This window comes from Clostridium sp. LY3-2 (assembly GCF_024705715.1).
Taxonomy (GTDB): Bacteria; Bacillota; Clostridia; order Clostridiales; family Clostridiaceae; genus Clostridium.
This window is the reverse complement of sequence record NZ_JAMDLQ010000032.1, coordinates 1-57,671: the sequence shown is the minus strand read 5'-3', so window position 1 is coordinate 57,671 and position 57,671 is coordinate 1. Positions and strand designations below refer to the sequence as shown.

Here is a 57,671-nt window from a genome sequence, read left to right as displayed (position 1 = left end):
AATGTATTATGGCAATTAACTGGTTTCCAGGTCATATGAAGAGAACTCAAAGACAAATTTCAGAAAACTTAAAACTTGTAGATGCAGTAATTGAAATTAGAGACTCAAGAATTCCTAAAAGCTCAGCAAACCCTGATATTGATAAATTAGTAGGTAGTAAACCTAGAATAATCTTATTAAACAAAAGCGATTTATCAGAAAAGGCTGTAAATACTGCATGGATGAAGCATTTAAGTAATGATCATACAATGGTTTTAGAGGTGAATTGTTTAAAAGGTTCAGGACTTCAAAAAATAAAACCTGCATTAAATGAACTATTAAAGGAAAAACACGATAGATTAAGAGCTAAAGGTTTAAAGAAAATAGTTTCAAGAATTATGGTAGTTGGTATACCAAACGTAGGTAAATCAACATTTATAAATAAAATGGCTAAAAATACAATAGCTAAAACAGGAGATAGACCAGGTGTTACTAAGAACAAACAATGGATTAAAACAGCTATGGATGCTGAAATGTTAGATACACCAGGAGTTTTATGGCCTAAATTCGAGGACGAAGAAACAGGATTAAACTTAGCATTTACTGGTGCTATAAGAGACGAAATAATGGATATAGAAGATTTAGCTTATAGATTAATTGAAAGATTACAAACTTTCTATCCAGAAATGCTTAAAGAAAGATACAAAATAGAAGAAGTTTATGAAGACCCTCTTCACACAATGGAAGCAATAGCTAGAAAAAGAGGTTGCTTAATGAAGGGTGGAGAAATAGATTATAACAGAATAGCGGTTATTTTATTAGATGAATTTAGAGCAGGGAAAATAGGTAATATTTCTCTAGAAAGACCTAAGAAATAACTATGGAACATAAATTTTTAAATTTAGATTTAGAGAAGTTAAGCTTTGCAAAAATAAAAGAGGCATTCTCAAATTTAAACATTAATTTAAAAAGTGAAACGGCTATTCAAATATCAAATAAGCTTCTAGAAGACAAAAGAAAAAATGTTAAAAGTTTAGGTGAAAAAATACTAAAAGAAAAAAAGAAATTAGAAGATGAAATTATTAGGGTAAAATCTATGTATGAATTCGATAAAGAACGCTCAAATGGAAAAATCTTAGCTGGGGTTGATGAAGTTGGAAGAGGTCCTTTAGCAGGTCCTATTGTAGTTGCCTCAGTAGTTTTAGATTTAAATGTTTTAGATGATGATTTAATTCTTTATCTAAATGATTCAAAAAGATTATCTGAAAGCAAGAGAGAAGAACTATCAAAGATAATTAAAGAGAGAGCTATATCATATAGCATTAAAGAAGCTTCAAACGAAGAAATAGACTCTAGAGGCATCGCAGTATGTAATAATGCGTTATTTATTGAAGCAACACATAGTCTTTGTGTTAAACCTGATATAGTATTATCTGATGGGTACCCTATAAGAGGAATAGATATTAAAAATGAATTTGTAATTAAAGGGGATGCAAAAAGTGCAACAATTGCAGCAGCATCAATAATTGCAAAAGTTTATAGAGATAATTTAATGAAAGAATATGATAAGGAATATCCAGAATACGGATTTTCTAAAAATGTAGGATATGGTGCGAGTAAGCATATAGAAGCTATTAAAAAATTTGGTCCTACAAAGATTCATAGAATGAGTTTTTTATCAAATATATTAAGAGAGTAACAGATTAAGTTACTCTCTTTTTTTGTGCACAAAAATACAAACTTAAGAGTAAAAGGCATTTTCTATATGAGTAATTTTATAATTTTCATCTTTTGAGTTTAGTAAGATTTCTATAACATCATACCTTATATAATAATTTAAAGTTCTTTTTTTAAGCAAAAAGTATTTAGAGAGTTTTATAATATTTTGTTGTTTTGATTTAGTAACTGATTCTGATGGGGTTCCATAGTTTTTTGAAAATCTTGTTTTAACTTCTACAAAAATTAATAGATTGTTTTTATTTGCTATTATATCTATTTCTCCGAATCTGTTTCTAAAATTTTCTTCAAGTATAGAAAACCCTAAGTCTCTTAAGTAAGAGTTTGCAATGGATTCTCCATATTTACCTATATCTTTATTTAAATTCATATTAATCACCGTTTTAAGTATTAACTTAAAAATATTTTTTAAACATTGCGTAAATGTTTAAAATTTTTAAGGATGTTAATAATTAGAAAAAAGAGGTGAGAATAATGGCAATAAAATTAAAAAGTGCAACTAATATAGGAGTAGAAAGTGTAATTATAAATGTAGAAGTAGATATAAGTGTTGGATTACCTTCATTTAATATAGTAGGTCTTGCTGATACCTCTGTTAAAGAATCAAGAGAGCGTGTCCGATCTGCAGTATTGAATTCTGGATATGATTTTCCAATAGGTAGGATAACTATAAATTTATCACCTGCAGATATAAGAAAAATAGGTAGTCTTCTGGATTTACCAATAGCACTTGGTATACTCATGGAATCAAATCAAATAAAAAATATAAATTTAGAAGAGTTTATTATATTTGGTGAGTTATCTTTAGATGGTAACTTAAATAGAATAAATGGAACTATTCCAATTATGCTAGAAGGAATGTCTAAAGGAATAAATAATTATATTATTCCAAGAGAAAATATATATGAATTGAACTATATAAATGAAGGAACTAAATATAGCTTTTCGTCTTTAAAAGACACTATAAATTTTATCCAAAATGGAGAAGTAGAAAATCTAGATACAATAAATGGATTAAGTATTGATGAAATAATAGGGCAAAACACATCAAAAAGAGCATTGCAAATAGCGGTAAGTGGAAGGCACAACATATTATTATATGGGAATCCAGGCGCAGGTAAAAGCATGCTTGCAAGGGCTGCAAAAAGTATTATGCCAAAATTATCTGATGAAGAAAAATTAGAAGTTTTAAAGATTTATTCAGCAAGTGGAAATTTAAAAGATGACGAAATTTTTGATATACCATTTAGAGCGCCTCATTACACAATCCCTAAAACTTCTCTTATAGGTGGTGGAAAAGATGTAAGGCCAGGAGAGATAACTTTAGCCCATAACGGTATATTATTTTTAGATGAAATTTTAGAATTTAAACGAGAGACATTAGAAGTTTTAAGGTCTCCTCTTGAAGATGGAAAAGTTAGAGTAGATAGATTAAATAGTAAAGTAGAATTTCCAAGCAAAGTGATGCTAATTGCAGCTTCAAATCCCTGTCCGTGCAATTATCAAGTTTGAAGTTGTAGTACACATCTACTACTACAACTTTCTTGCCATCTTGTATTACATAGTCTATTAATATTTTATCTATTAAAAATTTTATAATAGTAGAACGTAAACCTTTATTATTCAAATTTGAGTAAAATAATTCAAGCTTGGTTTCTATATCGTTAACCGTCTTATCTTCTGATAAAAACAGGTCTTTTTTTTGTTTTAGTGTAGAATACAATTCATTTAAAGTCTGTTTTTCTTTTTTTATTTTTTTTAATTCTACCTCTATTTCTTCATCAGTTAATAGTTCTTTTTTGTATAGGCTTATAACTTTATCTTTTTCTTTCGATAGATTAGATAATGAATTAGTAACATTATCCAAATCTGAATCTATGGATTCAAAAGCTGAAAGCTTATTATTTTTATAATATTTAATTATATCCTTGCGCGAATTTAATATTTCTACACAAGAGGTCCAAATGTTTTCCTCGATATAATCACAGTTAACATTTAGATTATCACATTTATTGTTATCTGATCTATTTATCTCAGATCTTTTCCCAGAGCATGCATAAACTGAAGCGGATTTTTTATAACTTATACCGTAATAGCTTTTACCACATCTCTTACATTTTATTAATCCACTCAAATAGTAGTCACGTGTTTTTTTATTTCTTATGCATTCATTGGAATTAGTTTTCTTCTGTTCCTGTGCAAGATTCCATAAATCGGAATCAATTATTGCAGGAACCTTTCTTTCAATTACTTCGGTACGCCTACTAGCACGTTTACCATAAATATGCGTTCCTTTGTAAACACTAGAGCTTAAAATTCTTCTTATACTATTAGAACGCCATTTGTTGGTTACATTTTTTGTTCTTTTACCTTTTCCACTAGCGCATGAGGAAGGTATCTTTATAGAATTTAAATAAGAGGCTATTTTATATGATCCAATTTTTTCATTTACATATAAATCATATATTTTTCTAACAACATCGGCTTCTTTTTCACATATTTCTAAATATCCATCTTTATTTACGATATATCCATATGGAACAATTCCCCCCAACCATTTTCCTGCCTTAGCCGCTCTAGTAGCACCTATAAACATTCTGTCTAATATATTATTTCGTTCTAATTCAGCCATATTTAAATAAGTGATGAATTGAAATCTACCTGTTGGAGTGTTTAGATCAAACGGTTCTGTAACACTCATAATTTCAATATTGTATTTTCTCAATGTTTCTATAGCACTTAGTCCACTTAAAGTATCTCTACCGAATCTATCTATTTTATAAACTAGTATACAATCAAATAAACCTATTTTAGCATCAGTAATTAGTTTGTTTCCTGCAGGTCTATTTTCAAACGCTATAGTTCCAGAAACGCCATCATCTAAATATTCATAAGTTATTTGTAAATCATTATGCATATCAACATATGTTCTAAGAATTTCAACTTGATTTTCAATTGTTTCTCTTTCCTTTTGATCATCAGAACTAACTCTACAATATAAAGCAATCTTTTTCATTGGTATACCTCTATTTCATTTTATTTCTTCTATTTAAGATATAGTTGAACGTATCATTTATGCTTTCTTCTAAGATTTTTCTTTCATTATCTGAAAGAGCTATATTATTTAGGGTAAGATCATCAGAACTAAAAATAATCTGTAATGCTTCTTTTATATCTATTACTTCATATTCACAAGATCCTTCTTCTAAAAACAATTCCTCTGGACTAACATCAAGAGCAGTACTTATCTTATTTATTGTTGTGCTGTTTAGACTTTGACGTTTACCATTTTCTATTTCACTAATTGTTGCTTTACCAACATTAGCTTTTCTGACTAGGTCTGCTTGAGACATACCTTTACTTTCTCTTATTCTTTTTATATTTATTCCTAATATAGATAGTTCCATAATTAATCTCCTTTTTGTTCTGTTTATAGAACTATTTTAACATATTGTTCCGTTAAATCAATAGAAAATTTATAATAAATCAATTAAAAATATATTAATATTTAAGAAATATGATGAAAAATGGAGTATTTAGTAGAAATAGAAAGTTAATTTATTTATATAATTTAAAATGAACTTAAATTAGTAAATATAGCATTTGAACAATTCCGAAAACGGAACTATAATAAACTCATAAATTCCGATAACGGAACGGAGGTGAAGATTTGAATAAGCCTATCAAGAAGTACATTGCAGAAAATAAGATTGGAATTGTTGGGTTTGCGAAAAAAGCAGATATTTGCAAATCGGCTATATCAGATTTAGTTAATGACAAAAGAGATTTTAGAAAAATGACTGTGGAAAATGCTTATAAAATAAGTAAAGCAATGAACAGCTCCATAAACAATATATACGAAGAGGAGGAAAATTTATGATTTTTAAAGTGGATTTTATAAATGGCAGACGAAAGATTATTATTTGTTCGCATTGTAACAACAAAGACAAAGTAAAAGAAGCAATAGACAAGCTATTACCTAACTATGAGTTAAAGAATGAAGAAATGTAAGGAGGAATAACTATGGAAGAAAAAAGATACGGAACTGATTTAGTAAGAAGTCAGTTAGGACAAGCTTTAAAAGTGAATGGAGTTAAAAATGTAGATGGGATGCAATTCCATGATATAGAGGGAGGATTTGGAGCAGGTAAGAAAGCAATGCTAGTAAAAGAGATTGCTAATATACACGGAAAAGATTTAAGAGTTATAAACCAAAATATTGAAAGAAACAGAAAAAGGTTTTTAGATAATATAGATATTGTTGATTTAAAAGGAACAGAGTTCGTAATCACTTTGAGTGATAACGGAATTTATACCCAAAATGCAATAAATAGAAGTTCAAATATTTATTTGCTATCAGAAAGAGGATATGCAAAACTCCTTAAGATTTTAGAAGATGATGTTGCTTGGGAGCAATACGATAAATTGGTTGATGGGTATTTTAATATGAGAAGGGAAGTTAAGAAACCAACAGGTGCAATAGAATTATTTGAGTTACAAGTAAAGGCTCTTAAAGAAGTAGAAGAAAAGGTTGAAACAGTAGATAAAAAGTTTGATGAACTACCATTATTTACAGCAGATTCAAAAGCCTTAAAGAAAATGGTTAATAGAATAGTAGTTCCATTATTAGGTGGTAAAAAATCTAATGCCTATAAACCATTAAGTAAGAAAGTATTTTCAGATTTATATGGACAAGTTCATAGAGAATTTGGAGTTAGTTGCTGTGATGAAATTAAAAGAAAAGATTTAGATTTTGCTAAAGATATTGTAAGTAATTACAGAATACCTACAGCTCTTAAGAATGAAATAGAAAGTCTTAATAATCAAATTAGTTTTAAGGAGGAGAGTTAAATTGACACCAGAAGGAAAGTTATTACTTGGATCAATAGCTTTAGTAACAACATTTGCAACATTTTTATACGAAGGAATGAAATGTGTGAATGAAAATAGCAATAAAAAAAGTTTAATATATGGTGCATTAAGTGTGGGAAATCTATTTAGCTTCATATATGTAACAAATGTATTTTATATATTTTAAGGAGGATTAAGAAATGGAAAGAAAAGAGATAATAGGACAACTAGAAGAATTACTTTATAACTTTGAAGAATTTGAAAGCGTAGAAACTACAGAGGATGATGTAGAAGCATTAAGGTTTGCAATACAAGAATTAACTAAAGGTATGGGGGAATAAAATGAAACAGTTAAAAAAATTATCTAGAAATCAAAAGAGGTTTTTAATGGACCAAGGGTTAAATCCTAATAATTATTTAATAGAGAGGGCTACCCCATATGATTACACGTTCTTTGATAAGAAAAATGGTAAGTTGTTTTCAATAAGGAGATAGGAGGTCAATAAAGTTGAAGTTTGAACATCTTAATTATGATGATATCGGAAGGATAAGTTACACACCAGAGTATCACACAAAGAAAGGTAGCAAGTGGTTAGATGAAGATATTGAATATCTAATAAATTGGTATGACAAGATTGGTATAGAGGAAATGACTTTTGCATTAGAAAGACCACAAGCAACAATTATGACAAAAGTAGTTGAGTTAAGACGAAATGGAGTAATGAAACCTACTAGAGCAGGAAGGAAGAGAGTTAGTTGAAGGATATTGCACTTGAGTTAGCGATTGCAGTTGCAGAAGTATCAGAAAATAAAAATAGGTTTAGGCAGAACCTAAACCAAGCTAAAGAACTATATAAAAAGTATCTTGGCACCGACCAAAGTAACCAAGATACCATAAATAAAAATCTTAAAGTAATTTTACCACCAGGGATAGATTTAGACAAGGGTGAAATATATGACATTGAAACTGGTGAAACAATAAAGGAGTTTTAGTTATGAGTTTACCAGATAGTTGTTATGACTACAGATACCATAGAGAAAAACAAAAAGAAGTAGATGAATGTTTTGAGTGTGGTTGCAGCATTTATGAAGGTGAAGAATATTATGATATTTCAAACTTAATAATATGCTGTGATTGTATACAGAGATTTAAGAAAGAAGCAGAGGTGGAATAATGGCAGAGCAAAAAGCAAAATTGAATATATATCAAAAGATTCAAAAGGCGAGGGTAGAACTTCAAAAGAAGGATCTTAAGAAAACAGGACATAACAAACATTCAGATTATAAATATTTTGAGCTAGGAGATTTCTTACCTTATATAAATGAAATCTGTAACGATATAGGACTCTATACTGAATTTAAATATGGTAAAGATGAATCATTCCTTTATGTAATAGATTCAGAGGATACAGAAGTTAAAAGAGAATGGTGTACACCAATAGAATTAGCACAGTTAAGAGGGTGCAGTACTATACAAAATATTGGAGGAACTCAAAGTTATGCAAGAAGATATCTTTATATGATGGCATTTGAAATTGCAGAGGTTGATGCTATTGATAGTGGAGAGATTGATGAAGAAGCAGCATTTGCAAACCAAAAGATAAGTAAGGCTCACGTGTTCACTATAAATAAACTAATAGCAGAAACCAAGACTGATATTAAAAGTTTCTTAGAGTGGGCGAATGTATCAAAAGTTGAAGATATAACGAATGATATGTTCACCGCATGTATCAAAAGCTTCAACGAAAAGAAAGCAAAGATAGCTGAAAAGAAAAGAGAAGCCGAAGAAAATGAAAGACGAAAGCTTGAAGAAGCTAAAAGAAAAGAAGAAGCAACAAAAAAAGAAAAAGAATTAGAAGACTTTGATTTTTAGGAGGATTATAGATGAAAGAATTACAAGTAAATAAAGAGCTACCAGTTATTCAAATGAACTTTGAGGAAGTTAGACAATCACTTGAAGAAACTATGGAAATGTATAAAAACATAGTAGTTACAGAAGAAGGTCTTAAGGATTGCAAGGCAACTCAAAAGAGATTAGCAGGATTAAGAAATGATATTGAAGGTTACCGTAAATCGGTAAAAAGAGAAATGGAAGCTCCTATAAAAGAGTTTGAAGGTAAATGCAAAGAACTTACAGGATTAATTTCAGAAGTAGAGGGCCCTATAAAAGAAGGAATTAAAGAATTTGACAATAAACGTAAGGAAGAAAAGAAGAAAAAAGCCAAAGAGATTATTAAAGCAGCTATAGTTTGTTTTCAATTAGAAGATGAATATGCAAAAAGAATAGAGCTAAAAGATAGTTACTTAAAACTTACTGGAAGTATAAAAAGCATTAAAGAAGATATAGAAATGCAAGCAATGATGCTTAAGAAAGAACAGGAAGATAGAAAAACTAAAATCCAAATGTTAGAGGTAGCTGTAAAGAATGAAATTGAAAGAGCTAATGAAAAACTAAATACAAAGTTAGATTATTTAAAGTTTGAAAGGTATGTAGTTAATGATTATCCATTAGATAAGATTTTAAATGAAATAAATAAACAAGCAGATCTTATTTATAAAGCTGAAAATAAAGCAAGAGAAGAAATAAAAGAAGAGCCTAAAGTTGAAACTAATCAAGAAAAGATTATTAAACCAGAAATAAAAGAAGAACCTAATGTAAATGAAGATAAGTTCTTTGTAGAGTTTAGAGTTGAACATAACTTTAAAATGATACAAGCTCTAAGCCAATATTTAAAGGCTAATGGATACGAATATGATGTTAAGGCTAAAGGAAAAGTTAAATAGGAAATAGGTGATTATATGGCAGAAAGACGTATGTTTGCAAAAACAATAATAGATTCGGATGCATTTCTAGATATGTCATTAAGTACACAAGCACTATACTTTCATTTAAGTATGAGAGCAGATGATGATGGGTTTGTAAATAATCCAAAGAAAATACAAAGGATGATTGGCAGCGGTGATGATGAATTAAAAATGCTAATAGCAAAGAAATTTATAATACCTTTTGAAAGTGGTATTTGTGTAATTAAGCATTGGAGGATGCACAACTATATAAGAAATGATAGGTATAAAGAAACAGTTTATACAGAAGAAAAATCAAGATTATATGTTGAAGAAAATAAAGCCTACACTTTGGAGGACAGAAAGGATACAAAGCGTATACCAGTTGTAAACCAAAAGGATACCAAGTGTCTACCTAATGGTATACCAAATGTAAACCAAGAGAATAACAAAAATGATGATACAAAAAATGTAAAAATACCGCCAAACATAGATATTTCAATGGGTGATGATGTTGGTATACCAAATGACAACCAGTTGGATACACAGGTTAGGTTAGGTAAGGATAGTATAGGTAAGATTAGTATAGATAAGGATAGGTTAGGTGAGGTTAAGGAAGATGTACCGAACCTACCACCTCTAATACTCTCTACTGATACTCATAAAAGAATTTATGAATTAGTTGGTAATGTTGGTTGGTTTAGTTGGTTTGCAGATTCAGAAATAATTGAAGATGAACAAGCTATAAGGATTGAAGTTAAAGACGATTTTAAAAGATCTATAATTCAAACTAAATACTTATCAATGTTAATGGATAATTTTAATAAAAGAATTGAGGTAATTTGATGGAAGCAATAAAACGAAGAATAGTAAAAATAAAAACTAAGTTAGGAATATGCAGTACAACTGGCTGTTTAAGAAGAGCAGCATATGACGTAGAAGTACCAGCATTGGGAATAAAAAGATGTATGTGTGAAAAACATTTAAACGAGCTTAAAAAGTTATTAAACGATTTGAGGAGTAATTAAATGAACCCAGAGCAAATAATAGAAGATATGAAACAACAATTAGCAGCACTTACTAGAGGTAATGATATGTTAAAGACATTAAGCCTTAAGAAGAATAAAGCAGAACAAATTTATAGAATGGCTTTAGCTAGAAAAATGTTACTTTTAAGAGCAGAAAAACACCCTGTAAGTATAGTACATGATTTAGCTAGGGGTGATGAAAAGATTGCACAACTAAGGCTAGATAGGGATGTAGCTGAGAGCAGTTACTTTACTTGTAAGAGTGAAATGGACAATCTTAGATTAAAGATAGAAGTTAACAGATCATTATTAAAGTGGAATGGTGTAGAACTTAAAAACTTATAAAAAATTTAAGGAGGATTAATTTAATGGGAAAATGGGTAGCAGAAATGTCATTAAATTCTGATATATGGCATGGAGATGAATTTGATACTAAAGAACAGGCTATAGCAGAAGGAAGAAAGTTAGCTAAAGATGATGATTTAAATAAGTTTAAAATTGGACAAACTGAACCAGCTTGTAACTTTGGAATAGATGTTGATAATGTAATAGAACGTATTAGTGAAACTATGTATGACGATATTGGAGAAGTTGCGGAGGATTATTTAGGTGATGTAACTGTAGAACATCTATTAGAACTAGAAGAAAAGTTAAATGAAGTATTTTTCAAATGGCAAAAAGAACATGGATATGAACCAACTTTTTATAAAATTATAAATATAGAAGAAATAAATGTTTAGATAAGGGGGTTATCAAGGTGAAATGTAACTGTATAAAAGATTTAGAAAATAGATTATTAGAAAAAGTTAAAGTAAGTGATAAGTTTCAAAATTTAGAAGGTGTATCTATAAAATCAAAGAATATGGCTTTTATGATTAAAAAAGATGGAACAGTAACTACGGAACCATATATAGAATTTGAAGCGAAAGCTCCATATAAGACAAAGAGCGGAAGCGAAAGAACAAAAAAGGAAGTTATAAATGTAACTTGTAATTATTGTCCATTTTGTGGTGAAAAAATTTAATTAACTAAATATGAGAGTAGATTTGAGTATTGATATACCCATCTATTCTCATATGATAATCAAATGATATTAGGAAGTGAGTTTATGGAAGATTTACTTAAGAAGTATGGGAGTAAGGAATTAGCAAGAATAACATATCGAAAGCTCCAAGATAAGAGAAATAAAAGAAGAAGGGATATTAATAACTTTACAGCAGATAGAATGAGAGCATCTTATGTAAGGATGTATGATAGTAGAAGGAAATTAAAACAATGGTGATTATTAAAGGGAAAATAAAAGGTAAAGCAAGACCAAGGATATGCAAGGGCCATGCGTTTACACCTAAAGATACAGTTGCATATGAACAGTTGGTAAGACTTTGTTATAAGGAACAGGATAATAGATTTATAGAAGGCTCTATAAGAGCAAATATAGTAGCTTACTATAAAATACCTAAGTCATATACAAAGAAACGTGTACAAGCAATTAGAGAGGGTAGAGAACTACCTACAAAGAAACCAGATGCAGATAATATTGCAAAAATTATTTTAGATAGTTTAAATGGAGTTGCTTTTAAGGATGATGCACAAGTGATTAGTTTATCAATAGAAAAAGTTTATACAGAGGATGAAGAAAGGATTGAATTAGAGCTAGAAGGAGTGATCTGATGAAACTAATTTTAGGGTGGATAGTATTTTTAGTTTTAGTAGTTGGATTAAGATGGAGAGCTACTAAAAATAAGAAAGTAAAATAAGTTCGCAATATGATTATATGACGAATAAAAAATGTTCTTTTAAAATTAAATAATGCGGTATTTATAATTAAATAAACAATGCTATTTTAGGGTAAAAAGAATTTAAAAGATGATATAATTAGAATTAATGAGAATGGTGGTGATAGTTATAGATAATTTTAGAAATATACTTTTATTAATAGATGAAATGTTTTCAGTAATTAATGAAATATCTATTGAATGTGAAAATGATCACAAGAAAAATATTTATTTAGCTGCTTTTTTTCTTGAATTTAAGAAGAAATCAATGGATAGATTTATGGAAAATGGGGTGTGCCCTCCAATATTTTATTTTATAGATCAAATTAAAGGAATGAGTACTGATGATGCAATTAATTTTCTTACTAATGAAGATGATTTGATAGATATTGATAAAATAATATTTAGTTCTTATATAAAAAAACATTATTGTACAGCTATGGATCAATGGGGAGAACATGAAAGTTATGATCATATTAAAGAATTTATTTCTAACATAAAAGATAATTTTGAGAGGGATAATATATTTTCTGCAACATTAAACCTATTTACATTGATAGAATTTAAAGTTAGAGAGGTATATGGTTGTAATATATCTACTGGAGAAATAACGAAGACTATTAAAAATGTTTTAAAAGAGCAATGTTTTAAATACAAAAAAGTTCCAAGTGAGGGTTTAGAGAAAATATATAATGAGTTCTTAGAAGGTGGAAGATTCAATTTATATAAGAGTACTCAAAATAAACCTCAATATATAACTAGACATATGTTGCATGGGGATAGACTTGACTTAATAGATAAAAAAAGAATGATTAGTTTAGTTTTTTTTACAGATTGCATATATAAGATGTTGTTTAAATTTGAAAATTAAAATTAATAATACCGTATTATTCAAAAAAGAATATGCGGTATTTTTTTATTAAAATTTAATTCATAATAGCAAGAAAGGAGGATTCAAAATGATACATGAATTAAAAATACTACCAGAGTATTATGAGAGTGTAAAAAATGGTGAAAAGAGATTTGAAATAAGAAAAAATGATAGAAGTTATAAGGTTGGAGATCTTATAAAATTAAATGAATTTGATAGAGATTATACAGGAAGAAGTAGTGTATATGAAATTATATATAAACTAGAGGGTGGCAGTTATGGACTAGAAAAAGGTTGGTGTATCTTATCAATAAAACCATGGCAAACAGAAACTTTTCTAGGAATTACAGTATTGCCTAGATAGTTAACAATAGGCAGATAAAACGAAAGAGCTACTGGTAATGTAGCTCTTTATATTAAAGGTGTCCATGAAGAGTATTTTAATATTTTGCTAATTAAATTCTTTTTGTTATTTGTTTTCTAATGTATTTACATTTAGGAGGATTAACCTCCTTAATGTAAAATTTAGAATAACAATTAGATATCACGTAAGCATTTTTATAATTAATACTACTATCAGTAAGAATGATAGTTCTAATAGTATAAGTGTTAAATACTTCAGCGATTCTATAAAAGAATTCTCTTTCATAGGACACCTCCTTTATTCAATTTGATAATTTAATTATATCCATTTAAATAATATTCTATACAGAGAGAAGTGTAAAAAGTGTTAGAAGGACAAATAAGTATTTTTGATAAACCAAAAGTTGAATTAATAGAGGAGTGTAGTAAGCTGCATCCTCTTTTGACTAAGGGAAGTATACACGAGCTTTATATGGAAAAAGAGAATAATTATATTATCCTTATTGATAATGTATTTTATGGACCATTAAAGAAAAGTGCAAGGAAGTGCTGAAAGTGAAATATGGACAAGTGAGTGCTTTTGATTTTGTTGAAGATGTAAAGAAGAATGAAGCACAAAAGGGCAAGTTTAAAAAGGTCAAGAAAATAATAAAAACAGATTCGGACAATGAAAATCTTAATAATACTGTATTTGACTTTAATATGGTTACAGGAGAAGAAAAACATATTAGAGTTCCATATAAACAAATGGTTGTGATTTTGGAAGCTTTATATAACTTTAAGAAAGATATTGAAGACAACATTCCAGAGGATCAGTTGAATAAATTAAGGTTTGAATATAAATTAGATGAAGTGAATTACTTAATAGAAGTTATGGAAACTGGAGCAGAATATAACTTTAATAGAAAATTAGAAAGATGTAGGACTAAGAAACCTAAAAATGATGATTCAGGAATGGATGCTCTTAGTGCTGCAATAGAATTAAAACAATAGGAGGTATTTATGGATAAAGATTTATTTAAGAAAACAGAAGCTATTTTATATGACTATAATAATTTAGCTTTGAGGATAGAGTTATTAAAAGCAGAAATTAAAGATTTAGAAGAATCTTATAAAGGGTGTGGGTCTATTGGATATGAAGAAAGGACACAATCAACTAACAAGTTTAGTTCATCAGTAGAGAATGAAATAATAGAAAGAGAAAAGGAATTAAAAGTATTAAGGGATGATTTATCGAAAAAGATAACTTTAAAACGTAGAATTGATGGAGCGGTTCAAGGTTTAAATGATGAAGAAAGAAAGCTAGTTGAATTAAGATATATAAATAAAAGATCATTAAGCTGGAATCAGATAGCTTTTGTACTTAAGTACAGTCAAGAGTATTGCAGGAAAGATTTGAGAAATAAAGCAATAATTAGTATAATAGATATTATCTTTTATAATCCATATATACAGAATAAATTGGTTTTGAACTAATATGAAAAAATTATTATATGAGTTATTATTTTAATGGAGAGGTGATTAAAGTGACAGAAATAATAGAATTTGAAGATACGAAGTATGAAAATTATTCAGAATATTGTAGAGCAAGGGGATTAGATAAAATAGAGGAGTGTCCAATATGTAATGTTGGTATATCTCCAGATATAAAGGCAATATTCAACCATAATGAGGATGAGTATTTAATCAGTATTTGTCCTAGCTGTGAAGAAGTATTCATTATAAAATATGGATTTGGTAGTGGTGGGAATTTTAGATTTATTGACATATTCCCTAAAAATGAAAAGGATACTATATTTGATGACAAGATAGAAGAAGTATCTCAACAATTTATTAAGATTTATGAACAAGCTAGTAAAGCAGAGAAAAATGGACTAGATGAAATTGCGGGTATGGGATATAGAAAGGCATTAGAGTTTTTGATAAAAGATTATGTATCAAAAATTAATTCAGATCAAGAAGAAGAAATAAAGAAAATGCTATTATCAAGATGTATAAACGATTTGATAGAAAATCCTAAAATAAAATCTATGGCACAACGTGCTGCTTGGTTAGGAAATGATGAAACTCATTACATAAGAAAATGGGAGGATAAAGATATAACCGATTTGAAAAATATTATAGATTTAACTGTATATTGGATACTTTTTGAAATGCATACAAAAGAATACGAAGAGATAATGAGTAGATAAAAAATAACTACCGCTTTTGTACCATAATACTACCAACATAGTACTGTTTATTTGTAGTATTCTATATATGAGTACAGGCTTAACATAAGCGTTCATAAATCTCAAAGTACTATACCCTTTTGTTCTATAAAAAGGTAGCATTAATTTGCTACCGTATGGAAAGTTACTCAAGTGGTTAAGAGGGCAGTTTGCTAAACTGTTAGTAGGTGTTAAGAGCATCTAGCAAGAGTTCGAATCTCTTACTTTCCAACACGTTCTCATTATTAACCTCGGTAGGGATTATGAACATTCAGTAAAGAATCTAGTTTATTAAACTTGGTTCTTTTTTGAGGTTGGAAAAAATGTTATAATAATACATATTAGATACTAGGGAGGAGAAATAATGAAAATGAGATTTGTTCAAATTAAAAAGTTAATAAGTAAATTAGAGGAAAAAGGATTAAATAGAACTAAGGATGAAGATGACTTATTAAAAGAACTAAAATTGGTTGATTTAGTAACAAAGGATGGTGTGTATTTAAACGAAAGTCTTAAAATGGATCCCAATAAATGCCCAACATGTGGAAGACCTAGGTAAACATGGCGATTGGTTGTTTTTATGTATCTAAAAATGAGGATATTGAATATGATATAGTTTTTGCTAAAAATGATAGTGCTTGTAATGGAGAAATTCCTGAAGAACAGGTAAAGGTATATGAGATGTCAGAGGATATAGTTGAGGTAATAAAATCTTTAATTAACTCAAGTAAACAGAAAAAAGATGAATACTTTGAAAAACTACTGTCTAACACACAGGTTGGACTAGTGGGAGAAAATGCGCAACCAGAAATAGCTTTAAAGGGTTTAAAAAAGCTAAAAGTTGAGATGGTAGCAAGTGAAAGTGGTCGTATTAAGAATTATTATATGATGAAGCTTGGGATGATAGCATTAAGTTTAATTTGTTTAAGTGGTTTTATTGTATTCATAATTAATAATATGCATATATTCTATTTAAATAAATATTTTTTTGTTTTTCAAGGTGCTATGGTAGGTGCATGGATATCATTTGGAGCTAGAAAAGTAGAACTAAAGTTTGAAGAATTAAGTAAGATTGAAGTGGATTTGCTAAACCCATTATTAAGGCTAATCTTTATAGGAATTTGTTCAATAGTATTATATCTATTTTTTTCATGCGGAATAATAAGTTTTAAGGTTGGAAGTTTTACTAGTGAAATTTTACCTAATTCAATTGAGGCACAATATTTATTAGGAACTTTATGTGGATTAATAGAATATAAGATAGCTGTAAATATATATAACAAAGCGGACTCAATTATAAAATTTTAATAAAATTGATTAAATTTTATATTACAATATAAATAAGCGAGGTGGTGATAGGTGGCAAGAGCACCAAATGAAAAAGTAAGCAAAGCTTATGAATTGTACAAGCAAGGATATAAGTTAGTAGATATATCAAAAGAATTAAATATACCATCTAGCACAGTTCGAAGATGGAAGAAAACATATAACTGGGATAGTGAACGTTCGGATAAAAATAATGAACGTTCACTTAAACAGAATAATAAAAAAGTAAAGAAGAAAGAGCCTATTGCAGAAGAAGTAAAAGAGGTATTAAAGAATACTGAACTTACGGATAAGCAAAGGCTCTTTTGTATTTATTATATAAAGAAGTTTAATGCTACTAAGGCATATCAAAAAGCTTATGGATGTAGTTATGAAACAGCATTGGTAAATGGTCCAAGACTGCTAGGAAATGCTAGGATACAAGAAGAAGTTAAAAGTCTTAAAGAAGGCAAGCTTAATAGATTATTATTAAGTGAAGAAGATATATTCCAGAGGTATATGGATATAGCTTTTAGTGATATTGGAGATTACTTATCTTTTAAGAAGCAACGTAAAAATAAATGGACCAAGAGTGACAATGGTGAGGATATTCCAGTTATTAATCCAGACACAGGAGAGCAAGATTACTTTGAATATAATGTAGTAGAGCTTAATGATAGTAAAGAACTAGATACAAGCATATTACAAGAAGTATCAGAGGGAAAAGATGGTGTAAGGATAAAACTTCAAGACAAGATGAAGGCACTTCAATGGTTGGCGGACCATATGGGAATAGCTACAGATAAGCAAAGAGCAGAAATAAAAGTATTAGAATCTAAGATAGTTAATAATGAAAAGAGTAAAGAAGATAAGATTGATGAATACTTTGGTAAATTAGAGGAGTGTTTTAAAAATGCTTGATGATTTATACCATAAAAAGCAACAAGAAGTAATGCGATATGCAATGAATAATGATTACTTTATGCTTATCAATCACGGAGCAAAGAGAACAGGAAAGACTATTTTAGATAATGACTTGTTTTTATATGAGCTTAGAAGAGTTAGAAAGATAGCTAATGAATTTAATATACCTCTTCCACAATATATTTTAGCAGGTGCAGACCTAGGAGCAATACAAAGAAACGTACTTAATGAATTAACTAATAAATATAATATTGATTTTAAGTTTGATAAACATAATAGATTTATATTATTTGGAGTTCAAGTGTGCTGCTTTGGTCATAGTAAAATAAATGACTTAGGAAGAATAAGAGGTATGACTTCATTTGGTGCATATATCAATGAAGGTACAATGGCAAATGAAGAAGTATTTAATGAAATAAAAGCTAGATGTTCTGGAGAAGGTGCAAGGATTTTAATTGATACTAACCCAGATCAACCAGAGCATTGGTTAAAAGTCAACTTTATTGATAAAGCAGACGGTAAAGTAATACAAGCTTTTCATTATGAACTAGATGATAATACTTTCTTAAGTGATAGATACAGGGATAACATTAAGGCATCAACCCCAAGTGGTATGTTTTATGATAGAGATATTAAAGGACTATGGGTATCAGCAGAAGGAATTGTATACAAAGACTTTAGAAAAGATATTCATTATATTAGTTCTAGTAAGCTAAAGGATATTAATTTTGTAAAGTATTTTGCAGGTGTTGACTGGGGATATGAACACTTTGGTTCAATAGTTGTAATTGGTAAAGATGATAAAGGAAACTTGTATTTATTAAAAGAGTACGCTAAGCAATATGAAGAGATAGACTACTGGGTAAAGGTAGGTAACGAAATTAAGGCTAAGTATGGTAATATTCTTTTTTACTGTGATAGTGCAAGACCAGAACACGTTGCAAGATTTAGAAAAGAAGGTTTAAAGGCTAAGAACGCTGATAAATCTAGGTTAAGTGGAATAGAGGAAGTTGCTAAAAGATTTAAGATGGCAACTTTTTTTATTGTAGAAGATGAAGTTGAATTATTTAAAAAAGAAATATTTATGTATGCATGGAATAAGAAAACAGGAGAGCCTATTAAGTTATGGGATGATGTTTTAGATTCAATAAGATATGCGATATACACAGAAAATAAAGGGTCAAGTATAAAAGTTCTTAAATAGAAAGGAGGAATTATATTGTTTGGATTAGGTAAGCCAGTAGGAGCAGCAGGACCTATCAATACTATTCAATGGTTAACAGAAGAATTAAATGATTTCTTAAGTTCAAATAAAAGAAAACTAATGTTAACTGGTGATAAGTATTATGAAGTAGATAATGATATATTCCAAAGGAAGATAACAAGACCTACTGAAAAAGGTGGAGAAGAAGAAGTTAAATATAAGGCTAACAATAAATTAGCACACGCTTTTTATAAGAATTTAGTAGATGAAAAAGTAAACTACCTTTTAGGTAAAGAATACACTTTAAAATCTGATAATGAAGAATATATAAAGAAACTTGATTGGACTTTAGGGGAAGAATTCCTTGATATATTAAATGAGCTTGGATATGAAGCTTCTAATAAGGGGTTAGGATGGTTACATATATTCATAAACGAAGAAGCTAAACTTGATTATATGGTTATTCCTAGCGAACAGGTAATACCAATATGGAAGGATAGAAGGCATAAAGTATTAGATAGACTAATAAGACTTTATGATGTTTTAGTTTATGAAGGAACAGAAAAGAAAACAGTAACTAAGATTGAACTATGGTATCCAGATAAAGTTGAGTATTATGTTAAAGATGGTGAAAAGATATTATTAGATTCAGAGAGATATTTAAACATTGAAGGTGATGCAGGACATTATACTAAAGATGGTAAACAATCAGTATGGAATAGAGTTCCTTTCATAGCGTTTAAGAATAACAGAAAAGAATTAGGCGATATTAAATTTATAAAGAGCTTAGTGGATGGTTATGATTTAAGTAGAAGTGATGTAGCAAACTTTATAGAAGAAGTTAAGAATCTTATATATGTACTTAAGGGATATGATGGTGACGAACTTAGTAAGTTTATGGAATACTTAAATTATTATAGAGCAATAGTTGTAGATGAAGATGGAGCAGTAGATACTTTAAATCCTACTATTGATGTAGAAGCAATTAAGATACATTATGAACAATTAAAAAGAGATATCAATGAATGTGGGCAAGGAGTAAGTAAAGACTTAGATAAGTTTGGTAGTGCTCCAAGTGGTATAGCATTAAAGTTCTTATATAGTGGATTAGATTTAAAATGTAACTCTTTAGAAGTTTTATTTAAGAAAGCTTTTAAGGAGTTATTGTATTTTATAAATATATATTTAAGTGAGAGTAGTCAAGGCTCATATAAAGATGTACCAGTTGAATTAATATTTAATAAGAATATTAAGATTAATGAAACTGAAACTATTAGTAATTGTGTTAATAGTAAAGGAGTAATTAGTAATAAAACTATAATGTCTAATCATCCTTGGGTTAAAGATCCAGTAGCAGAGCAGGAACAACTTGATAAAGAAAAAGAAGAGTTTGGAATAAACTTTGATAAGATACCATTACCTCATAAAAAAGTAGGTGAAGGTGATGAAGAATAGTGAGTACTGGGAAAAGAGAGTAGCAGAACCTACTTGGAATTTATACAATTCACTAGAAGAAAAGAACAGAGCATTATTAGAAATGTATCAAGAAGCAAGTAATAACATAGCAGAGGAACTGTATAAGCTTACAGAGAAGATACAATCATCTACACCTACATTAAGTGATATGCATAAGTATAATAGGCTCACAAACCTACAGAACAATATGAATTCTATTATTAAAGAACTTGGGTTAAACGTAGAGAACTTTGGTAAAAAGAATATGTATGAAGGTTTCAGTAAGAACTATAAGGTTATTATGGAAGCATTAGGAGAAATAGATTTTTCAATGCCTAATACAAAACTTATGGAAGAAATGCTTAATAGACCTTGGTTAGGTAGTAACTACTCAGAAAGACTTTGGAAGAATACTAAAGTTTTAGCTATGAATATGAATGAGATACTTACAACAGGGTTACAACAAGGTAAGACAGTAACAGAAATGGTTATTCAACTTAATAACAGGATGAATAATGGTTTTAATGAATCTCACAGATTAGTAAGAACAGAAACAATGCATTATTTAAATGAGAGTAGTTTTAAAGCTTATGAAGATGCAGGATGTAAGGAAGTTCAGTTATGGGCTGCATCAGATGAAAGGACTTGCCCTAGATGTGGAGTTAAGCACGGTAATATTTATAGAATGAAGGATAGACCTAGTTTACCACTTCACGCTAATTGTAGGTGTACTTACTTACCAGTAGTTGATGCTAAGGATGCAATTAAAGACCACGATAAAGCTAAAGAAGATATAAATAATGAGTTTAGTAGAAGAAGTAATGAAGGATATAAGTTTAATGATGATGGAACTATAAAAATAACCGAGGATCATAAAGGAGAACACTTTAGTATTCCTAGACAACATAAACCATATTCAGTAATAGAAACTGATTCTATTAAAAAAGGAATTAGGCAAATAGATAGAACTTATTATAACAAAGATGGTATGATGGCAAAACAAGTTCATTCTGGACCACACGGAGCACCTAAGTTACATCCATATGGAAAGAACGGAGAACATTGCCATAAATATAGTTGGGATAAAGAAGGAAAATGTAAGAGAATTACCAAAGAATTAAGTCATAAAGATAGAAAGTTAAATAAGGATATATTATAATAAAGGTAAGGAAGTGATTTTATGACAAGAAAAGAGTTAAAAGATTTTGTTGAAATAAATGATACGTCTTTTTTCTATAATGGAAAAGAATATTATATATTCTTATTGAATGATGGATTTAATGTTGGGTGTTATGATGATGATAAATCAAAGTTTTTTAAAGAATATGATGATATGCTTAAAGAATGGAAGATTGAAGGTAAATCATTAGGAACAATATTAGATAAGATTGAATTAAATTATTAAAAGCATCTACTTAGATAATGAGTAGGTGCTTTTATTATGTCTAAATTTAAGGAGGAACAATTATGTTAGCTGAATGTGATAAATGTAATTTTGAATTTGAACCAAAGCAAGAAATAGAAAAGGTTAAAGGTGATATAAGAAGAGTTTACTTTATTTGTCCTAATTGTGGGAAGAAGTATATAGCTTACTATCTAAGTAGCAAGATAGAACAAAAGCAAGATAAAATAAGAAAATTAATAGTAAAACTTAATACTTATTTTAAAGGAACCGATAAAGGGAAAGTGTATTTGAAAGAGTATGAATCACTGAATAAGGAAATTAAAGAGGATATGCAAAATTTAAGAAAAAGATTTGGTAATTAGTAACTCTATTAATTTTACAATATATAATTTTACAAGGTATAATTGATAGTAATTAATTTATATTGGAGGAATTATATATTGAAATTAGTACAATGGATTATTGATTGGGTTAACCATACTACTCCAGATGGATGGCTTTCGCTTTGGGGAAGTATACTAGGGTTTGTAGGTATAATCTGGACTATAAAGCATACAAAAAAACAATTTAATAAGGAAAAGAAAATTAATGTAAAACCGTTTCTGAACGTTGATTTGATAAACCATAAAGAAAATGGAAGAAGTTTAGGATTAATTGAAATAAATCAATTTAAAAATAGAAATATGTATGAAGATACTAAGATAGGACTAGAAATTTCTAATTTAGGGTTAGGCAATTGTTTAGGATGTAAATTAATTGAGATTAATAAACAGGGTAGAAGCATTAATGAAGATAATATATTTATTGGAAATATAAAGAAAGACAGTAGTGTTGTTCATAACATTAAGTTTATAATTTGGTATGGAGATATTTTAGATAATTATAAGAAAAAATATGTAGGGGGGAAAATAAAAGATTTTAGTGAATCATATAGAACGTTAGAGGAAGAGATAAATAAATCAGAAATTAATAGAATAGAGATTGTATTTTTATATAAAGATGTCTTAGATACTGTGTACAAAAAAAGCGTATACTTAGATATAGGTGTTATATTTAATATTAAAACTAATGATATTCATTATATAGAGGATATAGAATTTTCAAGGATTTATTATAGAATAAAGGAAAATTATCAGAAGGAAATTTGAAAAAGTCTTAGAAATAAGGCTTTTTTGTTTTGCCTTTTTTACTTTATTCCAGGCGTAAAAGAAGAAATAAGTAACTATATTAGAGAAGCAAACTCGTATTAAAGCGTAAATATAGGAGGGATTCAAAATGAAGTTTGAAGAATTATTAAAAGCTCAAGGTTTAACTGATGAACAAATTAAATCAGTTATGGGAGCAATGAAAAAAGAAAAGATTTATACTACTACTCTTGAAAATGCAGAGGATAGGTATAACAAATTAAAAGGTCAGAAAGAAGATTTAGACGAGCAGATTAAAACTGCTAATAACACAATCAAAGATCTAAAGAAAAATAATGCTGATAATGAGGAATTGCAAAAGACTATTAAGCAGCATGAAGATACTATCAAGACTCTAAAAACTGATAGTGAAACAAAGATTAGAAATTTAACTTTAGATAGTGCTATTAGTAATGCATTAACTAAAGCCAAAGCAAAGCATTCTGATTTATTATCTAGCAAGATTGATAGAGATAAGTTAGTAATAAATGAGGATGGAACAGTAACAGGATTAGATGAACAGCTTAAAGGATTTAAAGATACCTATAAAGATATGTTTGAAGTTACTTTAGGCGGAATTACACCACCTAACCCAGATAGTAAACCAAGTGTAGGAAACTCTTGGGAAGATTTTGTTAATAATGCTGATAATATGACTGCTGAACAAATAGCAGAAGCATATAACAATTTAAAATAAGAAAGGATGATGAATAATGTCAGTAGAAAGTTTTAAGCCACAATTATGGGAGGGTACATTACTTGCAAACTTCCATAACATAAGTATTGCGGATGCAATAACAAGTAAACCAACAGATATAAAAGGTAATAAGGTTACATTCAATAGAATAGGATCAGGAACAGTTAAAGATTATGAAGGAAGTATTGCTTGGGATGATATAAATACAACTCCAATAGATATGACTTTTGAGCAAAAGAAATATTTTGCATTTTCACTTGAGGATGTAGATAAGGTTCAATTAAAAGGTGATGTTATGAAAGCAACAACTGCTGAACATGCAGCGGTATTAGCAGAAACATATGATGGATATGTATTAAGCAAGTTAGCAAGCAATAAAAAGAATGTATTAGCAGCTAAGGAGTTAACACCTCTAAATGTTTATGATGCAATAGTAGATATGGGAACTAAATTAAGTAAAAATAAAGTTCCTAAAACAGATAGATTTGTAACTGTAGATGCAGAAATCCTTGGATTATTATCTAAAGATGCTAGGTTTACTAAAAATCCAAGTGTACTAGCTAATGGATTTGTTGAAGGACAAAAAATAAATGGTATGCAAGTTATGGCAAGTGAAGAACTACCAACTAATACTATTGTTGCACATCATAAGAGTGCTATAGGTGCTGCTAAACAGTTATCAGAAACAGAAGCAATGAGATTGCAAAGTTCATTTGCAGATGGTATTAGAGGATTATGTGTATATGATAGTGTTATTTTAAGAGAAGATGCTATTGTAACTCAAAAGTATACATTGAATCCTAATGTTACTGCACCACAGCCACAAGCATAGAAGAGAGGGTAAAACCTCTCTATTTTAATTTAAGAAGGTGATTAAGATAGATAGTAAGGTTTTATTAGAAAAAATAAAAAGAAGAAGTAATTCAGCAGCTAATCAATCGGATGAATTAATCAATGATCTTATTGAAGAAACTCAAGAAGAAATAAAAGCCTATATTCATAGAGAAGATATTCCACCAAGTTTAGAGGGATCATTAATTGAATTAGTAATTATCAAATGTAATAGGCTAGGAACAGAGGGAATAAGTTCAGAAAGTTTTAGTGGAGTTAGTACAAGTTATCTTGATGGATTTCCTAAAGATATAACAAAGAAATTAAGAAGTTGCAGAAAGCTTCCTTAGGTGGTGAGAATATGAGTATTAATTCAGAAATGAGAAAACTTATATTACAAGAGAATAAAGAAATAACAACAAAGTCTATGGCTAGAAAGAAAGATTGGGTAGATTTTAAAGAACCTATTTTAATTGCAATCTATGAAACAGATAGTAGAGTTAATACTAATAATGCTAAATGGAAAGAAAGTACTCATATAGGGTTAACATTCAATAAGAATATTACTTCTAAGAACAGGTTAAAGGATGGGGAAAAGATTTATAACATAACAGGAGTAAATCCACAAGGTAGATTAAATCAAGTTTTCTTGAAGGTGATAGAAAATGTCTAATAACGAAGAGTTTAAAAATAGTTGTAAAGAAGCAAAAGCTAAAATGAATATGCAACTAAGAAAAAACATTAATAAATGTTGTTTACTTATTAAAAGAGAAGCTGTTAAAAACTGCCCAGTAGATAGGGGAATATTAAGAGCTAGTATATTTTTTAGAACACTTCATAATATGAGTTCAGTAAATGGTTATGTAGCAAGTAATTTAGAATATGCGCCTTATGTTCACCAAGGTACAGGTATATATGCAGTAAATGGTGATGGAAGAAAAACGCCTTGGAAATATGAAGTTAAAAATGGTAAATATAAAGGTGAACATTGGACTGTAGGACAAAAACCACAACCATTCTTAGAAAATGCTAAGGTTAAGAATATAGATAAGATACAAATAATATTAGGGGAGGGATTGAGATAGAAAACACAATAATTGAGTACTTAAATACAAATAAAGAATTAATTGAGTTAGTTGGTGAAAATAGATTTTTCCCATTAATGACTACAGATATTTCTAAGCCTTCCTTAGTATATTCATATACACCAATATTTAAAGATTATGTAAGTCAAACTCAATTAGAAATAAAGGTGATATGGAATGATTATGATGAAGTAAAAGCTATAGAGAAATGCTTAGAGAAGATATTTATAAATAAAGAAAGTGATGACAAGTTTAAGAAGTATAAAAATATAATATTTAAACCCACAAGAAGTGGAGGAGGAACGTTATTCAGAGATGATCTACAGATGATTGAGAATAGCGTTATTTTTATAATTAAATGGAGGGAAGAAGTAAATGAATAAAGATGAAATAATTTTAGGTTCTGGTGAAATATTTATGTATGAATTTACAGGTGACACTATACCAGAAGATAAAGCAATAGAAACAGAAGAAAATAATGTAGGGTATTGCAATAGTGGATTTAAGATTGATTACAAACCTAAAAAGTATGATGTTAAAAATCAATATGGTAGGGTGGTAAAGTCATTTATTACTGATGAACAGATAAGTGCAAAGACAGGAATAATAAGTTGGGATTTATCAAAGTTAGCTTTATTATCAACAGCAACATTTAAAGAAGATATAGAAAAGAAAGTTAGAAGACTTACGTTTGGTGGTGGTGGAGCTTTAAAACCAATACTATTAAGATTTGTACATGAAAAAGATAATGGTAAGAAATTAAGATTTACTATGATAGGTCAAGGTGGTAATGGGTTTGGATTAGATTTTGCAGAAAAGGAAACTTCAATAAATGCTGAAATACAAGGAATAGAGAAAATTAAAAACTTTCTTGCAGTATTTGAGGAAGAAATGGAAGATGCCGAGATTATACCAGCACCAAAAAATGAAACACCACAGCAATAAGGAGGGCATAGATGTTAGATTTAGATTTAATAAACAATAGTACTTTAGATATAAAGATAAATGGAGAAATAGTAGGGGTTAAAGAACCTACCTATTCTTTAGTTATAAAAACAAAAAAGTTTTTTAATGGATTAGATAAGAGCAAGGATCCAGTAAAATCACAAAATGAAATTTTACTAGAATTTCTGAATAACAATGTTGATAGCAAGAAGTTTACAGAAAGAGATATTATGGCTATGTCTAGTAAGGGAGTTACTGCATTATCTAAATTACTAATAGATACAATAACAGGAGTAGAAGCAAACCCAAACTAAGAACTCCCATTCCAGAAGGGAAAATAGGAAAGCTTATAGTAGAAAAGTACTTTCCAACGGAAGAATGGGAGAATGACATAAAATATATAAATATAACTGCAAATATAAAAGCAATAAGTGAGTATACAGGCTTGAACTTCAATGAGGTTTATAGCTTGTCATATTCACTTTTTTTATTGTACTCAAAAGAATCTTGGATATATGGATTAAAACAAACCGAAAAAGGTAGAGAGTTCTTAGAAACATTATGGGGTCTTACTAGAACAGAAGCAGATTATACAAAAATCAAAGAATTTAAGGCAATGAAAGGAGGTAGTTAGATTATGGCTAATGGAATTGAATTAGCACCGTTATTAGTAGAAGTAAACGCTAAGTTAGACCAATTCAATAGTGCAATGGATAAAGTTGAAGAGCGTGGAGAAAAAACAGCAAATAATGCTACATCAAAGCTAAATAAGATTGGTGGAGGATTAGAAAAAGTTGGCGGTAAACTAACTACTCACGTTTCATTACCACTTATGGCAGTAGGTGGAATTGCAGCTAAAACAGGTATGGATTTCGAAGCTGAAATGTCTAGAGTAAAAGCTATAAGTGGAGCAACTGGGGATGAATTTAAATTACTTGAAGATCAAGCATTATCTTTAGGTCAAAGTACGGCTTTTAGTGCTAGTGAATGTGCTTTAGGTATGGAAAACTTAGCAAGTGCAGGATTTAGTGTTAATGAAATTACCCAAGCTATGCCAGGGCTTTTAGATTTAGCAGCATCTAGTGGCGAAGACCTTGCAACAAGTTCTGAAATAGCAGCATCAACTCTTAGAGGATTTGGATTAGAAGCAAAACAAGCAGGGCACGTTGCAGATGTATTGGCAAAAAATGCAGCAGTTACAAATGCAGCGGTAAAAGATACTGGTGAAGCTATGAAGTATGTTGCACCTAGTGCTAGAGCAGCTGGATTAAGTTTAGAAGAAGTAACAGCAGCTATTGGGTTAATGGCTAATGCAGGTATTAAAGGTAGCCAAGCAGGAACTACTTTAAGGGGAGCTTTAGCAAGACTAGCAAAACCGAGTGATGCTATGGCGGCAGCTATGGAAAGAATAGGATTTACTGCATATGATGCTAATGGGAAAATGAAACCATTATCTACTATGATGGGTGAATTAAATGATAAGACTAAAAAGCTTACTGATGAACAAAAGCAAAATACAATAGCAACAATATTTGGTACTGAAGCATTGAGTGGTATGACAGTATTAATGCAAAACGGTAAAGAAGGTATACAAGAACTTACTAATAATCTTAAGAATTGTGATGGTGCAGCAAAAGAAATGGCTGAAACTATGCAAGATAACACTAAGTCATCTATAGAACAGGCTTTTGGTGCCTTAGAAACTGCTAGTATAAAAGCATTGCAAGTGGCAGCACCTGCTATTAAAAGTGTGGCAGAAGATATTGGAGCATTAGCAGATAAGTTTAGTGAATTAAGTCCAGAAACCCAAGAAATGATTTTAAAGATGGGATTATTTGCAGTAGCAGCAGGACCAGTTATGTCTACAGTTGGAAAAGGTATAAGTCTATTTAGTAAATTAACACCTTTAGTTAGTGCAGCAGGAGTTGCAACAGCGGGAGCAGGAACAGCTGCAGGAGGTGCAGCAATTGGATTTGGTGCATTAAGTACTGTAGCATTGCCTTTAGTTGCTATTGTTGGTGCTGTAGCTGGGGGTATATACTTATTTACTAAGAATACAGAGTTAATGAATGGTAGTTGTTTAAAGAGTAGTGAGGAACTTGGAGTAGTTGGAAATGCTCTAGAAATGTTGCATGGTGATATAGCACTTACAGCGGATGAAATGGATAGGATGAATATAAAACATAAAGACTGGAGCGATAAAATAAGTCCAGAAACCCAAAAAGCACTTACGGAAACATCAGATAAAATATCTAAATTAAATTTTGAGTTGGAAACAACTAATGGTTTGGATGGAGTTATAACAAAGTCACAAATTAATGGTTTAAAGAAAAGAACAGATGAATTGTTTAATGAGACAATTCAGAAAATAAAACAAAGAGCACCAGAGTCACAAAAGGCTATGGCCGAATCTTTTAAAGCAGACGATGGGAAGCTAGATGCTAACGAAAAGAAGTTAAATGAATTCTTTAAGAAATCACAAAATAAACAAATAGAAGAAGTTAGTAAGTATCAAAAACAAATCAATGCGATTTATGATAAAGCATCTAAAGAAAATAGAGATGTCAAGCAAGATGAAATCAAAAAAATTCAAGAGTTAACTATTAAAATGGGACAAGTTAATCTAAGTAATACAGTTAAAAATAATCAAGAGCTTATGGCAGCACAGGCTGATTTTAATGCTAGAATGAAAAATCTAGACATGAATGGATTAAGTGCCTTGTTAACTGAAAAAGCTAATGCTAGAGATAAAGAATTAACAAAAATAAGACAAAATTATGATAAACAAATAGAAGAATTGAAATTATATAGACCTAAAATGAATGCGGAACAACAAAAAGCGTGTGATGATCAGATTAAGAAATTAGAGAAATTAAAAGCAGATAGCGTAAATAATGAAAAGAAAAAATATAGAGGTTTTCTTGATGAAGCTATGAAAAAGTATCCAGAGTTAATAGATTATATCAATACAAGTAATGGACAAATACTAAAAGATGGTGAGCAAAATGATTTTAAAAGATTAAGAAAATATACAAGTCATATGGATGGTATGATGGGTATAACTCAAAGTGGATACTATAAAATATATGATAAAACAAGAGAAAAAATGACAGATTGTTATGTTGAAGTAGATGATGTAAGTGGAAGGATAGTTGGAGCTTGGGATAGATATACAGGTCAAATTTATGGTAATCCTATAAAAGCTAGGGAAGATATAAATGAAGATATAAAAAATGGACAAGTTTTTGCGCCTATAGCAGAAGGATACCATGATAAAGCAAAACAAAAAGTATGGGATGATGCAATAAAGGTTCAATGTAGTAAAGATTGGGATATGTTTGGTTGGGTTAAAGATGCTTGGGGTGGCATAAAAAGTTGGTTTAGTGATAATCCGGTTGAGGTTTCAAGTAGTGGAGGTAGTGGTAACTCAAGTTCACATTACAACGGACTTGATTATGTACCTTATGACGGTTATTTAGCAAGGCTACACAAAGGTGAGAGAGTAATGACTGCTGATGAAAATAGTAAATATAGTAACAGTAATAATACAACAAGCACTACTGTTAACTTTAATGGAAATTATAACTTTAGAGATAGAAATGATATTGATTATTTTATGAATCAAGCAGCTATCAAATTAAAGGGGGTTAGGTAATGATCGTAAATAGTATTGATATATTAGAAAAGTTTAATGCGATTATGACGGGCAGGGATATTCAAGCTTGTAATATAGTAACTTATGAGGAATGGCTTGAAGATTCTTTTGATCCTCATATAAATAAACAAAAAGAAGGTTATAGTGCTATTACGGTTAAACTACTAATCGAAGGTAAGAGTGAGGAAGATAATTTATATAAAATAAGTCAAATAGTAGCTTTATGTAAAAAAGGAGAATTGAAATTTAGTGATTTGGAATTTACCTATAATATTTCTTTAGAAAAACATCAAGAGAAATTAGTAAGCAAAATACTATATGAATTAACACTAAACTTTAAATCTACTTTCAAGCTTAGTGAAGAATTAACTATAGAAATGAATAGAGAAACATTTAAGAGCATTAATGTTAAAGGGAATGAAAAGACACCTTGCATTATAGAGATACTACCATTATGGGATACAATAGATATTTCAATTAGTGGATTAAACGATACATTGATTATAAAAAATCTTAAAGCTAATAAAAAAATAATAATAGATAGTATTAAGGGAACTGTTTTAGAAGAAGGTAAAAATAAATTTGGTGATACTGACTTCTGGGAGTTTCCTTTTTTAGTTTCAGGTACTAATAACATAAGAGTTAACAAAGATACGTGCAATATAAAAATTAAGTATAAAAATAGATATATTTAGAAAGAAGGAATAAAAATGACAAATGAAACTGTAACAAAAGTATCAAGCGATATAAAAGAAACAACAAATTTAAGTGGAGTTATAAATGTTGAAGCTAATGGAATGAATCAACAGGTTATGACTATACAATGTAATTTAGGTGAAAATAGTGTAGCTAATATTCAAACTTACGTAACTAATCAAGAGTTATTTTTAGCAAATAGCCAACAAGTATCAGAAGAAGTTCAAAAGTTTAGAACTAAAGCTACAGAAGTTGCTAAGGGTTTAAACTGTTTTGTATTTTAATTAAGGAAAGTAGGTAAAAAGAATGAGTAAAAAAAGAAACTATAATAAAAAACAAAAGGCAATAGATGTAGATTATAAAGAAGTTAATCAAGATCAGCAGGAACCAAAGCCAACATTTGAAGAAGGAAATTATATAATTCAAGTTGTATCTAAAGGAGAAATAATAAAGAAGTTAGCAGTAGCAGGTGGAGAAATATATATTCAAAAATTAGCAGATGGAGGTCTAACAGTAGACCTTAAATAGAAAGGTGGTTAGACTATGCTACAATTATTTGATAAAAACAACAGAAAAATTGCATTACTAAATAAATGCAAAAATATTTGTATAGAAAGCGTTCTGGAGAGTGGAGATAAAACACTCTCTTTTTTATATCCAAGTGATGATATATTTAACAATAAAATTGAGGAAGAAACTTATATAAGAACTAGATATGATGAGTTTGTAGTAAAGACAAAAGCTAAAGTCAATGAAATGGATTCATATGTTTGTAAACTCAATGTTGAGAACTTAACAGGAAACTTTTTTGATAGATTTGATAGTAAAGAGCAACCTTTATTAAATGCTCTAAATCTTGCTGTAGTTGGAACAGGATGGATTATAAACATAGATAACTATACAAAGAATATTAAAAGGACAATAAGAAAAGTTGCAACTAATAGTTGGAATATACTTAAAGATGTTAAAAAAGTGTATGGAGTAGATATTAGATATGATACTCTAAATAAAGTTATTTACATTTATGATAGTCTTGGTAGTGATAGAGGTATCTATTTTATAGATAGTTTGAATTTAAAGGCCCTACAGGTTCAGAGTAATAGTTATGATTTTTATACAAGAATAGTTCCACAAGGTAAGAATGGTTTAACTATAGAAAGTGTAAATGGTGGAGTTGGATATTTAGAAAATAAAAAGTATTCATCTAAAACATTAACTTACTTTTGGAAGGATGAAAGGTATACTAATCCACAAAGTTTAAAAGAAGATGCACTTAGAAAATTAAATAGTATGTGTATTCCATATAAAAGCTATATAGCACTTATTTCTAATTTAGCAAAAATAAATGAAGAATATAAAGATATTCTTGATTATGAATTAGGAGATACAGTAACACTTATTTCTAGACAAAAGAATGTTAAAGAAAAACAAAGAATAGTTAAGATTAAAGAATACCCTCAAGATCATAGCAAAGATACTGTAGAGTTAGCTAATAAATCACTCAATTTAGATACTGAAAAATTAAAAGTAGATGAAATTGGGGAAACAATAGACAATGTTACAACAGATAATGGAACACTCAAAGGAAGCACAATAGATGGAATTACTACTAAGCAAATAGAAGATTTTGAAGCTAATGTAATTAAGGTTACTAATTTAAAGGCGGTATATGCAGAAATAGAAACACTAAAGGTAGGAAAAGCTGATATACAAAACCTTAATGCAGTAACTGCAAGAATAGGTACACTAGAATCTACTAAAGCAAACATAACTGATTTAACATCTACAAATATTAAAGTAGCAAACTTAGAAGCTAATAAGGCAACTATAACAGATTTAAATGCAACAAGTGGAAAAATAAGTGTTTTAGAAAGTAAAGCAGCTAGTATAGATAATCTTTTAGCAGGAAATCTTACAGCAAATAATTTCAAGGCTAATTCTATAGTAGCAGGCAGTGGAATTATAGCAGATGGAGCTATAGGAGATGCACAGATTAGTTCCTTAAATGCTAATAAAATGAGAGCAGGAACATTAGATACAAGTTTAGTTACTGTATGTGGGCCACAAGGTCGCCTTAAAATATTAGGTAATAAACTACAGATTGTTGATGACGTAAATAATAAATTATTTGAGAGAATAATGTTAGGTATTAATGAAAACAATAGAGCATCATTAACATTAAGAGGGGTAGATGGACAAACAGTATTATTAACTGAAGAAGGATTAACTAAAGCAGGGATAACAGATGGATTTAATAAAGCTGATGACAATAGTTTAAATGCAAGTAAATTTGATAAAAACTCTATTGTAAGGCAAGTAAATGGAGCAACAGAATCTATAAAAGGTACTAAAGTAACTGTAGGGGATAGGAGTTTAGATGTAGAACTATCTACTCAAAAGAATACTATTACAAATAATTCTAAAGAACTATCAAGTCAGAGAGCTACGATACAAGCTTTAGATAATGCTATTAAATTAAAATAGATACTCAAACTTATACTAATAGTGTTAATGCAATAAACAATAATATAGCTACTACTAATAGTAATTTAAATAAAGCTACTACAGAGCTTAATTTATTAAAAGGTGAAGTAAGTTCAAAAGTATCTAAAAGCGAAATTGATAAAACAATTACAAATATTAATAACTTAATAAAAAGTACAAATGAAAAAATATGTACTGCTGAAAGCTCATTTTTACAAAAAACTAATAGTATAGAAGCTGGAGTTAAAGATTTAAATTCAACTACACAAGCAATAAATGCACAAATAGATATAGTCAATAATAAGGTTCACAATGTAGAAAGTGCTTTTAATATTTTATCAGATAAAATTGATTTAAAAGTTAATAAAACTGATATAGATAAAACAGTTATAAATATCGATAATTCAATAAAAAATGCAAATGAGAAAATATCAACTGTTGAAAGTTCATTAACTCAAAAGACTAATAGCATTACACAAAATGTAACCAATATACAAACTACAACTAATACTTTAAATGGGAAAATAGTTAATGCAGAAACGAGATTAAATAGTGTTGAATCTAAAATAACTGATTCAGCAATTATCAATACAGTCCGTAGCCAATTTTATAGTAAAGGTGAAGCTGATAATAGATATACTAATAAGACTGAAATGCAGCAACTAGATAATAAATTTGAGTGGAAAATATCTACTTTAGGCTCAGGCAATTTAATATCAAATTCTAGCTTTAATGGTAATTTTGATAGTTGGACTACACATAATAATCCATATCTATCTACTAATACTGATTTCTTAGCTGATAGATATGGAAAGATGGTGAGTATAGAATCTGGTGGAAGAAATGGTTGTGGAATTTATCAAAGATTTTCTACTATACCTGACGAAAGTTATACTGTGAGTTTTTATGCTGAGGCAGATAGACAAAAGCCTTTAGCTACAACAATTGGAATAGAAGGAATACAAGGAATTACTTTAAAATATGAAGCAGGATGGAAAAGGTGGAGTTTTACTTTCAAAGCAACTAGTAAGCAACATACATTTATAGCTTATTTAGAAGAAGCTGGCAAGCTATATTTAGGTAGAGTTATGGTAACTCAAGGAACTGTATTACAAGAATATAGAGAAGGTTTAGGTATATATTCTAATATAGTAAGAATGGATACAGAAGGACTAACTGTTGATAGTAATTCAACAAATACCAAAACAATAACAGACAGTAATGGCTTTAGAGTTCAAGATAAAAGAACTGGTGAGAATTTATTAGAAGCAAACACTAAAGGTATATCAACACGAGGAGGAAGATTCTATGTAGATGGACCTAATGGTAATTACACTTTAATGTGGGGTAGAGATATTGTAATAAATGGGCAAAGAGCTTTAGTAGGAACACACAATCATCCTGAAGCACCTTTACAGGCTAACAAATTATACGTTAACTACAATAATGATTTTAAAAATGGAATTGAAATAGGTGGGAAGTTAACTAATAATACTTTTGAAGTTGTTAGTATAAAAGAAAATCAACTTGGAGGAGAATATATTTATAGATCAATGGGAGACGGTCTAGTTTACCAATGTGGATATAAAGAAATACGTATTAAAGATGGATGGGTAATTGAAGATGTAATAAATTTTCCAAGACCATTTCCACATTATTGTACAAAATTTAAAGCTTCATTAGAATTAGTTGATGGAAATGATTATTGGACAGCAAACTATATTCTAAATAGTTATAGAATAGATAGGCTAGGAGGAAAAGTGTATGGATTAAATCAAAAAACATATATTGGATCACAAGGATCTATAGCTAGAGTATTTTGGGAAGCAATGGGAGCATAAGAAAGGACAGTAATATGAATGAGGAATTATTAGAGCATAAAGTTAAAGTAAATGAAAATAGGATAAACAATCATGCGGATAGAATTGATAAATTAGAACAAAGTCAAGCAGAAATGAAAATAGAGATTAAAAATTTAGTAAAAAGCTTAGATAGTTTAACTGCAGCATTAAAATGGTTAATAGGATTATTAGGAGGAAGCATAGCAGGTTTCTTTTTTTATGCAATCCAAACACATATATTTAAATAAAGAAGGAAGGAAAGTAACAATGAAAGCAAAAGAAATTATTAAAAGATTAAAAAATACAGGAACTATAGTAGCTATAGCAAGTGCTGTAGTAATGATAGTTGCTAATTTAGGGTTTAATGTAGATGGAGATAAAGTTATGTATATAGTAAATGCATTATGTGGTATAGGGGTAGCTTTGGGAGTTTTAAATAACCCAACTACAAATGGACTTGATGGAATAAGTAAAAAGGATAAATAAAATTTAAGGGAATATTAGAGGACCAATAAGGTCTTTTTTTATTGCCTTAGTTTACAAATATAAAGTTAAATTAGTAATAAATAATAAAAGAAAGAAGGAATTTTAATGAATATAACAAGACAATTAAGCAGATTTAATCACTATGAAGGAGGAAATAGTAAGGACTACATTATTATTCACAGTACAGGAAATACAAATGACACAGCCAAGAATAATGCAGATTATTTTGGTAGAGCTGATAGAGGAGCTTCAGCACATTATTTTGTAGATGACAATTCAATATACCAAGTGGTAGAAGATAATGACTGTAGTTGGAGTTGCGGCGATGGACATAATAAATATGGAATAGGAAATAGGAATACTATTGCAATTGAAATGTGTGGCACTGATGATGGTAATATATCAGATAAGACAATAGAAAATACTTTAGAGCTAACAAAATCTTTAATGAACAAATATGGAATAAACATAGATCATGTAGTAAGACACTATGATGCGAGCAGAAAATGTTGTCCTTCACAGTTTTCTCCAAACGATTGGAAAAGATGGTGGAACTTTAAAGCAAGATTAGAAGGTAAGGATGTTGAGAATATAGAAATAAAACCAAGTGAACCATTAAAAACACAGGGTGATAAACTTTGGGAAGTTTCTATAAGTGGTGAAGAAGTTAAGAAACTACAACATCAACTTAATGTACAAGGGTATGGAAATATTAAAGAAGATGGTTACTTTGGGGATTCAACATTATCAGTATGTCCTACAGTTAGAGAAGGTGCAGAAGGAAATATAACAAAATGTATTCAACAAAGATTATTAAATAGAGGATACACTTCATTAAAATCAAGTGGAGGAGCAGACGGAGTATTTGGTAGAGGTACTACTATAGCAATTGAGAATTTACAGAGAAATAAAGGTTTAAGTGTAGATGGAATAGTTGGTAAGAACACTTGGAAAGCTTTATATAGTAAATAGATTATATACCATTTCAAAAGAAAACAAAGGCGGGGAAAATTCTGTCTTTATTTCTATTTGTAAAATATGTTATTATAGTCATGTGGAATAAATTAACATATGGGGGGTATGGTATGAAAAGAAAATCAAAAATGTTAGCTGGAGTATTAACAGTAGTACTGTTTATTACTTCATCAATTTCAATTTCAGTTGAAGCAGCGACTAAACAAGATATGAAAATAGAGTTTATAAATGTAGGTGCAGGAGATGCTATTTATATTGAAACACCTAGCGGAAGCGATATTCTTATTGATGCAGGTTCTACTGGAAATGGTAGAAAAGTTGTTGACCAATTACTGAAGCAAGAGAAAAATATGGATTTAGAATATGTAATCTCTACACATCCAGATGCGGATCATATTGGAGGACTACAGGAAGTATTTAAAAGAATGAAGGTAAAAAAATTCTATTATCCAAAAGATATTTCATATACCAGAACAAAAACTGCAAAAGCTGTTTTGAATTTAGCTAAAAAAGAAAAGGGTTGTAAAATATATGATGCAAAAAGTGGAATAAAAATAAAAAGCGGTGGAGCTACATTAGAATTTATGCATAGTAGTAAAAACTATAGTAGTGATAATGAAGATTCAGTAATGACTTATATAGACTATGGTAATTTAGAAGTGTTACTAACGGGTGATGCAGAAAAAGGAGCAGAAAAAGCTGGTAAAAAATATAATGTTGATGTTGTACAAGCACCACATCATGGATCTAAGTATTCATCAAGTACTGATTTTATAAAAAAATATGATCCAGAGAAAGTAGTTGTAAGCACAGATGGTAAAAGATATGGACATCCAAATAAAGAAATATTTAAAAGATACGCTAAATACGATAAAAATATTGATGTTTATCGAACAGATAAGACAGGAAATATTGTTCTTAGAGCAAATGGGAAAAAGTGGTGGTTTGATAAGAATGATAAACCCGTAAAAGCACTTAAATATGCTAATTAAACAAATAGAGTATTTTAGGCAGGATAAATCCTGCCTTCTATTAGTTTCAATACCAATAAAAATTTATTTGAATAGGTATTATAGAAAAATTTTGATGCTGGAAAAACATCATCATTAATAAGTTTATCCAATACTTATTAAAACATACAAAAAAGACATCTAAAAGATGCCTTTAATAAAGTAAGCTGAATGTGGTTAATGTTTGATACTTGTGATTAATAATCAACTAAGAAGGTAATTAAATAATAATACAATTTCATTGTGCTGTAAATAATTGTTAGGGTATTAAATCTGTTTGTCTTCTAATTTGACAATATAATATTATATATATAAGTAGATTTAAAATAATTATAGAATAAATTTTAAGATATAAAGAAAATGTAGAAGTATGAGTTAGATACTTCTACATTTTTTAGAACAAAATTGAGTTTAGAAATGTATGTATTTAAGTATATTAATATTTTTAGATTATATGCAAAAAAGAAGCAATACACATTTGGTATTACTTCTTTTGTTTATAACGATGTTTAAAATATAGTTTATGTAATAATTTTATTATATTCTATTTGGACAAAAAAAGATATTATAAAAAGACATGTTAGAAAACACAAACAGGAACTGAAATATCTTTTTATAATACCTTAGTTAGAAGAGATTAACCCTCCGTAGTGTAAAAATGTATATTAAATATCTAAGACAAGTACAATATACCATAATATAGTAAACATTCAATAAATAAACTATAGATAAAGTATGAGTTTACAGTTTATTTATAATACTATGGTAAAATACTCCTGACTTTACAAAAGGGAGGAATAATAGTGAAGAAAAGATTATTAGCTATTTTATTAAGTGTAGGTATATTAGGAGGAGCATTTATTGGATGTGGAGAAAAGAAAGAGCAGCCTAAAGAACCACAAAAACAAGAGCAAACACAACAAGAAGATAAATTAGCAGAAATTAAATTGAAAGAACCATTTGAGGTTAAAACAGAGAATGGTGAGTATACAGTAACAATTAATTCAATTAAGACAACAAAAGAAAGAAATGAATTTGAGGAGAAACAACCGAAACAAGTAGTTATAATAGATTATGATTATAATAATAAAAGTTTTAAACCAAGTGATGGAGGAAAGTTATTAGTTGACCAGACAGCTTTTGTTGTTATGGATGGGGAAGGGAATGTTTTGAGAACATATCCAGTAGCAATGGATGAGAGCCCTAGACCTATTCCGGTAGGTGGGAAATTACATGCAACTATTGCGTATAGAGTTCCTACAGATTCTAAAGAAATAAAATTACAATATGAAAGAAATTCTGGTCCTATAGGTGAAATGATAGTAGATATCAAATAATTGATTAGGATAAATATATATGGCAACACTTCTAAATAGGAGGTGTTGCTTTATTATTAATTATATAAAAAGTTCAACAAATAAAAGTGTAAAAAATAAATTGCTTCTATTATATATATTAAATATCAGCGATATTATATTTACTTTAATTTTATTACAAACAGATATGTTTATAGAAGCCAATGTTACAATGCAAAAGATTGTTTTAGATCCGATCTTGAGTTTAGTTATAAAAGTTGGATTTGTGGGGATTTTAGTGTTCTTTGTTTATAGAAGGTTGGAAGATGCAAATAATCAACAATTAAAGATTGGAAATATATTTGTCAGCGGAATGCTGATAGTATATATTATTATAAATTCATTTCATATCATATATGTTATGAGTTATATCTACTTAAATATAATACCAAAGTTTTCTTAAAAAGGTTTAAAATTTATTTACATTAAAAATATTGAAAAAATATGAACGAGGATGTAAACTTATATAAGAACGTACGTTCGCAAAAAAGCGAAAGAGTGATTAAATGGTTATAAGGGTTACAATAGATAGTTCAGGTAAAAAGAAAGTAAAGATACTAAAGAAGGTAAATAGAAGGTTAATAAAATAACCTTCTATTTTGTTTTCAATTTGATTAATGTTTCAGTAATTAATTTCTCTGTTTCTTCATTAATATATATATTATTTTTTTCTTTATACAAAACTTCATTAACAAATGTTTCATATTTCCCTAATAGGGTATCGACATCAGAAAGATTTTTAGTCCCCAATAGAGCTTTTAATTTTAATATCTTATCTTGTATAGTTTTTTCAGGTAGAGTCAATAATTTAAATGTATCATAATAATCAACTTTAAAATAATCTGAAAGTATTTTATAGTAATAAAAAGCGTTTTTAGGACTTAATAGATTTCTTTCAAGTTTTGAAATAGTTGTCTCAGATATATTTGTTGCTGCACCTAACTCTAATAATGAGATATTGTGTTCTAATCTTAATTGCGTCAATATATCTCCATATTTACCGGCAATAGCATGATTCCTTCTACGATTTATATATTCAAACTTGTGATGTGAACGCTTGCCCTTGCGGACTTTCTTCTTATGGGGTAGAGGATAATAAATGCGTTTGTAGTAAAAATCAAATAAGGAATTACAGGAATAGATTGTCTAAAGCTATGAAAGATAGAATAGATATTTTTAACTTTGTTCCAAGATTAAGTTATACTGAAATTCATAGGGGAATTGGTATGGCAACTGAAAAGTCTTTGATTAAAGGAATAAACAAAGGAAGAGCTATTAGTAATAAAAGATATAAAAATACTTCTTATAATTATAATTCAGAACTAATAGGAAAAGATATATTCAAATATTGTATTTTAGATGATGAAAGTGAAAAAATTATAAAAAACATTGTAGAAAAAACTAACATCTCAGTAAGAGGATATGGAAAAATCTTAAAAGTTGCAAGAACTATTGCAGATATTGATGGAAAAGAAAAAATTGAAGCACCACATATCATTGAAGCGGTGGGATTTAGAAGAGATTTTGATGGCGAGATTATTTAAAAAGGGGTAGACATATGGAAAAATTTATATTATGGTTAATATCAATGGATATAAGCAATAAAAGAAAGCTGTTTTTAATATCTAAATATGGAAAAGAAAAAGAGATTTACGATAAATTCGAAATAATTAAATGCGAATATCCATACATTTTTAAAAAATTTAAAAATTATAATAAAGAAGAGGAACTTAAATCTTCTGAGGAGTTTTTATTAAACTTAGAAGCACTTAATATTTCTTTTATAACAATTACTATGGAAGAATACCCAGAGAAGTTAAAGAGATTAGATGAACCACCTTATTTTATGTTTTATAAAGGTAATATAAAACTTTTAAATGAACCTACAGTAGGTGTTGTTGGGTCTAGAAGACATAGTACTTACGGAGAAAAAGCTACAAATGTTTTAGTTAAGGAAATGGCTAAAGTTGGTTTTACTATAGTAAGTGGTGGTGCGTTAGGTATTGATGCTGTTGCACATAAGAGCGCTTTAAATAATGATGGTAATACAATTGCTGTTTTAGGGTCTGGAATTGATATTTTATATCCAAACAGTAATAGATTTTTATTAGAAGAAATAAGTAAGTATGGACTTTTATTAAGTGAGTTCCCTCTTGGAACTAAACCGTTTGCGTTTAACTTTCCAAGAAGAAATAGAATAATTAGTGCATTATCTTATAAACTACTAGTACCAGAAGCAAAAAAAGGAAGTGGTTCTATAATTACAGTAGACCGTTCAAATGAAATAGGTATAGAAGTTGGAGTTGTTCCAGGGTCAATCTTTTCAGAGTATAATGTAGGTACTAATATGCTTCTAAGTGAAGGTGCTACAATTATATATGATAAGCAATCTTTATATGATTTTTTAAATGTAGATTATGAAAAAGAAATAGATTTAGAAGATGATATTCAAAATAAAATACTTGAAATAATAAGTGATGAACCTGTACACGTTGATGATTTATTAAAAAAATCTAAGGTTGACAGAAACACTTTTTATAGGTTATTATTTGAAATGCAAATTAATAATAAGATAATGAATTTGCCTGGCGAATATTATGTCAGAGTATTATAAATAAAACTTGAGGGGGTGAATAACTTCGTATAAATGAAATATGAAGTTAATTTATGGGCCAAAAATTAGTTATAGTTGAGTCACCTGCTAAGGCGAAAACAATAGGAAAATATTTAGGAAAGAATTATATAGTCGAAGCTTCTATGGGGCATGTTAGAGATTTGCCAAAAAGTAAGCTTGGAGTTGATATAGAAAATAATTATGAACCTCAATACATCACTATAAGAGGTAAGGGCGATCTTTTAAAAACTCTTAGAAAAGCAGCAAAAAAAGCTGATAAAATTTATCTAGCAACCGACCCCGATCGTGAGGGGGAAGCTATTTCTTGGCATTTAGCTAATCTTTTAAAAATTGACGATACAGAAGATTGTAGAATTGTTTTTAATGAAATAACAAAAAATGCAGTTAAATCTTCTATAAAAGAAGCAAGAAAAATAGATAAAAGTTTAGTAGATGCACAGCAAGCTAGAAGAATATTAGATAGACTTGTTGGTTATGAGATAAGTCCTATACTTTGGAAAAATGTAAAATGGGGATTAAGTGCTGGAAGAGTACAATCTGCTGCACTTAAACTTATTTGTGATAGAGAAGAAGAAATAAAAAAATTTATACCAGAGGAATTTTGGACTGTAGATTGCGAACTTAAAAAAGGAAGAAAAAAATTCAAAATAAAACTTTCTAAATGTGACGGGAAGAAAATAGAACTTAAAAACGAAAAAGATGCAAATGAAGTAGTAAATGGAATTGATAAAGATAAATTCGTTATTAAAGACATTAAAAAAGGAGTTAAGGTAAAAAATCCACTAGCACCTTTTACAACAAGTACACTTCAACAAGATGCAAATAAAAAGTTGAATTACAGAACTCAGAAAACGATGTCTGTAGCACAAATGCTTTATGAAGGAGTAGAGGTTAAAGGATTTGGAACTGTTGGTCTTATAACTTATATGAGAACAGATTCTGTTAGAATTTCTAAAGAAGCTCAAGATTCTGCATTAGATTTTATTAATGAAAATTACGGTGAAAATTACATACCAGAATCACCAAGAGTTTATAAATCAAAGAAAAACATTCAAGATGCACACGAAGCTATCAGACCATCTAATGTTTTAATAACTCCAGAAATCGCAAAAGCAAGTCTTTCGCCTGAACAATTTAAGTTATATGATTTAATTTGGAAGAGATTTATGGCATCTCAAATGGCATCATGTAAATTAAACACTAATTCAATTAATATTGAAAATGGTAGATATCTATTTAAAGCAAGTGGTTCAACAGTTGAGTTTGATGGATTTATGAAAATATATGAGTACGGTTCAGATGATGAAAATGATTCAAAATTACCAGACCTTGAGGTTTCAGAAACATTAAGTGCAAGTAACATAGAAGAAAAGCAACACTTCACTCAACCACCAGCTAGATATACAGAAGCATCTTTCGTTAAACTTTTAGAAGAAAAAGGAATAGGAAGACCGAGTACATACGTACCAACTATTTCAACACTTCTTGGAAGAAATTATGTTGAAAGAGATAAGAAAAATCTTTTTCCAACAGAATTAGGATTTATAGTTAACAATATTATTTGCGAATATTTCAATCAAATTGTAGATGTAGACTTTACAGCTGAGATGGAAAAGCGATTAGATAATATTGAAGAAGGTAGCATAGAATGGGAAAAAGTTGTTAGTGACTTCTTTGAACCGTTAAAACATGCTATAGAAAAAGCTGAAAAAGAAATTTCTAAAGTTGTTATTGAAGATGAAGTTAGTGATGTTCCTTGTGATAAGTGTGGCAAAATGATGGTCATAAAAAGAGGAAGATTTGGTAAGTTTTTAGCTTGTCCGGGATACCCAGAATGTAAAAATGCAAAACCTATAGTTGAAGAAATTGAAGCCCCATGCCCTAAGTGTGGAGGAAAGGTTTTAGCTAAGAGAAGTAAAAAGGGCAAAAGATTTTATGGATGTGCAAGTTACCCAGAATGTGATTTTGTAAGTTGGAACGAACCAATTGAAAAGAAATGCCCGGAATGTGGAACTTATATGGTTAAAAAATATTCAAAAAAATCTGGAGATTTTATCCAATGTTCGAACCCGGAATGTAAACATAAAGAAACTATAGAAAAAGATAATAATGAAGATAAATAATTAATATATCCTCTTTGGTAAAATATATGTCAGGGAGTCATATAATCTTGTTGAAATAGGAAGTTTTCTATGATAAACTGTAATGAGTTAGAATTGTTAGAACTTTCTAATAATTTAAATTATATGTCTAAAGGCTTTTAGATTATCAAGGAGGATTTTTAATGTCATCATTGCTTAATAAAACGAGAAGATTAAATAAGATATTACAAAAGAGCGGAGCGGAAGCTGTTGCTTTTGAAGATATATGTGATTTACTAAGTGAAGTACTAGAATGTAATGTGTACTTAGTAGATAAAATAGGTAAGGTAATTGGGTATAGCTTTTCAGATAAATTTGAATGCGATATAATGAAAATGCGTGTAATGGAGGAAAAGAAATTTCCTAAAGATTACAACGATAAACTTTTAAGTGTTGGAGAGACATTATCAAATCTTAAAAATCAAGGACAATGTGTTTTTGAAGAAGTTGGTGAGTGTAAAGTATTAAACAAGCTTTCAACTATAGTTCCTGTAATAGGAAACAGAGAAAGAATTGGAACGCTTTTACTTGCAAGATTCGGAACTGTATTTACAGAAGATGATCTAGTCCTTTGTGAATATAGTGCAACTGTAGTTGGTATGGAGATGCTAAGAGCTAGACAAGATGAATTAGCAGAAGATACTAGAAAGAAAGCTGTAGTACAACTTGCAATAGGAACTCTTTCTTATTCAGAACTTGAAGCAGTTGAGCATATCTTTAATGAATTAGATGGTCAAGAAGGACTTTTAGTTGCATCTAAGATAGCTGATAAAGTTGGTATAACAAGAAGTGTTATAGTAAATGCTTTAAGAAAATTTGAAAGTGCTGGAGTTATTGAATCTAGATCTCTTGGAATGAAGGGAACTCATATTAAGGTTTTAAATGATAAACTTTTAGAAGAGTTAAATAAAATAAGATAGTTTTAAAAGATATCTATATAATAGTAGGTATCTTTTTTTCTTTTTAAAACATTTAGGGTGTAAAGTGTATTATTAAATTAAAATTAGTCGATATTATATATGTATCATTTAGATTTTTAGTATAGATTTATTATTCTATAAAGCAAATCTAAAATTAAAAAGAAAAATGAAAATTTATGTTGATTGAATAGAATCTCTATGATATACTAATCAAGGTAATAAAATACACACATTACATTTAGAATTGTAAGGCGGTTCTTAAATGGTTAAGATCCTTACAAGAGTGTAGTGGAGGAAAAACCAGGAGGTAAGAAAATGTCAGTAATATCAATGAAACAATTATTAGAAGCTGGTGTACACTTCGGACACCAAACTAGAAGATGGAACCCTAAAATGGCTCCATATATATTCACAGAAAGAAATGGGATATATATAATAGATCTTCAAAAAACAGTTAAAAAAGCAGAGGAAGCTTATGACTTCTTAAGAGAAGTTTCAGAGTCAGGAAAAGATATACTTTTCGTTGGAACTAAGAAACAAGCTCAAGATGCTATAAAAGAAGAAGCAATCAGATCAAACATGCACTTCGTAAACAACAGATGGTTAGGTGGAATGTTAACTAACTTCAAAACTATCAGAACAAGAATTAGAAAAATGGAAGATATCGAAAAGATGGAAGAAGATGGAACATTCGATGTTTTACCTAAGAAAGAAGTTTTCAAATTAAAAGGTGAACTTGAAAAATTAGAGAAAAACTTAGGTGGAATCAGAAACTTAGATGCTACAAATGTTGGAGCTATGTTCGTTGTTGATCCAAGAAAAGAAAAGAATGCTATCTCAGAAGCTAAGATATTAGGAATTCCAGTAGTAGCTATCGTTGATACTAACTGTGACCCAGAAGAAGTTGATTACGTAATTCCAGGAAATGACGATGCAATCAGAGCAGTTAAGCTTATCGCTTCAAAAATGGCTGATGCTGTCATCGAAGGAAGACAAGGGGAACAAATAGAAGAGTAATTTATTTATTAAAGGTAGATGAGGTAGTTCTTCATTTACCTTTTGCCCTAATGAATGATAAGGGTTACTTTTTATAATATAGGAGGAATTGAATATGATAACAGCAAAAGCGGTTAAAGAATTAAGAGATAAAACTGGCGTAGGGATGATGGACTGTAAGAAAGCTCTTAAAGAGACTAATGGAGACATCGAAAAAGCAGTAGAATTCTTAAGAGAAAAAGGATTAGCAGCAGCAGCTAAAAAAGCTGATAGAATTGCAGCAGAAGGTATAGTTAAAACTTACGTTTCAGAAGATGGTAAAACAGCTTCAATCGTAGAAGTTAACTGTGAAACAGATTTCGTTGCTTTAAACGAAGAATTCGTAGGATTCGCTACAAAATTAGCTGAAATAGTTGCAACAACTAACGTTAATACTGTAGAAGAATTATTAAACGAAAAAATAGGAGATCAAACTGTAAGCGAAGCTTTAACTTCATTAGTAGCTAAATTAGGTGAAAACATGACAGTTAGAAGATTCGAAAGATTACACGTTGAAAGTGGAAACATAGCAAGCTATATCCATGGTGGCGGAAGAATTGGTGTTCTTGTAGAAGCTAGCTGTGAAGCTGATTCAGAAGTAGTAGGAGAAGTTGCTAAAGAACTTTGTATGCAAGTTGCAGCAGCTAACCCATTATTCTTAGACAGAACTTCAGTAGATACTGCTTCTTTAGAAAAAGAAAAAGAAATCTACAGAGTTCAAGCTCTTAACGAAGGAAAACCTGAAAAAATCGTTGATAAAATGGTTGAAGGAAGAATTAAGAAATACTTCAAAGAAGTTTGCTTAGTTGACCAAGTTTGGGTTAAAGATGGCGACAAGACAATAGCAGGATTAGTAGAAGAAAAATCTAAAGAAGTTGGTTCTCCAATAACAATCACAAAGTTTGTTAGATTCGAAAGAGGAGAAGGAATCGAAAAGAAAGAAGAAAACTTTGCTGAAGAAGTTGCTAAACAAATGGGTAAATAATTAACTAATGAGAGAACACCTAGTGTTCTCTTTTTTTAAAAATATAATAAAAACATATTTAGGAGGGATTTTAATGGCTAAAAGTAAATATAATAGAGTGATGTTAAAACTTTCAGGAGAAGCATTAGCAGGAGAAAGTGGATTCGGGTTAGACTTTAATGTTGCTAAAAGAATAGCACTTGAAATAAAACAATTAGTAGACCAAGGAATCGAAGTTGGAGCTGTTGTAGGTGGCGGAAACATATGGAGAGGTAGAAGTGGTGAAGGAATGGACAGAACTACTGCTGACTATATGGGAATGATGGCAACTTGTATAAATGCTTTAGCATTACAAGATTCATTAGAGCAAGTTGGAGTAGATACTAGAGTTCAAACTGCTATAGAGATGAAAGAAATTGCAGAGCCATTTATAAGAAGAAGAGCTATGAGACACCTAGAAAAAGGAAGAGTTGTTATTTTTGCAGCAGGAACAGGAAATCCATATTTCTCAACAGATACAACTGCAGCTTTAAGAGCAGCTGAAATTGAAGCTGATGTAATTCTTTTAGCTAAAAAAGTAGATGGTGTTTATGATAAAGACCCTCATAAGTATGAAGATGCAAAAAAATATGATAAACTATCATATATACAAGTTTTAGAGCAAGGACTACAAGTAATGGATTCTACAGCGACTTCATTATGTATGGATAATAACATTCCAATATTAGTTTTTGGTTTAGATGATGGTGGAAATATTCAAAAAGCAATCTCAGGTGAAAAAATAGGAACTTTAGTTTCAAAATAATTAGGGAGGATATTTATGATAAAAGAAATCAAAAAAAATGCTGAAGATAAAATGAAAAAAACTATTGTATCATTAGAACACGAGCTATCAACAATGAAAGCTGGTAGAGCTAATCCTACAATGCTTGATAGAATACAAGTTGAATACTATGGAAGTATGTGTCCATTAAATCAAGTTGCAAATATCTCAGCTCCAGAGCCAAGAGTATTACAAATAACTCCTTGGGAAGCACCTTTATTAAAAGATATTGAAAAAGCTATCTTAGCTTCAGACTTAGGATTAAATCCTTCAAATGATGGAGCAGTTATTAGATTAATAATTCCAGAATTAACAGAAGAGACTAGAAAAAATCTAGTTAAAAATGTTAAAAAGGCTGGAGAAAATTCTAAAGTAGCAATAAGAAATATCAGAAAAGATGCTAATGATAAAATCAAATCACTAAAAAAAGATTCTGATCTTTCAGAAGATCAAATCAAAAAAGGTGAAGATGAGATTCAAAAAGTAACTGATAAATATGTAAAAGATATTGATGCAGCTATAAACGCTAAAGAAAAAGAGATAATGTCAATATAGCAATTATTTAAAAACCTGCTCTTTTAGCAGGTTTTTTATATAATTTAGAAGGGGAGGATGGTTATATGCTTAAGTTTTTTAAAAGTCCAAAAGGCACTGAAGAAGAAATTGCATTAGATATGGAAAATATACCAAAACATATCGCAATTATAATGGATGGAAATGGTAGATGGGCAAAAAAAAGAAAGTTACCTAGAACAATGGGGCATAAAGCTGGAGTTGAAACTATACGTAGGATTCTAAAAGAAGCTTCTAACCTAGGTGTTAAATATATGACTTTATATGCATTCTCAACAGAAAACTGGAAGAGACCTAAGGATGAAGTTAATGCATTAATGAAACTTTTAGTTCAATATTTAAGAAAAGAAATTAATGAATTACATAAAAATGGAGTAAGGATTAATGTATTAGGTGATATATCAATGCTTCCAAAAGAATGTATCGATGAAATAGAAAAGTCTGTAGAAAAAACTAAAAATAATACAGGCATTACTATGAATATTGCATTGAACTATGGTGGTAGAGATGAGATAATTAGAAGTATAAAACTAATAGCACAAGATGTTTTAGATGGAAAAATAGAAATTGATGCTATTGAAGAAGATACTGTTAATAATTATCTTTACACAAAAGGAGTACCTGACCCTGATATAATTATAAGACCATCTGGGGAACAAAGATTAAGTAATTTCCTTTTATGGCAATGTGCATATTCAGAGTTTTGGTATTCAGATATTTGTTGGCCAGATTTTACAGAAGATGATTTACATAAAGCAATTTATGACTTTCAACAAAGAGATAGAAGATTTGGTGGCATTAAAAAATAAAGAGGTGAATGCTAAGTGAACAAAAATAGTAGATATTTAGGTGCATTAATGATAGCTCCCTTTATCATATTTATCTTTTTAGGTGGAATATGGTTAGAAGGTTTTACAATAGTACTATCTTTTTTAGGACTATACGAGTTTTATAATGCATTAAGGCAAAAAGAGTTTAAACCTATAAGCATTGCTGGATATATTTTAATTATTGCTTATTATTTATTAAATAATAACTTTGAAAATATGATGTATTTAATAGTTTTAGCAACGTTTTTACTACTTATTGTACCAGTAGTAAATTTAAAGTATACATTTATAGATGTTGCAATTACTCTTTTAGGTTTTTTATATGTAGGAATTTTATTTAGTTTCATACATTTAGTAAATATAAAGGTTTCGGGAGCATTTTTAGTTTGGTTAATCTTTATAGGATCTTGGATGACAGATACTGCAGCATATTATTCAGGTAAACTTTTTGGAAAACATAAACTTTGTCCAAAAGTTTCTCCTAAGAAGACTATTGAAGGGTCTATAGGTGGTATTTTGGGGGCTACACTATTTTCAGGTGTATTTGGTATAATTATTGCTAACTATGGAGTAAATGTAATGGCAACTTACAACTATTTCATTATTGGTGCATTATGTGGTGTATTTAGTCAATTCGGAGATTTGGTTGCATCATCTATTAAAAGATATGTTGGATTAAAAGACTATAGTCACTTGATTCCAGGTCATGGAGGAATACTTGATAGATTTGATAGTATTTTATTTTCAGGTGTTATAGTATTTTATTATTTAACTTTTATAGTTGGAATTTAATAAGTAATATTTATTGATGATTTCTTTTTAGGAGTCATCTTTTTTTATAATATACATAATTTTTTTAGCATATATATTTACTAAGAGGTGGTATATGTTGATAAATGGAAAATATAAAAAAATTATTATAGTAATTTCTCTATTTGTAGTTATGGCAGCTAGTATTTATTTAATACAAAAATATTTCACACCTTTTATAATGATTATTGTTTTGCTTATTATAACTCAACCTTTATATAATTTAATAAAGAGATTTAGTATAAATAACAGAATAGCATCTTTAATTACTATATCTATTTTTAATATAGTTTTAGGTCTATTTCTATACTATATAGGTGCTAGTATCTTTGAATTGTTAGAAGGGCTTTATAAGAGTAATATTATATTAATAGATAAGGTGATAAATGAATTGACTACATTTTTAGAAAGCATTATTGGAGAAATTAATATAAGCCAAAAGGTCATGAATGGTATAGATTTTAACATAGTAAAAGATAGCGTAATTTTAACTGGAGATGGATTATTAAGTTATGTTGTAGCTAATATAACTACATTTTTTATATTAGCTGATAAAAAATACTTCGTACACTTTTTTAAAATGATTATTCCAAAAAAAATAGTAAGTAAAGCAATAAAAGAAAAAAACAATATTAAAAGTATTGTTTATATACAAATAATACTAATCTTAATGTCTACCCTTATAACTTTAATAGGTTTTCTACTGCTTAAAATACCTAATTCAATAATACTAAGTGTTATTTGCGGTATTCTTGATTTAATTCCATATATAGGAACTATAATTGTATTTATTCCAATAATAATATACAATATTATAGTAAAAGAATATGTGATTGTTATTGGACTAATATTTCTATATTGTTTAGTTCAAATAACTAGAGAAATATTAGAGGCTAAGTTACTTAGTAATAAATTTAACTTACATCCTTTAGTAGTTTTTATTTCTGTATATATAGGAATAAAAGTGTTTGGGGTTTTAGGAGCCTTTGTAGGTCCAATTTATTGTATGATTTCAAGAGACATATTGATTAATGAATAGACATAAAAATGGAGGAACTTATATGAAAAAAATATCTATATTAGGTGCGACAGGCTCAATTGGTACTCAAACATTAGATGTTATAAGAAAATCTGATGATATTGAACTAGTTGGGATTACAGCTAATACAAGTGTTATAAAGGTAATAGAAATAATTGAGGAGTTTAATCCAAAATTCGTAGGAATGATGGAAAAAGAAGCTTATTATAAGATATTAGAATATGTAAATACAAATAAAAAAAACATTGTTGTTTTAGAAGGAATAGATGGACTAAATAAAATAGCATCATTAGATGAAATTGATATAGTAGTTACGTCAGTTGTTGGAATGATAGGACTTGAGCCTACTTTAAAGGCTATAAGAGCAAAAAAAGATATCGCACTTGCAAACAAAGAAACACTAGTAGTTGCAGGTGAACTCGTAATGAAAGAAGCAAAGGAAAATAATGTTAAGATCCTTCCTGTAGATTCAGAACACAGTGCAATATTTCAGTCATTAAGAGGAAATACTTTAAGTGAATTAAAAAAAGTGATATTAACTGCATCAGGAGGTCCTTTTAGGGGGAAAAAGATAAATGATTTAAAAGATATAAAAGTTAAGGATGCTTTAAATCATCCAAATTGGAGTATGGGTCAAAAAATAACTATAGATTCATCAACTCTTATGAATAAGGGATTAGAAGTTATAGAAGCGCATTTCTTATTCGATTGTCCATACGATAATATTCAAGTTGTAGTTCATCCGCAAAGTATTATTCACTCAATGGTTGAATATAAAGATAATAGTATAATAGCGCAGCTAGGTTCTCCGGATATGAGACTACCTATTCAATATGCTTTAAATTATCCAAAAAGAAAAAATGAGATTGCAAACAAAATAGATTTTTGGGAAATTTCTAAATTAACATTTGAAAAACCAGATTTAGATACATTTAAATGTTTAAAACTTGCATATAAAGTAGGAAAAGAAGGTAAGCTTATGCCAACTATTTTAAATGGTGCAAACGAAGCTTTAGTTGATATATTTTTACAAGAGAAAATTAATTACCTTCAAATAGGTGATATAATTGAAGAATGTTTAGAATTATTTAAAAAAGAAGGGAATGAAGAAGTAACATTAGAAAATGTAATAGAACTTGATAAAAAAGTAAAAGAATACGTATATAATAAATACAATTAGGAGGAAGGCAATGTATATTATTTACGCAATATTAGCCTTTAGTTTACTTATTATAGTTCACGAACTTGGTCATTTTATAATGGCTAAAGTAAATGGGGTAAAGGTTGAAGAATTTTCAATAGGTATGGGACCTAAGATAATTTCTGTAACTAAAAATGAAACAAAATATTCAATAGGCATCTTACCTATTGGAGGGTATGTTAAAATGCTTGGCGAAGAGCGTTTTGAAGAGGATGAAGAAAAAGAAGATGATAAAAATCAAAATCTTGAGTATACAGAAGGAAGTTTGCAATCAAAGTCACCTTTTAGAAGACTTACAATAATACTAGCGGGTGTAATAATGAATGTAATACTATCTATTGTCCTTTTTGCAGCAATTTCTAATCACTCAGGGTTTGCAGTACCAGTTATAGATGAGGTTTTAAAAGGAAGTGCTGTATCTGGAGTTTTAAAACCAGGTGATGAATTTGTAAGTGTTGATAATAGAAAAGTTATTACACCAAACGATGTAATATTTGGCCTTGCAACTGACAAAGATGAAACTATATCTTTAACTGTAAAAAGAAATGGCGAAGAAAAAAGTTTTGAAGTTAAACCAAACATAGATAAAGAAAGTGGACTTAAAAAAATAGGAGTTAGCTTTAAATATGTAAAAGAACCTAGTATAATGGAAAGTATAAAACAAGGGTGTGTAGAATCAATTTCAACTATAAAACAAACATATTCAAGCTTAAAGATGCTTGTAACTGGAAAAGCTAACTTTAAAACAGATGTTGGTGGACCGGTAAGTATAATTAAAATGACTGGATATGCTGCAAAAAATGGATTCTGGACACTTATGAATTTCACAGCATTTATTAGTATAAATTTAGCAGTGCTTAACCTTTTACCACTTCCTGCATTAGATGGTGGTTGGGCACTTATGATTTTATTTGAGTTAATTACAGGGAAAAAAGTACCTGAAAAAGTTACTAATGCTATAAATAATGTTGGATTCATAGTCCTTATGGCATTTATGCTTATAGTAACTATAAAAGATATTTTATTCCCAATAGCTTTATAGGAGAATAACATGGAAAGAAAAATTAAAAGAATGGTAAAGGTTAAAGATTTAATAATTGGAGGTACATCACCTGTAATTATTCAATCTATGACAAATACTGATACTAGAGATATCGAAAAAACATTAGAACAAATAAATAAATTAAAAGATGAGGGTTGTCAATTAGTTAGATGTGCTGTTCCAGATATGGTAGCTTGCGATGCACTTAAAGAAATAACTAAAAGATCTCCTCTTCCAATAGTTGCAGATATCCATTTTGATTATAGATTAGCTTTAAAAGCAATCGAAAATGGTGTCGCTAAATTAAGAATTAATCCAGGAAATATAGGAAGTATTGATAGAGTAGAAGCTGTCGTTAAAAAAGCAAAAGAAAACAATATTCCTATAAGAATTGGGGTTAATTCAGGTTCATTAGAAAAAGATATATTAGAAAGAGATGGAAAACCTACCGCAAAAGGACTAGTTGAAAGTGCTTTAAGACATGTTAAAATATTAGAAGAATTAAACTTTTATGATATAGTAATATCAATAAAGTCATCTAATGTACCGATGATGATAGAGGCGTATAGGCTTATTAATGATAAAGTTAATTATCCTCTTCACCTAGGTGTAACAGAATCTGGAACTGTGTTTAAAGGTACCATAAAATCATCTGTAGGTATAGGGACTTTACTTGCAGAAGGTATAGGAGATACAATTCGTGTATCACTTACATCAGATCCTGTAGAAGAAATAAAAGTAGCAAAAGAACTTTTAAAATCATTAGGTCTTATTGATGAGGGAATTGAGTTTATTTCCTGTCCTACATGTGGAAGAACAGAAATAAATCTAATTAAAATTGCTGAAGAAGTCGAAGAAAGGCTTCAAAAGTGTAATAAAAAAATAAAGGTTGCTGTTATGGGTTGTGTAGTAAATGGACCTGGCGAAGCAAGAGAAGCTGATATTGGTATAGCTGGAGGTAAAGGTGTTGGAATAATCTTTAAAAAAGGCGAAATCATAAAGAAAGTTAAAGAAGAAGAATTAGTCGAAGAACTAATTAAAGAAATAGAAGCTTTATAAAATTATTTGCCCTAAAACTCTAGAGAGTTTTGGGGCAATGTATTTTTAGGAGGTAGAAAGTTTGAGTGAAGAGTTTATAAGTAAACTTAATACTGAAATATGTAAAAAAGAAAATATTTTAGATAAAGAAGTTAAACTTACAAGATTTCAATTTTATAAAAAAAGTAACTTATTAAAAGTTATCTTAAAAACTAAAATAGAAATAACAGAAGATGAAGAGAACTATATAGTTAATGTTATAAAAAGCAGGTTAGGTATAAATATAAATGTAGAGTTACTAATATATAAAGATGTAAAAGATGCAAGTGTATCTGATATAGCAAACAAGTATTGGTCTGATATTGTAATGAGAATAGTAAGTCAAAATCCACTTGCTAAAAATCTTTTGTATTCAAAATACAGAGAAATAAGCGAAGAAAAAATTAAAATAAATTATGGAAGTGAAGCTATAGTAACTCATATTAAGAAAAAAGGGGTTGAAAAGAAAATATCAGATAATATAAAAGATATTTTCGGTAAGAAAATAAAAATTGAACTTTGCTATGATAAATCTTTAGAAGAAGATAATTATGAAGAAAATAAAAAGCGTGAAAATCAAGAAATCGTAAGTGGGGTTTTAAGTGGAGTTATAGTAAATAATAGAGATAGCAATGAAAAAGCTAAAAAAGAAGAAAAGAAACCTCAACCTAAACGTGAAAATAATGGCTTTAATAAGTATAAAAAAGAACCTAAAGGTGAAAATACTATTTTAGGAAGAAATATAAGCCAAGAAGCAATTACGATTGATGAAATTGATGAAACTTCAGGTTATGTTGCAATAATTGGTGAAGTATTTAAAACTGAAACTATAGAAACAAGAACAGGAAAGACTATACTTACTTTTTATATAACAGATTACACAAGTTCAATTACTGTTAAATGTTTCTTAAAAGAAAAAGATAAAGAAGAAGTTTTAGAAAATGTTAAAAAAGGTTTATACTGCAAAGTTCGTGGAGAAGCTATTTATGATACATATGCAAGAGAAGTTGTGCTTATGGGCCGTGATATAGTTAAAATGAAAAAGATAGAGAGGATGGATGGGTCAGAAGAAAAACGTGTAGAATTACATCTTCATACTAATATGAGTACTATGGATGGGATTGCATCTGCTAGTAAACTTGTAGAGCGTGCTGCAAAATGGGGACATAAGGCTATAGCTATCACTGACCACGGTGTTGTTCAGGCCTTTCCTGATGCTCAAAGTGCAGCCAAAAAGAGCGGAATTAAAGTTATTTATGGCGTAGAGGGATATTTAGTAGATGACGGTGTTCCTATAGCATTAAACCAAAAAGGACAAAACTTAGATAGCGCTTATGTAGTTTTTGATATTGAAACTACAGGGTTTTCTCCTATAAATGACAAAATAATAGAAATTGGAGCTGTAAAAATAAAAGATGGTGTTGTAATTGATAGGTTTAGTGAATTTGTTGACCCTGAAAGAAAATTACCATACAAAATAATTGAACTGACAAGTATTACTGATGATATGTTAGAGGGGAAAGATAAAATAGATATTGTGTTAAACAAATTCTTAAACTTTTGCAAAGATTCTGTTTTAGTTGCACACAATGCATCCTTTGATACAGGATTTATTAAGTATAATTGTCGTGAGTTAGATTTACCATTTGATTATACAGTATTAGATACCGTTCCACTTGCTAGATATCTTTATCCGGAACTTAAAAAGGTAAAACTAAATATTGTAGCAAAGCATCTTGGGATTTCACTTGAAAATCATCATAGAGCTGTCGATGATGCTGAAGCTACCGCACAGATTTTATTAAAGTGCTTCGAAAAACTAAAAGATGAAAAAGAAATTTACGATTTAAAAAGTCTTAATAAAGAATTTTTAGATAACATTGATATAAGAAGACAACCAACTTACCATATAATCATTTTAGCTAAAACACAAGAAGGTCTTAAAAACTTATATAAACTTGTTTCAGAAGCACATATAGATAACTTCTTTAAAAGACCTAGAACTAAAAGAAGTAGACTTTCAGAAATGAGAGATGGTTTAATTATAGGGTCTGCTTGTGAAGCTGGAGAAGTTTTTAAAGCAGCACTTGATGGAAAAAGTGATGATGAAATTATAAAAATAGCAGAATTTTATGATTATTTAGAGATTCAGCCTATATTAAATAATGAGTTTTTACTTAAAAAGGGAATTGTAAATAGTGAATACGAATTGCAAGATCTTAATAAGAAAATTTATGATATAGGTAAAAGGATGAATAAGTTAGTTGTAGCTACTGGAGATGTTCATTTCCTAGAACCACACGATGAAGCGTTTAGAAGAATAATAATGGCAGGTAAAGGGTTTAAAGATGCTGATAATCAACCACCGCTATATTTAAAAACCACAGATGAGATGCTTAAAGAGTTTTCTTATCTTGGTGCAAGCGAGGCTAAGGAAGTTGTAGTAACAAATACTAATTTAATCGCAGATTCTATAGAAATGATAAAGCCGATTCCAGATGAAACATTCCCTCCTAAAATTGAAGGAGCGGAAGATGAAATAAGAAATATGGTTATGAATAAGGTTCACTCAATTTATGGGGATGTGCTTCCAGAGGTTATTCAAAAGAGATTAGATAAAGAACTTAATTCAATAATTAATAATGGGTATGCTGTTTTATACCTTATAGCACAAAAGCTAGTTGCAAAATCATTGCAAGATGGATATCTTGTAGGTTCAAGGGGTTCTGTTGGTTCTTCTTTTGTTGCAACTATGTCAGACATAACAGAAGTTAATGGATTACCACCTCATTATGTTTGTCCTAAATGCAAAAAATCAGAATTTTTCTTGGATGGTTCTGTAAGTTCTGGTGCAGATTTGCCAGATAAAGTTTGTCCAGATTGTGGAACAACTTATATTCATGATGGGCATGATATTCCTTTTGAAACATTCTTAGGTTTTGAAGGAGATAAGGAGCCAGATATAGACCTTAACTTTTCTGGTGAGTATCAAGGGGTAGTTCATAAATATTGTGAAGTTCTATTTGGTAAGGGATTTGTGTTTAAAGCTGGAACTATTGGTACTGTTGCTGAAAAAACTGCATATGGATATGTTAGAAAATATTTAGATGAGAGAGAAGTTATAAAATCTAATGCTGAAATAGAAAGGTTAACTCTAGGATGTACGGGAATTAAAAGAACATCAGGGCAACATCCAGGTGGGATAATGGTTGTTCCGTCAGATAACGAAATTTATAATTTTTGTCCAATCCAACATCCAGCAGATGATAATGAGACTGATATAATAACTACGCACTTTGATTATCATTCAATTAGTGGTAGACTTTTAAAATTAGATATTCTAGGTCATGATGATCCTACAGTTCTTAGGATGTTACAAGATATAACAGGGCTAGACCCTAAAAAGATTCCATTAAATGATGAGAAAGTATTAAGTTTATTTACTT

At 29.3% G+C, this 57,671-nt stretch carries 76 protein-coding genes and 1 tRNA gene; 72 read left to right on the top strand and 5 right to left on the bottom strand.

Features of this window, described 5'->3' with window-relative positions:
• The first annotated feature begins 8 nt into the window (after positions 1-8).
• Positions 9-857, top strand: coding sequence for a ribosome biogenesis GTPase YlqF (gene ylqF / locus M4I33_RS10760; protein ID WP_257916796.1), 849 nt, complete (start codon positions 9-11; stop codon positions 855-857).
• Between the two features lie 2 nt (positions 858-859).
• On the top strand, positions 860-1,678 hold the full coding sequence (locus M4I33_RS10755) for a ribonuclease HII (protein WP_257916795.1): 819 nt from the start codon (positions 860-862) through the stop codon (positions 1,676-1,678).
• A gap of 42 nt (positions 1,679-1,720) precedes the next feature.
• Here the strand turns inward: M4I33_RS10755 and M4I33_RS10750 are convergent, their stop codons facing one another.
• Positions 1,721-2,086: a YraN family protein gene (locus M4I33_RS10750; RefSeq protein ID WP_257916793.1), complete on the bottom strand. Its 366-nt coding sequence runs from the start codon at positions 2,084-2,086 to the stop codon at positions 1,721-1,723.
• 104 nt (positions 2,087-2,190) lie between these two features.
• Between M4I33_RS10750 and M4I33_RS10745 the strand changes: the two genes are divergently transcribed.
• On the top strand, positions 2,191-3,228 hold the full coding sequence (locus tag M4I33_RS10745; protein ID WP_257916792.1) for a YifB family Mg chelatase-like AAA ATPase: 1,038 nt from the start codon (positions 2,191-2,193) through the stop codon (positions 3,226-3,228).
• Here the strand turns inward: M4I33_RS10745 and M4I33_RS10740 are convergent.
• Positions 3,134-4,732 carry a recombinase family protein gene (locus M4I33_RS10740; protein WP_257916791.1) on the bottom strand — a complete coding sequence of 533 codons (1,599 nt, stop codon included), beginning with the start codon at positions 4,730-4,732 and terminating at the stop codon, positions 3,134-3,136. The genes M4I33_RS10745 and M4I33_RS10740 overlap by 95 nt on opposite strands.
• 10 nt (positions 4,733-4,742) lie before the next feature.
• On the bottom strand, positions 4,743-5,123 hold the full coding sequence (locus tag M4I33_RS10735) for a helix-turn-helix domain-containing protein (protein ID WP_257916790.1): 381 nt from the start codon (positions 5,121-5,123) through the stop codon (positions 4,743-4,745).
• Positions 5,124-5,386: 263 nt separating this feature from the next.
• Here M4I33_RS10735 and M4I33_RS10730 point away from each other — a divergent pair, with 263 nt between their 5' ends.
• The 47 genes from M4I33_RS10730 (at position 5,387) to M4I33_RS10500 (ending at position 33,468) form a co-directional block, all read left to right on the top strand.
• A complete protein-coding gene (locus M4I33_RS10730) occupies positions 5,387-5,596 on the top strand; it encodes a helix-turn-helix transcriptional regulator (protein ID WP_257916789.1) in 210 nt (69 codons plus the stop codon).
• Complete coding sequence (locus M4I33_RS10725) at positions 5,593-5,727, top strand: hypothetical protein (protein ID WP_257916788.1); 135 nt, start codon at positions 5,593-5,595, stop codon at positions 5,725-5,727. The genes M4I33_RS10730 and M4I33_RS10725 overlap by 4 nt, the downstream gene beginning before the upstream one ends.
• 12 nt (positions 5,728-5,739) lie before the next feature.
• On the top strand, positions 5,740-6,567 hold the full coding sequence (locus tag M4I33_RS10720; RefSeq protein WP_257916787.1) for an ORF6C domain-containing protein: 828 nt from the start codon (positions 5,740-5,742) through the stop codon (positions 6,565-6,567).
• A gap of 1 nt (position 6,568) precedes the next feature.
• Positions 6,569-6,754 (top strand): hypothetical protein, encoded by a 186-nt coding sequence (locus M4I33_RS10715; protein ID WP_257916786.1) that lies wholly within the window; start codon positions 6,569-6,571, stop codon positions 6,752-6,754.
• A 13-nt stretch (positions 6,755-6,767) separates the two neighbouring features.
• Positions 6,768-6,908, top strand: coding sequence for a hypothetical protein (locus tag M4I33_RS10710; protein WP_257916785.1), 141 nt, complete (start codon positions 6,768-6,770; stop codon positions 6,906-6,908).
• A 1-nt stretch (position 6,909) separates the two neighbouring features.
• Entirely contained in the window at positions 6,910-7,062 is a 153-nt protein-coding gene (locus M4I33_RS10705; protein ID WP_257916784.1) for a hypothetical protein, read from the top strand.
• Between the two features lie 13 nt (positions 7,063-7,075).
• The gene (locus M4I33_RS10700) at positions 7,076-7,327 is read left to right on the top strand and encodes a hypothetical protein (RefSeq protein WP_257916783.1); all 252 of its coding nucleotides are present in this window, start codon (positions 7,076-7,078) and stop codon (positions 7,325-7,327) included.
• Complete coding sequence (locus tag M4I33_RS10695; RefSeq protein ID WP_257916782.1) at positions 7,324-7,560, top strand: hypothetical protein; 237 nt, start codon at positions 7,324-7,326, stop codon at positions 7,558-7,560. Before M4I33_RS10700 ends, M4I33_RS10695 begins: the two co-directional genes overlap by 4 nt.
• Before the next feature lie 2 nt (positions 7,561-7,562).
• Positions 7,563-7,742, top strand: a complete 180-nt coding sequence (locus tag M4I33_RS10690) for a hypothetical protein (protein WP_257916781.1) — start codon at positions 7,563-7,565, stop codon at positions 7,740-7,742.
• Positions 7,742-8,440: an ERF family protein gene (locus M4I33_RS10685; protein WP_257916780.1), complete on the top strand. Its 699-nt coding sequence runs from the start codon at positions 7,742-7,744 to the stop codon at positions 8,438-8,440. The genes M4I33_RS10690 and M4I33_RS10685 overlap by 1 nt, the downstream gene beginning before the upstream one ends.
• An 11-nt stretch (positions 8,441-8,451) precedes the next feature.
• Complete coding sequence (locus M4I33_RS10680) at positions 8,452-9,351, top strand: DUF1351 domain-containing protein (protein ID WP_257916779.1); 900 nt, start codon at positions 8,452-8,454, stop codon at positions 9,349-9,351.
• Between the two features lie 15 nt (positions 9,352-9,366).
• On the top strand, positions 9,367-10,197 hold the full coding sequence (locus M4I33_RS10675; protein WP_257916778.1) for a hypothetical protein: 831 nt from the start codon (positions 9,367-9,369) through the stop codon (positions 10,195-10,197).
• A complete protein-coding gene (locus tag M4I33_RS10670; RefSeq protein ID WP_257916777.1) occupies positions 10,197-10,379 on the top strand; it encodes a hypothetical protein in 183 nt (60 codons plus the stop codon). Before M4I33_RS10675 ends, M4I33_RS10670 begins: the two co-directional genes overlap by 1 nt.
• Complete coding sequence (locus M4I33_RS10665; protein ID WP_257916776.1) at positions 10,380-10,724, top strand: hypothetical protein; 345 nt, start codon at positions 10,380-10,382, stop codon at positions 10,722-10,724. It abuts the gene before it with no gap.
• Positions 10,725-10,747: 23 nt separating this feature from the next.
• Positions 10,748-11,119, top strand: a complete 372-nt coding sequence (locus tag M4I33_RS10660; RefSeq protein ID WP_257916775.1) for a hypothetical protein — start codon at positions 10,748-10,750, stop codon at positions 11,117-11,119.
• Positions 11,120-11,136: 17 nt separating this feature from the next.
• Positions 11,137-11,403: a hypothetical protein gene (locus M4I33_RS10655; RefSeq protein WP_257916774.1), complete on the top strand. Its 267-nt coding sequence runs from the start codon at positions 11,137-11,139 to the stop codon at positions 11,401-11,403.
• A gap of 84 nt (positions 11,404-11,487) precedes the next feature.
• Positions 11,488-11,661, top strand: a complete 174-nt coding sequence (locus M4I33_RS10650; RefSeq protein WP_257916773.1) for a hypothetical protein — start codon at positions 11,488-11,490, stop codon at positions 11,659-11,661.
• Positions 11,655-12,050, top strand: coding sequence for a RusA family crossover junction endodeoxyribonuclease (locus M4I33_RS10645; protein ID WP_257916772.1), 396 nt, complete (start codon positions 11,655-11,657; stop codon positions 12,048-12,050). The genes M4I33_RS10650 and M4I33_RS10645 overlap by 7 nt, the downstream gene beginning before the upstream one ends.
• 225 nt (positions 12,051-12,275) lie before the next feature.
• Entirely contained in the window at positions 12,276-13,025 is a 750-nt protein-coding gene (locus M4I33_RS10640; protein ID WP_257916771.1) for a hypothetical protein, read from the top strand.
• An 88-nt stretch (positions 13,026-13,113) separates the two neighbouring features.
• A complete protein-coding gene (locus tag M4I33_RS10635) occupies positions 13,114-13,389 on the top strand; it encodes an ASCH/PUA domain-containing protein (protein ID WP_257916770.1) in 276 nt (91 codons plus the stop codon).
• A gap of 554 nt (positions 13,390-13,943) precedes the next feature.
• Positions 13,944-14,381, top strand: coding sequence for a hypothetical protein (locus tag M4I33_RS10630; RefSeq protein WP_257916769.1), 438 nt, complete (start codon positions 13,944-13,946; stop codon positions 14,379-14,381).
• A gap of 9 nt (positions 14,382-14,390) precedes the next feature.
• Entirely contained in the window at positions 14,391-14,864 is a 474-nt protein-coding gene (locus M4I33_RS10625; protein WP_257916768.1) for a RinA family protein, read from the top strand.
• A gap of 50 nt (positions 14,865-14,914) precedes the next feature.
• Positions 14,915-15,580, top strand: a complete 666-nt coding sequence (locus M4I33_RS10620) for a DUF4145 domain-containing protein (protein WP_257916767.1) — start codon at positions 14,915-14,917, stop codon at positions 15,578-15,580.
• Positions 15,581-15,737: 157 nt separating this feature from the next.
• Positions 15,738-15,829 (top strand) — tRNA-Ser (locus M4I33_RS10615).
• Between the two features lie 133 nt (positions 15,830-15,962).
• A complete protein-coding gene (locus M4I33_RS10610; RefSeq protein ID WP_257916765.1) occupies positions 15,963-16,157 on the top strand; it encodes a hypothetical protein in 195 nt (64 codons plus the stop codon).
• A 2-nt stretch (positions 16,158-16,159) separates the two neighbouring features.
• Entirely contained in the window at positions 16,160-16,906 is a 747-nt protein-coding gene (locus tag M4I33_RS10605; RefSeq protein WP_257916764.1) for a hypothetical protein, read from the top strand.
• A 51-nt stretch (positions 16,907-16,957) separates the two neighbouring features.
• Positions 16,958-17,824, top strand: coding sequence for a terminase small subunit (locus tag M4I33_RS10600; protein ID WP_257916763.1), 867 nt, complete (start codon positions 16,958-16,960; stop codon positions 17,822-17,824).
• Entirely contained in the window at positions 17,817-19,031 is a 1,215-nt protein-coding gene (locus M4I33_RS10595; protein WP_257916762.1) for a PBSX family phage terminase large subunit, read from the top strand. Before M4I33_RS10600 ends, M4I33_RS10595 begins: the two co-directional genes overlap by 8 nt.
• Before the next feature lie 15 nt (positions 19,032-19,046).
• Positions 19,047-20,486: a phage portal protein gene (locus tag M4I33_RS10590; RefSeq protein ID WP_257916761.1), complete on the top strand. Its 1,440-nt coding sequence runs from the start codon at positions 19,047-19,049 to the stop codon at positions 20,484-20,486.
• The gene (locus tag M4I33_RS10585) at positions 20,476-21,645 is read left to right on the top strand and encodes a minor capsid protein (protein ID WP_257916760.1); all 1,170 of its coding nucleotides are present in this window, start codon (positions 20,476-20,478) and stop codon (positions 21,643-21,645) included. Before M4I33_RS10590 ends, M4I33_RS10585 begins: the two co-directional genes overlap by 11 nt.
• Positions 21,646-21,666: 21 nt before the next feature.
• Positions 21,667-21,891, top strand: a complete 225-nt coding sequence (locus tag M4I33_RS10580) for a hypothetical protein (protein WP_257916759.1) — start codon at positions 21,667-21,669, stop codon at positions 21,889-21,891.
• A 62-nt stretch (positions 21,892-21,953) separates the two neighbouring features.
• Complete coding sequence (locus M4I33_RS10575; RefSeq protein ID WP_257916758.1) at positions 21,954-22,253, top strand: hypothetical protein; 300 nt, start codon at positions 21,954-21,956, stop codon at positions 22,251-22,253.
• A 78-nt stretch (positions 22,254-22,331) separates the two neighbouring features.
• The gene (locus M4I33_RS10570) at positions 22,332-23,039 is read left to right on the top strand and encodes a hypothetical protein (protein ID WP_257916757.1); all 708 of its coding nucleotides are present in this window, start codon (positions 22,332-22,334) and stop codon (positions 23,037-23,039) included.
• 127 nt (positions 23,040-23,166) lie between these two features.
• Positions 23,167-23,772 carry a phage scaffolding protein gene (locus tag M4I33_RS10565; protein WP_257916756.1) on the top strand — a complete coding sequence of 202 codons (606 nt, stop codon included), beginning with the start codon at positions 23,167-23,169 and terminating at the stop codon, positions 23,770-23,772.
• A gap of 16 nt (positions 23,773-23,788) precedes the next feature.
• Positions 23,789-24,604, top strand: a complete 816-nt coding sequence (locus tag M4I33_RS10560) for a phage capsid protein (protein WP_257916755.1) — start codon at positions 23,789-23,791, stop codon at positions 24,602-24,604.
• Positions 24,605-24,641: 37 nt separating this feature from the next.
• Entirely contained in the window at positions 24,642-24,953 is a 312-nt protein-coding gene (locus M4I33_RS10555) for a phage head-tail connector protein (protein ID WP_257916754.1), read from the top strand.
• A gap of 11 nt (positions 24,954-24,964) precedes the next feature.
• Entirely contained in the window at positions 24,965-25,276 is a 312-nt protein-coding gene (locus M4I33_RS10550; protein ID WP_257916753.1) for a hypothetical protein, read from the top strand.
• Positions 25,269-25,688: an HK97 gp10 family phage protein gene (locus M4I33_RS10545; protein WP_257916752.1), complete on the top strand. Its 420-nt coding sequence runs from the start codon at positions 25,269-25,271 to the stop codon at positions 25,686-25,688. Before M4I33_RS10550 ends, M4I33_RS10545 begins: the two co-directional genes overlap by 8 nt.
• Positions 25,689-25,765: 77 nt before the next feature.
• A complete protein-coding gene (locus M4I33_RS10540) occupies positions 25,766-26,071 on the top strand; it encodes a hypothetical protein (protein ID WP_257916751.1) in 306 nt (101 codons plus the stop codon).
• A complete protein-coding gene (locus M4I33_RS10535; RefSeq protein ID WP_257916750.1) occupies positions 26,064-26,633 on the top strand; it encodes a hypothetical protein in 570 nt (189 codons plus the stop codon). The genes M4I33_RS10540 and M4I33_RS10535 overlap by 8 nt, the downstream gene beginning before the upstream one ends.
• Positions 26,634-26,644: 11 nt before the next feature.
• Complete coding sequence (locus tag M4I33_RS10530; protein WP_257916749.1) at positions 26,645-26,947, top strand: hypothetical protein; 303 nt, start codon at positions 26,645-26,647, stop codon at positions 26,945-26,947.
• Between the two features lie 155 nt (positions 26,948-27,102).
• Entirely contained in the window at positions 27,103-27,267 is a 165-nt protein-coding gene (locus tag M4I33_RS10525) for a hypothetical protein (RefSeq protein ID WP_257916748.1), read from the top strand.
• Positions 27,268-27,270: 3 nt separating this feature from the next.
• Positions 27,271-30,288, top strand: coding sequence for a phage tail tape measure protein (locus M4I33_RS10520; RefSeq protein ID WP_257916747.1), 3,018 nt, complete (start codon positions 27,271-27,273; stop codon positions 30,286-30,288).
• Entirely contained in the window at positions 30,288-30,983 is a 696-nt protein-coding gene (locus M4I33_RS10515; RefSeq protein WP_257916746.1) for a phage tail protein, read from the top strand. Before M4I33_RS10520 ends, M4I33_RS10515 begins: the two co-directional genes overlap by 1 nt.
• 15 nt (positions 30,984-30,998) lie before the next feature.
• Positions 30,999-31,268 (top strand): hypothetical protein, encoded by a 270-nt coding sequence (locus M4I33_RS10510; RefSeq protein ID WP_257916745.1) that lies wholly within the window; start codon positions 30,999-31,001, stop codon positions 31,266-31,268.
• Between the two features lie 22 nt (positions 31,269-31,290).
• Entirely contained in the window at positions 31,291-31,512 is a 222-nt protein-coding gene (locus tag M4I33_RS10505; RefSeq protein WP_257916744.1) for a hypothetical protein, read from the top strand.
• A gap of 15 nt (positions 31,513-31,527) precedes the next feature.
• On the top strand, positions 31,528-33,468 hold the full coding sequence (locus tag M4I33_RS10500; protein WP_257916743.1) for a phage tail spike protein: 1,941 nt from the start codon (positions 31,528-31,530) through the stop codon (positions 33,466-33,468).
• Positions 33,469-33,478: 10 nt separating this feature from the next.
• Here the strand turns inward: M4I33_RS10500 and M4I33_RS10495 are convergent, their stop codons facing one another.
• Positions 33,479-33,766, bottom strand: coding sequence for a hypothetical protein (locus M4I33_RS10495; protein ID WP_257916742.1), 288 nt, complete (start codon positions 33,764-33,766; stop codon positions 33,479-33,481).
• Positions 33,767-34,121: 355 nt separating this feature from the next.
• Here M4I33_RS10495 and M4I33_RS10490 point away from each other — a divergent pair, with 355 nt between their 5' ends.
• The 7 genes from M4I33_RS10490 to M4I33_RS16935 all read left to right on the top strand — a co-directional run bounded on the left by M4I33_RS10490 (position 34,122) and on the right by M4I33_RS16935 (position 39,538).
• Positions 34,122-35,309, top strand: coding sequence for a carbohydrate binding domain-containing protein (locus M4I33_RS10490; RefSeq protein WP_257916741.1), 1,188 nt, complete (start codon positions 34,122-34,124; stop codon positions 35,307-35,309).
• A gap of 14 nt (positions 35,310-35,323) precedes the next feature.
• Positions 35,324-35,557, top strand: coding sequence for a hemolysin XhlA family protein (locus tag M4I33_RS10485; RefSeq protein ID WP_257916740.1), 234 nt, complete (start codon positions 35,324-35,326; stop codon positions 35,555-35,557).
• Positions 35,558-35,576: 19 nt separating this feature from the next.
• Positions 35,577-35,795 carry a phage holin family protein gene (locus tag M4I33_RS10480; protein ID WP_257916739.1) on the top strand — a complete coding sequence of 73 codons (219 nt, stop codon included), beginning with the start codon at positions 35,577-35,579 and terminating at the stop codon, positions 35,793-35,795.
• A 105-nt stretch (positions 35,796-35,900) separates the two neighbouring features.
• Entirely contained in the window at positions 35,901-36,767 is an 867-nt protein-coding gene (locus M4I33_RS10475) for an N-acetylmuramoyl-L-alanine amidase (protein WP_257916738.1), read from the top strand.
• A 113-nt stretch (positions 36,768-36,880) separates the two neighbouring features.
• Complete coding sequence (locus M4I33_RS10470) at positions 36,881-37,762, top strand: ComEC/Rec2 family competence protein (protein ID WP_257916737.1); 882 nt, start codon at positions 36,881-36,883, stop codon at positions 37,760-37,762.
• Between the two features lie 821 nt (positions 37,763-38,583).
• Positions 38,584-39,117: a DUF4352 domain-containing protein gene (locus M4I33_RS10465; RefSeq protein WP_257916736.1), complete on the top strand. Its 534-nt coding sequence runs from the start codon at positions 38,584-38,586 to the stop codon at positions 39,115-39,117.
• Positions 39,118-39,136: 19 nt separating this feature from the next.
• Complete coding sequence (locus M4I33_RS16935) at positions 39,137-39,538, top strand: DUF5658 family protein (protein WP_374707710.1); 402 nt, start codon at positions 39,137-39,139, stop codon at positions 39,536-39,538.
• A 191-nt stretch (positions 39,539-39,729) separates the two neighbouring features.
• Here M4I33_RS16935 and M4I33_RS10460 read toward each other — a convergent pair whose 3' ends face one another.
• Entirely contained in the window at positions 39,730-40,119 is a 390-nt protein-coding gene (locus M4I33_RS10460; protein ID WP_257916735.1) for a helix-turn-helix domain-containing protein, read from the bottom strand.
• 65 nt (positions 40,120-40,184) lie between these two features.
• Here M4I33_RS10460 and M4I33_RS10455 point away from each other — a divergent pair, with 65 nt between their 5' ends.
• From M4I33_RS10455 to M4I33_RS10385, 15 genes are all read left to right on the top strand, one after another.
• Positions 40,185-40,679 carry an ATP-binding protein gene (locus M4I33_RS10455; protein WP_257916734.1) on the top strand — a complete coding sequence of 165 codons (495 nt, stop codon included), beginning with the start codon at positions 40,185-40,187 and terminating at the stop codon, positions 40,677-40,679.
• 14 nt (positions 40,680-40,693) lie between these two features.
• A complete protein-coding gene (gene dprA / locus M4I33_RS10450; protein ID WP_257916733.1) occupies positions 40,694-41,749 on the top strand; it encodes a DNA-processing protein DprA in 1,056 nt (351 codons plus the stop codon).
• A gap of 53 nt (positions 41,750-41,802) precedes the next feature.
• On the top strand, positions 41,803-43,893 hold the full coding sequence (topA, locus tag M4I33_RS10445; RefSeq protein ID WP_257916732.1) for a type I DNA topoisomerase: 2,091 nt from the start codon (positions 41,803-41,805) through the stop codon (positions 43,891-43,893).
• Between the two features lie 161 nt (positions 43,894-44,054).
• On the top strand, positions 44,055-44,831 hold the full coding sequence (gene codY / locus M4I33_RS10440) for a GTP-sensing pleiotropic transcriptional regulator CodY (protein ID WP_257916731.1): 777 nt from the start codon (positions 44,055-44,057) through the stop codon (positions 44,829-44,831).
• A gap of 315 nt (positions 44,832-45,146) precedes the next feature.
• On the top strand, positions 45,147-45,848 hold the full coding sequence (gene rpsB, locus M4I33_RS10435) for a 30S ribosomal protein S2 (RefSeq protein ID WP_194190491.1): 702 nt from the start codon (positions 45,147-45,149) through the stop codon (positions 45,846-45,848).
• A 94-nt stretch (positions 45,849-45,942) separates the two neighbouring features.
• A complete protein-coding gene (gene tsf / locus M4I33_RS10430; protein WP_257916730.1) occupies positions 45,943-46,851 on the top strand; it encodes a translation elongation factor Ts in 909 nt (302 codons plus the stop codon).
• A gap of 73 nt (positions 46,852-46,924) precedes the next feature.
• Positions 46,925-47,635 carry a UMP kinase gene (gene pyrH, locus M4I33_RS10425; protein ID WP_257916729.1) on the top strand — a complete coding sequence of 237 codons (711 nt, stop codon included), beginning with the start codon at positions 46,925-46,927 and terminating at the stop codon, positions 47,633-47,635.
• Positions 47,636-47,650: 15 nt separating this feature from the next.
• Entirely contained in the window at positions 47,651-48,208 is a 558-nt protein-coding gene (gene frr / locus M4I33_RS10420) for a ribosome recycling factor (RefSeq protein WP_257916728.1), read from the top strand.
• A 65-nt stretch (positions 48,209-48,273) separates the two neighbouring features.
• A complete protein-coding gene (locus tag M4I33_RS10415; protein WP_257916727.1) occupies positions 48,274-49,035 on the top strand; it encodes an isoprenyl transferase in 762 nt (253 codons plus the stop codon).
• Positions 49,036-49,050: 15 nt separating this feature from the next.
• Positions 49,051-49,848 (top strand): phosphatidate cytidylyltransferase, encoded by a 798-nt coding sequence (locus M4I33_RS10410; protein WP_257916726.1) that lies wholly within the window; start codon positions 49,051-49,053, stop codon positions 49,846-49,848.
• 94 nt (positions 49,849-49,942) lie between these two features.
• Positions 49,943-50,905: an AI-2E family transporter gene (locus tag M4I33_RS10405; RefSeq protein WP_257916725.1), complete on the top strand. Its 963-nt coding sequence runs from the start codon at positions 49,943-49,945 to the stop codon at positions 50,903-50,905.
• A 22-nt stretch (positions 50,906-50,927) separates the two neighbouring features.
• The gene (locus tag M4I33_RS10400; protein WP_257916724.1) at positions 50,928-52,085 is read left to right on the top strand and encodes a 1-deoxy-D-xylulose-5-phosphate reductoisomerase; all 1,158 of its coding nucleotides are present in this window, start codon (positions 50,928-50,930) and stop codon (positions 52,083-52,085) included.
• 10 nt (positions 52,086-52,095) lie between these two features.
• Positions 52,096-53,148: an RIP metalloprotease gene (locus M4I33_RS10395; protein WP_257916723.1), complete on the top strand. Its 1,053-nt coding sequence runs from the start codon at positions 52,096-52,098 to the stop codon at positions 53,146-53,148.
• 9 nt (positions 53,149-53,157) lie between these two features.
• Positions 53,158-54,207, top strand: coding sequence for a flavodoxin-dependent (E)-4-hydroxy-3-methylbut-2-enyl-diphosphate synthase (gene ispG / locus M4I33_RS10390; RefSeq protein ID WP_257916722.1), 1,050 nt, complete (start codon positions 53,158-53,160; stop codon positions 54,205-54,207).
• A gap of 61 nt (positions 54,208-54,268) precedes the next feature.
• On the top strand, positions 54,269-57,671 hold a 3,403-nt coding region (locus tag M4I33_RS10385), incomplete at its 3' end, for a PolC-type DNA polymerase III (protein WP_257916721.1).

Bases quoted from the DNA above. Each gene is read 5' to 3' on its own strand.
- ispG (WP_257916722.1), top strand. From the start codon at position 53,158: ATGGAAAGAAAAATTAAAAGAATGGTAAAGGTTAAAGATTTAATAATT.
- M4I33_RS10675 (WP_257916778.1), top strand. From the start codon at position 9,367: ATGGCAGAAAGACGTATGTTTGCAAAAACAATAATAGATTCGGATGCA.
- M4I33_RS10520 (WP_257916747.1), top strand. From the start codon at position 27,271: ATGGCTAATGGAATTGAATTAGCACCGTTATTAGTAGAAGTAAACGCT.
- rpsB (WP_194190491.1), top strand. From the start codon at position 45,147: ATGTCAGTAATATCAATGAAACAATTATTAGAAGCTGGTGTACACTTC.
- M4I33_RS10395 (WP_257916723.1), top strand. From the start codon at position 52,096: ATGTATATTATTTACGCAATATTAGCCTTTAGTTTACTTATTATAGTT.
- M4I33_RS10680 (WP_257916779.1), top strand. From the start codon at position 8,452: ATGAAAGAATTACAAGTAAATAAAGAGCTACCAGTTATTCAAATGAAC.
- M4I33_RS10565 (WP_257916756.1), top strand. From the start codon at position 23,167: ATGAAGTTTGAAGAATTATTAAAAGCTCAAGGTTTAACTGATGAACAA.
- M4I33_RS10530 (WP_257916749.1), top strand. From the start codon at position 26,645: ATGTTAGATTTAGATTTAATAAACAATAGTACTTTAGATATAAAGATA.
- dprA (WP_257916733.1), top strand. From the start codon at position 40,694: ATGGAAAAATTTATATTATGGTTAATATCAATGGATATAAGCAATAAA.
- M4I33_RS10705 (WP_257916784.1), top strand. From the start codon at position 6,910: ATGAAACAGTTAAAAAAATTATCTAGAAATCAAAAGAGGTTTTTAATG.
- M4I33_RS10575 (WP_257916758.1), top strand. From the start codon at position 21,954: ATGTTAGCTGAATGTGATAAATGTAATTTTGAATTTGAACCAAAGCAA.
- M4I33_RS10540 (WP_257916751.1), top strand. From the start codon at position 25,766: ATGACTACAGATATTTCTAAGCCTTCCTTAGTATATTCATATACACCA.
- M4I33_RS10670 (WP_257916777.1), top strand. From the start codon at position 10,197: ATGGAAGCAATAAAACGAAGAATAGTAAAAATAAAAACTAAGTTAGGA.
- M4I33_RS10645 (WP_257916772.1), top strand. From the start codon at position 11,655: ATGGTGATTATTAAAGGGAAAATAAAAGGTAAAGCAAGACCAAGGATA.
- M4I33_RS10510 (WP_257916745.1), top strand. From the start codon at position 30,999: ATGACAAATGAAACTGTAACAAAAGTATCAAGCGATATAAAAGAAACA.
- codY (WP_257916731.1), top strand. From the start codon at position 44,055: ATGTCATCATTGCTTAATAAAACGAGAAGATTAAATAAGATATTACAA.
- M4I33_RS10665 (WP_257916776.1), top strand. From the start codon at position 10,380: ATGAACCCAGAGCAAATAATAGAAGATATGAAACAACAATTAGCAGCA.
- M4I33_RS10415 (WP_257916727.1), top strand. From the start codon at position 48,274: ATGCTTAAGTTTTTTAAAAGTCCAAAAGGCACTGAAGAAGAAATTGCA.
- M4I33_RS10610 (WP_257916765.1), top strand. From the start codon at position 15,963: ATGAAAATGAGATTTGTTCAAATTAAAAAGTTAATAAGTAAATTAGAG.
- frr (WP_257916728.1), top strand. From the start codon at position 47,651: ATGATAAAAGAAATCAAAAAAAATGCTGAAGATAAAATGAAAAAAACT.
- ylqF (WP_257916796.1), top strand. From the start codon at position 9: ATGGCAATTAACTGGTTTCCAGGTCATATGAAGAGAACTCAAAGACAA.
- tsf (WP_257916730.1), top strand. From the start codon at position 45,943: ATGATAACAGCAAAAGCGGTTAAAGAATTAAGAGATAAAACTGGCGTA.
- M4I33_RS10755 (WP_257916795.1), top strand. From the start codon at position 860: ATGGAACATAAATTTTTAAATTTAGATTTAGAGAAGTTAAGCTTTGCA.
- M4I33_RS10710 (WP_257916785.1), top strand. From the start codon at position 6,768: ATGGAAAGAAAAGAGATAATAGGACAACTAGAAGAATTACTTTATAAC.
- M4I33_RS10745 (WP_257916792.1), top strand. From the start codon at position 2,191: ATGGCAATAAAATTAAAAAGTGCAACTAATATAGGAGTAGAAAGTGTA.
- M4I33_RS10515 (WP_257916746.1), top strand. From the start codon at position 30,288: ATGATCGTAAATAGTATTGATATATTAGAAAAGTTTAATGCGATTATG.
- M4I33_RS10690 (WP_257916781.1), top strand. From the start codon at position 7,563: ATGAGTTTACCAGATAGTTGTTATGACTACAGATACCATAGAGAAAAA.
- M4I33_RS10400 (WP_257916724.1), top strand. From the start codon at position 50,928: ATGAAAAAAATATCTATATTAGGTGCGACAGGCTCAATTGGTACTCAA.
- M4I33_RS10500 (WP_257916743.1), top strand. From the start codon at position 31,528: ATGCTACAATTATTTGATAAAAACAACAGAAAAATTGCATTACTAAAT.
- M4I33_RS10635 (WP_257916770.1), top strand. From the start codon at position 13,114: ATGATACATGAATTAAAAATACTACCAGAGTATTATGAGAGTGTAAAA.
- M4I33_RS10750 (WP_257916793.1), bottom strand. From the start codon at position 2,086: ATGAATTTAAATAAAGATATAGGTAAATATGGAGAATCCATTGCAAAC.
- M4I33_RS10740 (WP_257916791.1), bottom strand. From the start codon at position 4,732: ATGAAAAAGATTGCTTTATATTGTAGAGTTAGTTCTGATGATCAAAAG.
- M4I33_RS10490 (WP_257916741.1), top strand. From the start codon at position 34,122: ATGCAGCAACTAGATAATAAATTTGAGTGGAAAATATCTACTTTAGGC.
- M4I33_RS10470 (WP_257916737.1), top strand. From the start codon at position 36,881: ATGAAAAGAAAATCAAAAATGTTAGCTGGAGTATTAACAGTAGTACTG.
- M4I33_RS10720 (WP_257916787.1), top strand. From the start codon at position 5,740: ATGGAAGAAAAAAGATACGGAACTGATTTAGTAAGAAGTCAGTTAGGA.
- M4I33_RS10545 (WP_257916752.1), top strand. From the start codon at position 25,269: ATGTCTAATAACGAAGAGTTTAAAAATAGTTGTAAAGAAGCAAAAGCT.
- M4I33_RS10625 (WP_257916768.1), top strand. From the start codon at position 14,391: ATGGATAAAGATTTATTTAAGAAAACAGAAGCTATTTTATATGACTAT.
- M4I33_RS10550 (WP_257916753.1), top strand. From the start codon at position 24,965: ATGAGTATTAATTCAGAAATGAGAAAACTTATATTACAAGAGAATAAA.
- M4I33_RS10535 (WP_257916750.1), top strand. From the start codon at position 26,064: ATGAATAAAGATGAAATAATTTTAGGTTCTGGTGAAATATTTATGTAT.
- topA (WP_257916732.1), top strand. From the start codon at position 41,803: ATGGGCCAAAAATTAGTTATAGTTGAGTCACCTGCTAAGGCGAAAACA.
- M4I33_RS10595 (WP_257916762.1), top strand. From the start codon at position 17,817: ATGCTTGATGATTTATACCATAAAAAGCAACAAGAAGTAATGCGATAT.
- M4I33_RS10475 (WP_257916738.1), top strand. From the start codon at position 35,901: ATGAATATAACAAGACAATTAAGCAGATTTAATCACTATGAAGGAGGA.
- M4I33_RS10735 (WP_257916790.1), bottom strand. From the start codon at position 5,123: ATGGAACTATCTATATTAGGAATAAATATAAAAAGAATAAGAGAAAGT.
- M4I33_RS10405 (WP_257916725.1), top strand. From the start codon at position 49,943: ATGTTGATAAATGGAAAATATAAAAAAATTATTATAGTAATTTCTCTA.
- M4I33_RS10505 (WP_257916744.1), top strand. From the start codon at position 31,291: ATGAGTAAAAAAAGAAACTATAATAAAAAACAAAAGGCAATAGATGTA.
- M4I33_RS10660 (WP_257916775.1), top strand. From the start codon at position 10,748: ATGGGAAAATGGGTAGCAGAAATGTCATTAAATTCTGATATATGGCAT.
- M4I33_RS10485 (WP_257916740.1), top strand. From the start codon at position 35,324: ATGAATGAGGAATTATTAGAGCATAAAGTTAAAGTAAATGAAAATAGG.
- M4I33_RS16935 (WP_374707710.1), top strand. From the start codon at position 39,137: ATGGCAACACTTCTAAATAGGAGGTGTTGCTTTATTATTAATTATATA.
- pyrH (WP_257916729.1), top strand. From the start codon at position 46,925: ATGGCTAAAAGTAAATATAATAGAGTGATGTTAAAACTTTCAGGAGAA.
- M4I33_RS10650 (WP_257916773.1), top strand. From the start codon at position 11,488: ATGGAAGATTTACTTAAGAAGTATGGGAGTAAGGAATTAGCAAGAATA.
- M4I33_RS10605 (WP_257916764.1), top strand. From the start codon at position 16,160: ATGGCGATTGGTTGTTTTTATGTATCTAAAAATGAGGATATTGAATAT.
- M4I33_RS10560 (WP_257916755.1), top strand. From the start codon at position 23,789: ATGTCAGTAGAAAGTTTTAAGCCACAATTATGGGAGGGTACATTACTT.
- M4I33_RS10580 (WP_257916759.1), top strand. From the start codon at position 21,667: ATGACAAGAAAAGAGTTAAAAGATTTTGTTGAAATAAATGATACGTCT.
- M4I33_RS10725 (WP_257916788.1), top strand. From the start codon at position 5,593: ATGATTTTTAAAGTGGATTTTATAAATGGCAGACGAAAGATTATTATT.
- M4I33_RS10685 (WP_257916780.1), top strand. From the start codon at position 7,742: ATGGCAGAGCAAAAAGCAAAATTGAATATATATCAAAAGATTCAAAAG.
- M4I33_RS10585 (WP_257916760.1), top strand. From the start codon at position 20,476: ATGAAGAATAGTGAGTACTGGGAAAAGAGAGTAGCAGAACCTACTTGG.
- M4I33_RS10480 (WP_257916739.1), top strand. From the start codon at position 35,577: ATGAAAGCAAAAGAAATTATTAAAAGATTAAAAAATACAGGAACTATA.